Origin of the sequence: Streptomyces sp. NPDC046977 (genome assembly GCF_040644455.1) — a bacterium.
GTDB lineage: Bacteria > Actinomycetota > Actinomycetes > Streptomycetales > Streptomycetaceae > Actinacidiphila.
Map to the genome: position 1 here is coordinate 169,606 of NZ_JBEYWO010000013.1, position 57,671 is coordinate 227,276.

Consider the following 57,671-nt stretch of genomic DNA (forward strand, 5'->3'; position numbering starts at 1 on the left):
CGGCACGGTCAGCGCGAAGACCTCGACCGTCCGGCGCGCCCCGTCCAGGCCGACCACTTCGGGGCGCAGGATGCTGACGTCGAGGTCCGCCGCCCGTCGCCGGTGCCGCAGGGCCAGACGTTCGCGTACGACGACACTCGGTTGCGGCCGCTCGGCCGCGACGAGCCCGCAGCCGGTGAGCATGGTGCGCAACTCGCCCTCGCCCGAAGGGAAGACGAGCAGCGCGGCATGGGAGAAGTGGCAGTGCTCCACCAGGGCCCGCAGCTCCGGGCCGTCGAGCCCGGGCAGCAGCAGCGGGAGCAGGGTGACCGTGTCCTGCTCCTTGACGAAGTCGACCGTCGTGCGCAGGCGGGACGTGTCGCCCGACAACGTCGTGATCATTGAAGGAATCCTCATTCCGGTGTCCGGGTACGCGAAAAATGGCATGGAAGATGGCATGGAAGACGCGCGAAAGACGGCGCGCACGATGAAGGGGGGTGGTGACGGGTGGGAGAGGGGAGAGACGGGCCTCAGATGCCGACGTAGTGCTCGGCGAACCAGTCCTGCCGACTGCGCGACGTACGCAGGGAGTTGATGCGGGAGGCCCGCAGGGAGTTGTGGAACATCGACTCGCCGTCCGAGCCGGACGGGCCGTGCAGCAGCCCGATCATCCACTGCGAGAACTCCTGCGCCCGCCAGATGGAGGTCAGGCACCGCGCGGAGTAGGTGTCGAGCCCGGTGGGGTCGCCGTGGAGCAGGTCGTCGACCAGGGCTCGGGCAAGGATCTCCGCCTCCAGGACGGCCAGGTTGGCGCCCTTCGCCGCGGACGGGCTGATCAGGGCCGCGGCGTCGCCCGCGAGGAACAGCGAACCGTGCCGCAGCGGTTCGAGCACATCGGACTCCAGGTCGACGATGCCTCGCTGCACGACGGGGCCGCGGTGCAGCGGACCGTACTCCTTCGCCCGCATCCGCAGGTCCAGCTCGTCCCAGATGCGTTCCTCGGACCAGGCCTCGGCCGGTGTGCCGCGCTCGCACTGCAGGTAGTAGCGGGTGATCTCGCTCGTGCGCGCCATGTGCCCGGCGAAACCGCGCTCGTGCACCGCGTAACCGACGGCGTCCAGGCTCGGCGGTGCCTCGGCGAGCAGTCCGAGCCAGGTGACACCGTGGTCGCAGTGGTACCGGCGCACCGAACCGGCCGGCAGCGAACGCCGTGCCGCGCCGTGCCGCCCGTCGCACCCGGCGACGTACCGCGCCTGCCACCGGCCGGGCCGCCCGTCCCCCTCGCGCACGCTCACCGACGGCCGGTCGCTGTCGGCGTCCTGGACCTCCAGCGCCTCGGTGCCGAAGACGACCCGCCCACCGGAGTCCAGGAACCGCGTCAGCAGATCGGTGACGAGATCCTGCTGGGGGTAGACGGTGTGCCGCTCGCCGAGCCCGAGTTCGCTGTAGTCCAGCCGGAACCGGCCGTCCGCGGTGCGGAACTCGCAGGTGCTGTGGGCCTGTCCGCGCCGCCGCAGCCCCTCGGCCAGACCGTGCCGCTCCAGGATCCGCACGGTGTTGGCCGCCAGGAACCCGGCGCGGGCCCGGGTCTGGATGTGCGCGCGCTCGGCGCGCTCCAGGACGACGCAGTCGATCCCGCTGTCGTGGAGGAGGTTGCCGAGCACCAGCCCGGCCGGTCCGGCGCCGAGGACGACCACGTCGGCCGCCCTCCAGTTCTGCCCGTTGATCACGAAACGGGATCGTAGGTGATGCAAGATGACTTACCGGACAGGAATCACCCGAATGGCCGGACCCATCTCAAGGTGCATGGTGTGCGGGTGCGGGACCGGGACGGCAACAGCGGGGGCATGTGCGGCCGGACCGGCTCTCACCAGCCATGACGTCCGTTTCCGTAGGGGCCGGGGCCGAAAACACCATGAGGCCTGCGGCTCGACCGGGCGCGATGACCGGGCCGGCCACGACCCAGATGATCGCGAGAAGCCGAGTGAGCTGCGCTTCGCGACCGTGCACCCACGTCAACGAAGCCCCAGGCGCGCCCAGTTGATGCCCACTCCGCTTCTCGACCCGGCTCCGGGCCCAGGCCGGGTCCCGGCGGTCAGCCGTCGAGGTACGGCAACGCCACTCAGCCGCGCGGTCGCGGAGGTTTCGTGCTCGCCCGCAGGATCACGCGACCGGCGACCCGGGTGACCGACTGCTCCGGGGCGTCCGACGCCAGGGACATCTCGATCGCGCGCCGGCCCATCTCGCGCAGCGGCAGCCCGACCGTGGTCAGACCGGGGTCGTGGTCGCGCAGGGTCGGGATGTCGTCGAAGCCGGCGACCAGGACGTCGCGCGGGGTCCGCAGACCGGCCTCCCGGAAGGCGGCCATCGCGCCCAGCGCCATCACGTCGTTCACCGCGAAGACGCACGCCCCCCACCGGCGTTCCGGGCGGAGCGTGGCGAGGACCTCCTGCGCGGCGTCGTAGCCCCCGTCCCTGGTGAACTCGCCGTGCACCACCGCCACCGGTCTGTGGCCCGCACGCCGCAGTTCCCTGACGAAGCCACTGGTGCGCTCGACGGCCGTCGCCAGCTTCTGCGGCCCGGCCAGGACGACGAAGTCGGTGGTGCCCTGCTCGATCAGCGCCTTGGCCAATGCGGCCGCCCCGGCGCGGTTCTCCGGCGTGACGGTGTGCGCGCCCGGCAGCCGCTGGCCGATGACGGAGACCCGCCCGCCGAGTTCCCGGTAGCGGTCGAGCAGGAGCGTCAGCCGCTGCTGGTCCCGCACCCCGTCGTCGGTGTGCAGCCGCGAGCCGGCCAGGATGATGGCGTCCGTACGGTGGCTGAGGAACGCCTCGACCGCCCGGACCTCCTGCTCGGTGCTGCGCAGCGTGGTCGTGAGCAGCACTTGGAGGTCCCGCTGCGAGGCCTCGGCCTGCACGCCCGAGGCGATGGTCGAGAAGTACGGGTCGGCGATGTCGTGGACGACCAGCCCCACCAGGCCCGTACGGGCGCCCGCCAGCGCCCGCGCTTGGGCGTTGGAGACGTAGCCGAGCTCCGCCGCCGCCCGGCGGACCGCCTCGGCGACCGCCGGGGAGGGGCGGCGGCTGGAGCCGTTGAGCACGCGGGAGGCCGTCGACTGCGAGACGCCCGCGCGGTTGGCTACGTCGGTGAGGGTCACCCCGGCCACGCGTTCACCTTTTCGTGTTGGTCGTTCCACTGGTCGGTCGGGTCAGCGCCGCGACTGTCCGCATCCTGTCACCGTCCGCGGGTGACCGTCCCGGCGGCGCCGGGGTCACAGGACACCCTCCGGGACCTGCATCCGGCGGCCCTCGGCCGACGAACGCAGCGCAAGTTCCGCGAGCTGCACCCCGCGTGCCGCGGAGACCAGGTCGTGGCGGTGCGGCCGGCCGGCCGCGACGTCCCGCAGGAACTCCTCCCACTGCAGCTTGAACCCGTTGTCCAGCTCGGCGTTGGCCGGCACGTCGAGCCACTGGTCGCGGAACGGTTCGGTGACCGGGAGGTCCGGGTTCCACACCGGCCGCGGGGTGTGCGAGCGGTGCTGGGCCACGCATCCGCGCAGGCCCGCGACCGCCGAGCCGTGGGTGCCGTCGACCTGGAACTCGACGAGTTCGTCGCGGTGCACACGCACCGCCCAGGACGAGTTGATCTGTGCGATGACGCCGCCGTCGATCTCGAAGATGCCGTACACCGCGTCGTCCGCGGTCGCCCGGTACTCGCGCCCCTGCTCGTCCCAGCGGACCGGGATGTGCGTGGCGGTCCTGGCGGTGACCGCGCGGACCGGGCCCAGCAGGTTCTCCAGGACGTAGCTCCAGTGGCAGTACATGTCGACGGTGACTCCGCCGCCGTCCTCACTGCGGTAGTTCCACGACGGGCGCTGGGCCTCCTGCACGTCGCCCTCGAAGACCCAGTAGCCGAACTCGCCGCGCAGGGACAGGATCCGGCCGAAGAAGCCCTCGTCGATCAGCCGGCGCAGCTTGATCAGGCCGGGCAGGTAGAGCTTGTCGTGCACCACGCCGGCCACCAGGCCCGAGTCACGGGCCAGCGCGGCCAGCGCGGCCGCCTGCTCCAGCGTCGGGGCGACCGGCTTCTCCACGAAGACGTGCTTGCCCGCCTCGATCGCACTGCGCAGGGCCGCCGGGCGCTGAGCGGTCACCTGCGCGTCGAAGTAGACGTCGACGGACGGGTCCTTGAGCACCTGCGCCAGGTCGGTGCTCCACCGCTGCACCTGGTGGCGCCGGGCGATCTCGCGCAGGCGCCCCTCGTCGCGTCCGACCAGAACCGGTTCCACCTGCAGGCGCGTGCCGTCGGGCAGCAGCACGCCGCCCTGCTCCCGGATCTCCAGAATTGAGCGGGTGAGGTGCTGCCGGTACCCCATGCGGCCCGTCACGCCGTTCATGGCGATGCGCAGAGTGTCCGAGGCCGATGTCGATGCCACTGTGCCTCCGCAAGCGTGGGAATGCGTATTCCCACCGTAGGTTTCCGGTGTTTCGGCAGTCAAGGGAGCCACTCCGAACCGGCCGGGATCCCGCACATGTTCGGCTCCCGGTGACGGGCCGGGACCGGATCGGGCGGCAGTTGGGGCCGGTCGTCTCCCGTCCAGCCCCGCTTCGAAGCACCAACAAGGACGCTTTTGCCGCTTTCACGTCATTCGTTCCACGCCGGTTCCGCGGATCCCGATCCGGCCCTTGACACCACCCGAAGGGGCTCCTACTTTCGCCGGAAAGCGCATTCCCAACCCGCGAAAAGCAACACCGGACCCGCGAACGAAACACACGTACAGGGGTGCTCCGATGAGTCATGCGCGTACCGCGGCGGTGGACTACACCGCCGAGGTGTTCATCGACGGCCGGTTCGAACCTCCCGCATCCGACTGGCTGCCCGTCCTCGACAAGGGATCCGGGGCCGCGTTCGGCCGCTACGGCAACGCGTCCGCGGCACAGGTCGACCGCGCGGTCGCCGCGGCCCGACGGGCCCAGCCGGAGTGGGGGGACACCGACGCCAACACCCGGTGCGCCCTGCTCCGGGCCTTCGCCGCCGAGCTGGGCCGCCGCCACGACGAGCTGATCGAGCTCATCGTCCGGGAGACCGGCGGCACCACCGAGAAGGCCGAGGAAGAGCTCGACCAGGCCGTCAACCAGCTGCTCAACTCCGCCACCCAGCTCACCGAGAACGCCGGCTCGATCCTTCCCCCGTACAAGGGCGGCAAGATCTCCCTGTCCCGCGCCGTCCCGCTGGGCGTCATCGGCCTCATCGTCCCCTGGAACTACCCGATGAGCCTGGCGATGCGGGCTGTGGCACCAGGACTGGCCTACGGGAACGCCGTCGTCCTCAAGCCCGCCGAGCTCACCCCGATCGCCGGCGGCCAGGTGCTCGCCGAGGCGGCCCGCGCCGCCGGGATACCGGACGGCGTGTTCGCCGTACTGCCCGGCGACGGGCCGGGCACCGGCGGCGCGCTCTACCGGCACCCCGGACTGGACCTCATCCACTTCACCGGGTCCTTCGAGGTCGGCCGCGAGATCACGGACTTCGGCGTCCGCGCGGGCAAGGCCGTCGTGACCGAACTCGGCGGCGACAACGCCTTCGTCGTGCTCGACGACGCGGACATCGACCAGGCTGCCGCCTGCGCGATCTGGTCCTCGCTGTGGTACCAGGGCCAGACGTGCATCAGCGCGGGGAGGCACATCGTCCACCGGGAGGTTGCCGACGCCTTCACCGAGGCCGTCGTGGAGCGGGTCCGGGGGCTCCGCGTCGGCGACCCGCTGCGCGACGAGGTCGACCTCGGCCCCGTGATCAGCGCCGTCCAGCGCGCCCGCTTCCACGACGGACTCGTCGAACCGTCCGTCGCGGCCGGCGCGAAGATCGCGGTGGGCGGCACGTACGACGGGCAGTTCTACCAGCCGACCGTGCTCACGGACGTCACGCCGCAGATGCCCGTCTTCCGCGAGGAGACCTTCGGGCCCGTCATGCCCATCACCGTGGTGGACTCCGAGGCCGAGGCCCTCGAACTCGTCAACCGCCACCGCACCCTGATGAACTCGGTCTTCACCGGCGACCCGCTCCGCGGTCTCGCCTTCGCCGAACGCGTCGCCAGCAACGAGGTGCACGTCAACGACGGCTACGCCCGTCACGGCGGCGAGGGACAGCTCGCCGCGTTCACCCGCCGGCAGTGGGTCGGCCTGCAGACATCCCCGGTGTCCTACCCGGCCTGGGCGCAGGGGAGTTAGCCCCCGGCGGTACACCCGGCACAACCGGCACCAGGCCACCGCGACCAGGCAACCACACCGTCAAAGGAGACACCGAAGTGCTCGGGGGCTATCTCAGAAGAACGGCAATCCTCGCTCTGGCCGCCACCACGGCCCTGACCGCCCTGGCCGCCTGCGGCTCGTCGAAGGACTCCGCGGGCGGGAAGGACGCCGGACCCATCACGCTGACCTACGTCAACTGGGACGGCGGCATGCAGGACGTGGTGGACGAGTGGAACCGGCTCAACCCGAAGGTGCAGGTGAAGCTCAGCAAGCCGTCCGGCACGGGCTACACGCTGTACAACAAGCTGATCACCAACAACCGGGCCGGCACCAACCCGGACATCACCGAGGTCGAGTACCAGGCGCTGCCCGCCCTGATCGCGAACAAGGTGGTGGTGCCGATCGACGACTGGGTGGGTGACATCTCGGGCGACTTCGACAAGGCATCCCTCGCTCAGGTGCAGTTCGAGGGCAAGACCTACGGTGTACCCCAGAACATCTGCCCGATGGTCTTCTTCTACCGCAAGGACGTCTTCGACAAGCTCGGCCTCAAGGCGCCGACCACATGGGACGAGTACGCGGCCGCCGCCCGGACCATCCACCAGCGCAACCCCAAGCAGTTCATCGGCAACGTCACCGCCGCCGACGCGGGATGGTTCGCGGGACTGGCCCAGCAGGCGGGGGCCGACTGGTGGACGGCCTCGGGCAACAAGTGGACGGTCGCCATCGACGACGCCCCCACGAAGAAGGTCGCCGACTACTGGGGCGACCTGGTTCAGAAGGGGCTGGTCAGCCCGGAGCCGAACTGGTCCCCGCAGTGGAACACCGACATGAACAACGGCACTCTCGTCGGCTGGGTCAGCGCGCAGTGGGCGCCCAACCAGTTGCCCGGCATCGCCAAGGACACCGCCGGCAAGTGGGTCGCCGCGCCGCTGCCCGCCTGGACCGCGGGCGACAAGACCGTCGGCATCTGGGGCGGCGAGACCGAAGCGGTGACCGCCAACTCCAAGCACCCGGAGGAAGCGGCCAAGTTCGTCAAGTGGATGAACTCCTCCGCGGGCGGCGCGAAGATCCTCATCGAGAAGGTCAACGCGTTCCCCGCCTCGAAGACCAACCAACAGTCGGACGCCCTCAAGACGCCGCCGCCGTTCATGTCCAACCAGCCGGACTACTACACCCTGATGGCTCAGCAGGCGGCCAACGTGCGGACCTTCCAGATCTGGGGCCCGAACGCCAATGTCACCTTCGACAGCTACTCCAACGCCTTCGCCGCCGCGTTGCAGAACAAGACGCCGCTGTCCGCGGCACTGACCGAGATGCAGAAAGCGACGGTCGACGACATGAAGCAGCGCGGCTTCGACGTCACCGGCTGACCGACGCCGCCGCCCCCAGCCCCACACGACAGGAGGACGGGTTCATGAGCGCCATCGAGGAGCAGGCAGGTCCACGCCCCAGGCCCGGCACACGGCCCCCGGGCGCGGGTCCCCGCCGGCTCCGCGGTGGCCTCGCCCCCGCCTCTGGCCCCCGGCCCCGGGGGCGACGGCGCACGCTGCTGCCGCAGTTCCTGCTCCTGCCCGCAGTGCTGCTGTTCCTGCTGTTCACCGTCGCCCCCGGCCTCTACGCCCTCTACCTCAGCTTCCTCAAACCGCAGATCGGCGGCGGCCTGCTCGGCAACGAGGACCCGCACGACGTCTTCGCGGGCCTGGAGAACTACCGGGCCACCCTCGCCGACTCCGAGTTCTGGCACAGCATCCTGCGGATGCTGACGGTCGCGGGCATCGGCGTGCCCGCCACGATCTTCTTCGCCACCCTGTTCGCGCTCTGCCTCGACGCGAAGCGCGCACGGCTGGTCGGCATCGCACGACTGGCCATCTTCCTGCCGTACGCCGTACCGGGTGTCATCGCCTCACTGCTGTGGGGCTTCATGTACCTGCCGGCGACCAGCCCCATCGGCGGTGACCACGTCGACTACTTCGGCTCCGCCGAGGTGTTCTTCTCGGTCGCCAACGTGGCGGTGTGGGGCGTCCTCGGCTTCAACATGGTCGTGCTGTACACCACGCTGCGCAGTCTGCCGCGCGAACTGTTCGAGGCCGCCGAGATCGACGGCGCGAGTGAGCTGCAGATCGCGCTGCGCATCAAACTGCCGCTGCTGGCGCCGACCATGACCCTGGTGACGGTGTTCTCACTGATCGGCGCGCTCCAGCTGTTCAACGAACCGACCACGCTGAAGCCCATCGCCAACGCGATCAGCTCGACCTGGGTGCCACTGATGCGCGTCTACACCGACGCCTTCGTCAACAACGACATCCACAAGGGAGCGGCCACCTCGTTCCTGCTCATCGTCATGACCGTCACGGCCACCGCCGTCGCCAACCTGCTCCTGCGCAGGATGTCCCGAAGGAGTGAGCGATGACCGCCGTCACCACCGGCCCCGCCGCGGAGGCCGCGCGCCGGCGGCCCGCCTCCGGCCGGGTCAACCTGGTCCCCACGATCATCCTGGCCCTCGGCGCCCTCTACTGCGTGCTGCCCGTGCTCTGGATCGTGATCGCGTCCACCAAGACCAACGACGAGCTGTTCTCCACGCCGCCCTTCCAGCCCGCCTTCCACGGCGGTTTCGTCTCCAACATCCAGGCGCTGTTCACCTACAACGACGGCATCTTCGTCCGCTGGGCGTTCAACTCCGTCGTGTACGCCTTCGGTGGCGCCGCGCTGTCGACGGCCATCTGCGGCTGCGCCGGGTACGCGCTCGGCAAGTACCGCTTCCCCGGCAGCATCTGGACGTTCCGGATCATCGTCGGCGCGGTCCTGCTCCCGCAGATCGTGCTCGCCATTCCCCAGTTCCTGATGCTGGCGAAGGTCGGCATGACCAACAACTACGCGGCGGTCATCCTGCCGCAGCTGGTCAGCCCGTTCGCCATCTACCTGTGCAAGATCTACGCGGAGGCCTCGGTCAGCGACGAGATCCTGGAGGCGGCCCGCGTCGACGGGGGCTCGGAGGCGCGGATCTTCCTGTCCATCGGCACCCGCCTCATGGCGCCGGCCCTGGTGACCGTGTTCCTCCTGCAGTTCATCGCCATCTGGAACAACTTCCTGCTGCCGTTCGTCATGCTCAACACCGACCGCCTCTACCCGCTCACCGAGGGCCTGTACGGGCTGCTGATCATCACCGGCGGCCAGGCCGCGCAGTACTCCATCGTCATCATCGGAGTACTGTTGTCGATCATCCCGCTGGCACTGCTGTTCCTGTCGCTGCAGCGCTACTGGCGGGTCGACCTGCTCTCCGGGGGAGTGAAGGCCTGATGCGTCACGGTGCCGGCCCCCGGCCCGCGGTGGCGGCGCTGCCCCGCCTGGGCTTCGGGGCGGCGGCCATCGCGCAGCCGCCCGTACCGGACGACCAGGCCGCGGAGTGTCTTGACGCGGCATGGGACAGCGGGTTCCGCTACTTCGACACCGCGCCCATGTACGGCGACGGACGCTCGGAACTGCTCCTCGGGCGGATGCTGCGGGACCGGCCGCGCGACTCCTACCTGCTCAGCACCAAGGTCGGCCGGCTGGTGCGCCCCGGCCACCCCGACACGGCGCGCACCGGCGCCGGCTGGATCTACGACTTCAGCCACGACGCGGTGCGCACCTCCCTCGACGAGAGCCTGCGGCGGCTGGGCGTCGACCGGGTGGACCTGGTCTTCCTCCACGACCCCGACCACCACTGGGAACAGGCCCTGAACGGCGCGTGGCCCGCCCTCGCGCAGCTGCGGGACGAGGGCGTGATCGGCGCGGTGGGGGTCGGCATGACCCAGGCCCCCATGCTTGCCCGGTTCATCCGGGAGACCGACATCGACATCGTGCTGGCGGCCGGCGTCTACACCCTGCTCGACACACAGGCCCGCCTCGAACTGCTGCCCGCGGCCGAACGGCGGGGCGTCAAGGTCGTCGCCGCCCAGTCCCTGCACGGCGGGCTGATCGACGGAGTGGCGCATCCGCAGTTCCGCTACCGGCCGGTGACCGAGGAGATCCGCGCGAGGGTGGCGCGGATCGCGCGCGTCTGCCGCGAGTTCGGTGTGCCGACCGCCGCCGCCGCACTCCAGTTCCCGCTGGGGCACCCCGCCGTCTCCTGCGTCCTGACCGGACCCGCCTCGTACGACCAGGTCCGGCAGAACCTCGACTGGGCGACGACCGACGTCCCGCCCGCCCTGTGGCGCCGGCTCCGCGAGGAAGGCCTGCTGCCCCCGGTACCCGTTCCCGCCGCGCCCGCGGCCCGCCCCTGGAGCATCCCGTGAAGCACATCGTCGTCCTCTCCGGCGTGACGGGGGCCGACGACCCCTGGCACGACTTCACGGCGACCTCGCGGGCCCTCGCGTCCTGCCTGGACGACGCCGGCTGGACGTGCGCCGTCGCGACCACCGACCGGTCCGACCGCGCGGACCTGCCGGACGCCGACCTGCTGATCGTCAACAGCGGGCTCGACTCGCTCCCGGGGCCGCCGACCGGACCGCCGACGGCACTCCTCGACTACCTGGCCTCCGACCGTCCGCTCCTGGGCGTGCACACCGCGGCCAACACCTTCGGGGCGGTCCCCGCATGGACGGAACGCCTCGGGGTGCGCTGGGTGACGGGCCTGTCGATGCACCCCCCGATCGGCCCGCAGCGACTGACCCCGGCGGCAGGGCCCGTGCTGGCCGGACTCGGCGAGATCGCGGTCCACGACGAGCTCTACAGCCATCTGGAACTGCTGCGGGAGGCCGACGTGCTCCTGGCGCACACCCTCGACGGCCGCGACCACCCGCTGGTGCTCGCCCGGCAGGACGGCCGCCGGCGCACCGTCTACGACGCGCTCGGGCACGGCGTCGAGTCCTACGCGTCCGCCACCCGCCGCGAACTGCTCCGCCGCGAGGTCCGCTGGCTCCTCGCCGAGACCTGATCCACCCGGCATGGCGAGGGCTTGCGCGGTGGGGCGGTTGTAAGGCGCCGTGGAAGACTGCGCTGAACACGATGTCTCTGTATCCATCGCCTTGGGGAGGCGGGCGTGAGGACCCTGGTGCCGGATGCCGTGGCGGAGACCTTGCGACGTACCGGGCGTGAGACGGTCCGCCTGTACGTGGCGGCATGCGTGGAGCGGATGGCGCCGCTGCTCGTGGGGTTGCGTGCCGGCGGGGCCGGGCGGGAGACCGACATGGATCTGTACGTGGAGTCCGCTCACGCCCTCTGGTACGCCGACCGCCCGGTTGCCGACGCCCTTGATCGCGTCCGCGCGCTGCAGCGGTTCGCCGAACTCCAACCACGCGAAGGGGAGATGTCGGGTGTCGCCGACACGTATGCCTCCTTCGCCGTTCTGGTCATGCGTCACGCCCTCCTGGCGAACGCCGGCGGGAGTGTGGAGGACGCGATGTCCTGCGGCCATGCGGCGCTCACCGCGGTGGGGATGCTGGACCGGAACGTGGGCGGCGGTGCCTTCCGTGCCGAAGAGGAGCGGCTGCAGCTCCTTTCGGTGTCCGGTGACATCGCGGGGCTGTGGGAGGCGAGCGTTCTCGCGGGGCGTGAACGCCTGCGCGCTGTGCTGAGCCGCACCGCGCAGGGACCAAGGTGAGGCCACGGAAGCCTGATTGACTGGACATGGACGACGCTTTGGGCGGTGCGGACGTCACGGGCCCGTCGTCAGGGGCGCCGGGGAGGCGCTGTCGTCCGCCGGCGGGGGGACCGCGTCGGCGATGAACGCGCGGGCAGCCGCGAGCTCCTCGCGGGTGGCGGCCTCGATCATGTCGAGGAAGGCGTACGCGTCGGGGCCGATCGGCACCCGCAGCGGCGTCGCGTCCGACGCGACGAGCCGCACGACGTGGGTGGCGAAGGTCCCGGGGTCACTGAGGGTGGGGTTGTCGGCCATGCCGCGCATGCCCGTACGGGTCTCGCCCGTGCTCTGCGCGTAGGACGGGATGCAGGTGGCGGCGTCGGTCAGCGCCGTGCCGTAGCGGGTGGCGAACGCGCCCGGTTCGACCACGGTCACCCGGATCCCGAACGGCGCCACCTCCGCGGCGAGTGCCTGGCTCATGCCCTCCAGCGCGTACTTGCCCGTCACGTACGCGGACAGCCCGGGGAAGCCCATCCGGCCCGCGAGGGACGAGATGTTGACGATGTGGCCGGAGCCCTGACGGCGCATCAGCGGCAGGACCAGGCGCGTCAGACGCCACGGGGCGACCGTCAGCACCTCCAGCTGGTCGCGCAGTTCGTCGTCCGAGACCTCCTCCAGCGCGCCGAGCAGGCCCGTTCCGGCGTTGTTGACGAGCACGTCCACCCCGCCGAAGTGCTCGACCGCGTGGGCCACCGCGGCCTCGCAGTGCCCCGGGTCGCTCACGTCCAGCGACGCGGTCGTCACCCGGCTCGGGTACCGGGCCGCCAGACCCTCCAGCACAGCCGGCTGCCGGGCTGTGGCGACCAGCAGGTCACCGGATTCCGCGACAGCGCTCGCGAGCGCGGACCCCAGTCCCGAAGAACACCCCGTCACCAGCCATCGCCGCGTCATACGCCCCCCTGTCGCAGTCCTTCTCGCGGCCGCAACCGCGCCGCCCCCGCGTCGATCCTGTCAGGCGGGAACGGCTCTCAGCAGGAGCGCACGGAAGCGGGAGCGGCGCACGCGCGTCGCACGCGGACACCGCACGGCCGCGGCCCCGGCGGTCCGGCTCTCAGGCGGGATCGCGGGCGACCTCCGTGCCCATCCGCCGGGCCTCGTCCACCGCGTGGGCGATGTCCTCGACGGGGAAGAGCACGTGCCGAACCGTCCGCTGCCGGTCCAGGACGAGCACGCTGCGCTTGAGCCGCGGCCGTCCGGCGGCGTGGAAGGTGGGCAGGCGCAGGGCCGCGGCGAGACGAAGGCGGGCGTCCGACAGGAGCGGGTACGGCACCGACTCCGCGTGGGCGAAGGCGGCTTGTTCGTGGGGGAGTTGGGTGCTCACGCCGTGGACGGCGGCGCCCGCGTCCCGGAGGGCGGGCCAGGCGTTGCGGAACAGCCGGTTCTCCAGGGTGCAGCCGGCCGCGCCGGGCAGCGGCTCGTCCCACTGCACCCCGGTGGCGGGGTAGGTGAACAGGACGGTCGCGGCGGCGTCCGGGGAGACCGCGTCGAGCGGTGTCCCGTCACTGCCCGGCAGTTCCAGCCCCGCGGCGAGCCGGGTGCCGGTGAGGGAGTGCACGCGGGCGTGCTCCGCGCTGTCCTCGGCCGCCGTGGCGGTCAGGCTTCCGTCGCCCAGTACCCACCGGTCGCCCCAGTCCTGCATCGCCACCAGGAGGGGGAGCAGCCCGGCGCCCGCGTCGGTCAGCAGGTACTCGTACCGGACCGGGCGGCGCTGGTAGAGGCTGCGGCGCAGCACACCGTGCGCGACGAGCCGTCCGAGCCGTTCGGTGAGGACCTTGCGGGACAGGCCCAGTTCCGCGGCGAGGGCGTCGAACCGTACGTGGCCGCGGGCCACCTCGCGCAGGACCAGGACGTTCCACCAGTCGCCCAGGACCACGGCGGCCTGGGCGATCCCGCAGGTCGCGTCGGCGTTGTGCATCTTCATGGCCCCATAGTAAGTTCCCTCCGGGAACTCACTTTGTTTCAACGAGGAACTTATTCCGGATCCGAACGTGAGGAGCTGCACCATGACCGCCATCACCCGTGTCCTCGGGCGCGAGATCATCGACAGCCGGGGCAACCCCACCGTCGAGGTGGACGTCGAGCTGACGGACGGCTCGACCGGCCGCGCCGCCGTACCCTCCGGGGCGTCGACCGGCGCCCGGGAGGCCGTGGAACTGCGCGACGAGGACCCCGGCCGCTTCCACGGCAAGGGGGTGCGCCGGACCGTCGACGCCGTCAACGAGACCATCGCCGACACTGTGACGGGCCTTGACGCCGAGGACCAGGCCGCCGTCGACACGGCGCTGATCGAACTGGACGGCACCCCCAACAAATCCCGGCTCGGCGCGAACGCCACCCTGGGCGTCTCGCTCGCGGTGGCCAAGGCCGCCGCGGCCGCCCACCGCCTGCCGCTGTACCGGTACGTCGGCGGCGTGGACGCACGTCTGCTGCCCGTGCCGATGATGAACATCATCAACGGCGGCGCGCACGCCGACAACCCGCTGGACTTCCAGGAGTTCATGATCGCCCCGATCGGCGCGGCCACCTTCGCCGAGGCCGTCCGCATGGGCTCCGAGGTCTTCCACACCCTGCGCCGCGACCTCATCGCGGCCGGCCACAGCACCGGCGTCGGCGACGAAGGCGGATTCGCCCCGAACCTGCGCACCGCCGACGAGGCCTTGGACTTTGTCGTCCGCGCCGTCGAGCGCACCGGCTACAAGCCCGGCGAGGACATCACCGTCGTCATGGACCCCGCCACCTCGGAGTTCTTCCGGGACGGGGTCTACGACTACGCGGGCGAGGGCATCCGCCGCACACCCGAGCAGCACGTGGACTACCTCGCCGCACTGGTCGCCCGCCACCCGGTGGCCTCGATCGAGGACCCGATGGCCGAGGACGACCTCGACGGCTGGCGGCTGCTCATGGCCCGCCTCGGCGACCGCTGCCAGCTCACCGGCGACGACGTGTTCTGCACCAACGAGACCCTGCTGCGTGAGGGCATCGGCAACGGGATCGCCAACTCGATCCTGGTGAAGGTCAACCAGATCGGCACCCTCACCGAGACCCTGGCCACTGTCGGCACCGCCCACCGAGCGGGCTACACGGTGGCGATGTCGCACCGCTCCGGCGAGACCGAGGACACCACGATCGCCGACCTCGCCGTCGCCACCGGCTGCGGCCAGATCAAGACCGGGTCGATGTCCCGCTCGGACCGCACCGCCAAGTACAACCAGCTCATCCGCATCGAGGAGGAACTGGGCGCCCAGGCCCGCTACGCGGGCAGGGACGCGCTCGGCCTTCGCCGGTAGCGCGGGCCGAAAGGGGCGTCCGTGCGGCCGGGATACCATCCGCCTGTGTCGACGATCTGCCTCTTCGGTGTCGGGCGCATGGGTGAACCCATGTGCGGCAATCTGGTCCGTGCGGGACACGAGGTGCGGGCCTTCGACGTACGGCCCGAACGCCGGGAAGCGGCCCTGTCGTGCGGGGCCCAGTCGCCCGGCTCCGCCCTGGGCGCGGCGACGGGGGCGGATGTCCTGCTCACCGTCCTGCCCGGACCGGCCGAGGTCGCGGAGGCCGTCGGCGACGGCGTGCTGGAAGCGCTCGCGCCGGGAGCCGTCTGGATCGACATGAGCAGCAACACCCCGACGGCGGCGATTCCTTGCCGGGAGCGGGCGGCCGCGCACGGACACGGATTCCTCGAGGCACCCATCGGCGGATCCCCCGAGGACGCCGCCGCGGGACGGCTGCGGCTGTTCGTCGGCGGCGAGGCCGCACTTCTCGACCGCCATCGCGCGGTCCTGTCCGCGGTCGCCGACCGCCTCACCCACGTCGGTGGACCCGGCACCGGCTACACCGCCAAACTGCTGGTGAACCTCCTGTGGTTCGGCCAGGCGGCGGCCACCGCGGAGGCCCTGCTGCTCGGTGACCGCGCGGGCATAGACCTGGGTGTGCTCACGGAAGTCCTGGCCGAGAGCCCGGCCTCCAGCGCATTCATCCGGAAGGATCTGCCGGCCCTCCTCGCCGGTGACTACCTCCCCAGTTTCGGCCTGGACCACATCCGTGACCAACTCGCCACGGTGACGTCCCTGGCGGCGCAGCTCGGCACGCCGCACGCCATCGCGGACACCGTTCGCCTCCTCCACGAGGAGGCACTCGACCACTACGGCCCCGCCGACGGCGAACTGCTCGCGGTGGCACTCCTCGAAGCCAAGGCCGGAACCCTGCTGCGCCACCACCCGCCCCGGCCCGCCGTGTGAGGTCCCGCAACGGGGCTGCCGGCTCGATCCAAATCCGATTGCTCCTTGGACGGCCGACTGGGCATCCTGCGGGGATGCGCTTCTCGATCAACGTGCCCAACTTCGGGGACTTCGCGGACCCCCGCAATGTCCGCGACCGCGGCGGCCGCCGCCGAGCAGGCCGGCTGGGACGGGTTCTTCGTGTGGGACCACATACTCCACCGGCGGCATCAGGGACGTCCCTTCGGTGACCCGTGGATGCTGCTGACCGCCGCCGCGCTGGCGACCTCCCGGATCCGGCTGGGCACCCTGCTGACGCCGGTTCCCCGTTACCGTCCGCAGCAGCTCGCCCGCCAGGTGGTCACGCTGGACCACCTCAGCGGTGGCCGGGCGATCTTCGCCGCGGGCCTGGGCGGCCCGGTCGAGGACGAGTACGCGAGCTTTGGCGACACCGCCGAGCCGCGGGTTCTTGGAGAGCGCCTCGACGAAGGGTTGGAGGTGCTCAGGCGCTTCTGGTCGGGCGAGCGGGTGAACCACCATGGCCGGCACTACGAGGTGCGGGACGTGACGCTCCTGCCCGCCACCGTGCAGCAGCCCGCTCCGCCGGTCTGGATCGGGGGGTTCTGGCCTCGCCGGGCGCCCATGCGGCGGGCCGCACAATGGGACGGTGCGGTGCCGCTGTTCGAGACGGCCCGGCATGGTCAGGTGCCGGACGTGACGGAGGTGCAGGAGCTGGTCAGCTTTGTGCGCAAGCACCGTACGGCCGGGATCGACCGCCCCTTCGAGTTCGTGCTCGGCGGTGCGACGCCCCTGGACGCGGCGAAGGCCAGGGACGTGATCGGGCCGTTGCGCGACGCCGGCGCCACATGGTGGGACGAGCGGCAGGTTCAGAGCAACCCGGACCTGGACCGCCTGCTCCCGGTACTGCGCCGCATCGAGGCGGGCCCGCCGTCGGTATGACGGAGCCCGGGGTCGTGTCCGCCTTGACCGTTCGCACAGCCCCCGAGCACCGCGACGATCCGCCGGATGGTCTCGCAGACCTGCTGGGATGCGGCCCATCCGGCACCGCCCCCCGGCGGTGAGCGGCAGGAGCACCCGGGGCTCGTGCCACGACGACACCCCCGCCGCGCTGTTGGCCCCGTTCGACCTGACCGGGGTGATCGTGACGGCTGATGCCCTGCACGCACAGCATGGCCACGCCCGGTTCCTGGTCGAGGACAAGCGGGTGCACTACGCGCTGTGCTTGAGAGCCGCTGAGCAGCCTGTATGGCAGCCATGAACATCATTGACAAGGTCACGACAAGATCGCAGACTGTGGCTTTCACACAGGGCACCTCGGAGGGGAGCACTCGAAATGGCTCGCACAAAAGCAAGACTCGGCGCACTTGCCGGAACGCTCGCTCTCGCAGCCGGCGTGACGCTGACGAACGCCGGACCGGCTTCCGCCGCTCCCACGTTCACCTTCAGTTACCAGTCTTTCCCCGACGGCGACTACACGATCAACGTCTACAACAACGGAGTGCTCGCCGGGTCGGCGGATTGGTACGCGGACCCTCACGGTGTCATCGGTCCCGGAACCGGGGACACCGTGGGTGCCTGGGACGGTCTGGCCGACGGTTACGGGATCGCGGCCCATCTGAACGGCGACTTCAGGATCGCCACGACCGCCGGGCACAACTCTCCCTACACCGACTACGTATCGGGTGACCTCCCCGAAGACACCCCGCTGACGCTGCGCGCGTACGTCGTGAAGGGTGGAGAGGTCGCGTATTCGCTGGGAAAGACCGTGTACTCCTGACCGGAGGCCCGGGGGAGTTGCAGCCCCACGCGTGACGCGTGCCGCGCCGGTCATGTGGATCAGGGAAGGTCGCCAGTCTCGACGGCAGGTCACCGTCCGCGCGATGCCCATGGAAGCTCCGGTCGGTGCGGGTGACTTGGTAGGTCACCGGCATCAACCGGAGCTTCGTTGCGCGCGTGACGGCCTCTGCCGCAGTAGAAGGTTGAGCATCGTCTCGCAGGGCGAACGCGGCCCGGGACGCGTCGCCGGCAGTCACCTTTCGACCACGGCCCACTGCTCGTCCGTCAGGTTCCGGCGGTGCAGGCCGACGGTACGAACTTCCGTACACACCACCGCTGTTACTCGCGGACCGGGATGTGCGGCCCGGCCGTGTGGTGGGACGGAGAAGGCCTGAAGAATTCTTGGTGGGAGGTACATCCCTTTGCCCCTCCCGGATGTCCAATGCGTCGACGGCCGATTCCTGCCGTCAATCCGCAGGAACACATGGGGGCATACGTTTTGAAAAGCGCCATAAAAATGACATCTCGCGTGGTCACGGTGGCCGTCACCGCGGGAGGGCTGCTGTCCGCGGGGGTGCTGACAGCCCCCGCCCAGGCCGCGACTCTTCCGGTGCCCGCGATCACCGCCAAGGGCGGTTTCGTGATGAACTACGCGACCGGCAAGACCCTCTTCCAGAAGTCCGCCGACGTCCGTCGTTCCACCGGTTCGACGACCAAGATCATGACTGCGCGCGTCGTGCTTGCCCAGCCCCATCTCAACCTCGACGCCAAGGTCACGATCCAGAAGGCGTACAGCGACTACATCGTCGCCAAGGGCGCCTCCTCGGCGCACCTGGTCGTCGGCGACAAGCTGACCGTCCGTCAGTTGCTGTATGCGATGCTGCTCCCGTCCGGCTGCGACGCGGCCTACGCCCTCGCCGACAAGTTCGGCACGGGCAGCTCACGCGCGGCGCGGGTCAAGTCGTTCATCGGCAAGATGAACTCCACGGCGAAGACCCTGGGCCTGAAGAACACCCACTTCGACTCGTTCGACGGCATCGGGAACGGGGCGAACTACTCGACGCCGCGCGACCTCACCAAGCTCGCCACCAGCGCGATCAAGTACATCAACTTCCGCACCGTGGTGAAGACGAAGTCGACCAAGCAGAAGGTGACCACGAAGAGTGGCGGCTACCGCTACATGACGTGGACCAACACCAACACCCTGCTCGGCAGCTACGCCGGGACCATCGGCATCAAGACCGGCTCCGGCACGGCCGCCAAGTACTGCCTGGTCTTCGCCGCGACCCGGAACGGCAAGACGGTCATCGGCACCGTTCTCGCCTCCTCCTCAGCGACCAGCCGTGCGTCGGACGCGACGAAGATGATGAACTACTCCTTCAAGAAGTAGCCAGGCCTGCCTCACGAAGGGTCTGCCCACGGCCGCGCGGTCACGGGCAGACCCTTTGCCGTTCCGCCAGAGGTGCGGGCGGCCGTGGGTCACTCGTCCGGGACGATCCAGGTCCGGGCGAGGTCCGCGACCCAGCCGGCCGCCGCCTCGGGTGCCGGCGGGGGCGTGCCGACGACGACGATCTCCGAGACGCCCGCCGCCGCGAGGCCGGGCAGTTGCTCCGGGGTGCCGTCGGTCAACGCGACGGCGATGGTGAATCCGTCCAGGGAACGGCCCGTGCGGGCGCACTCGTCGGCGAGGACGGCCACATGCGAGGGGACATCGGCCGCCGCGACGTAGAAGCCGTACCAGCCGTCGGCGTGCCGTGCCGCGCGGCGCAGGGCGACGTCGCTGTTGCCGCCGACCACGACCGGGAGCCGGCCGCCGCGCACCGGTTTCGGGTTGACCCGGATCGCGTCGAAGGCGGTGAACTCCCCGGCGAAGGAGGCCGGATCCTCGGCCCACAGGACACGCATCGCGGCGAGGTACTCCTCGGCGCGCCGCCCGCGCCCGGCGAAGGGGACCTCGAGCGCCGCGAACTCCTCGGCCGACCAGCCGGCCCCGAGCCCGAGCGTGAACCGCCCGGCGGAGAGCACGTCGAGCGTCGCGGCCTGCTTGGCGACCACGACGGGGTTGTGCTCGGGCAGCAGGAGCACACCGGTGGCGAGTTCGATGCTGCTGGTGACGGCGGCCGCGTAGCTCAGGGCGAGGAGCGGGTCCAGCCAGTCCGCGTCCGCGGGCACGGCGATCCGGCCGTCCGCGGAGTAGGGGTAACGGGAGTCGGGCGCGTCCACGAGGACCACGTGCTCGCCGCACCAGAGCCGGGCGAAGCCGTGCGTCTCGGCGGCCGTGGCCACCGCCTTGATGATCTCCGGACGGGCACCGTCACCGATGCCGAGTGCCTGCAGCCCCACGCGCATCCGCCACCTCCTGGCGTCACCGTATGCACGGAGCGCGGACGCCGTCGGGTGACAGGGCAGGCCGGGCGCGGAGGCGCTGCGCAGCGTCACCCATGCGGCCCAGGCGGCCGCCCGGGTCCGGGCCACGGCACCGGCGGACCGGGGAGGCCTGCGGGACTCCGGACCTTGTCGAGCAGCGCCGTCCCTGCGGGCAGGAGGAGCAGGGCGAAGGCGGCCGTCCAGGCCGTGATCGTCGTCGAGATGAACACCATGCCGGACAGCGGATCCTCCTGGCACGCCGGGTGGCTGACGCCCCAGCGGACGCAGGCGAAATGGTCGCGTGCGAGGAACGAGGCGAAGGGGATCAGCAGCCCCGCTCCGATCACGGCGAGCACGCCGTGCAGGGCGCGCAGGTCGAGGTGCGCACCGCGCCGTGCGGCGAAGAATCCGGCGGCCAGTTGCAGCAGCATCGCGACGGGCACCGTGTAGAGGGTGAACACCGAACCGAGCAACTGGATCGGCCACGGGAAGACCAGGGCACTGACCACGTGTTCCGTCCACAGCGCGAACCCCGCGGCAGCGCCGAACACGACGCCGCACAGCAGCGCCCGCAGCGGACGCAGGCGCTGGGGTGCGAGGAGTGCTGCGGACGCCTCCGCGGACGGGGACCGGAGCAGAAACCGTCCGGCACCCGCGGTGTGCGCGTCGTCCCTGCCGCGGGCGAGGAGCCGTGTCCAGAAGGGCGCTGCCAGCGGCACCGCGGCGGTGGCGGCGACCACCGCGATCACGCCCGGCGGGGGAGGGTGGACGACGGCCATGGAGAACACGTAGCCGAGGTAGTCCAGCGGTGTGGGCAGCAGGTTCAGCGGACTCGGCATGGTCAGCAGGGAGAAGCCCGGTTGCCCCATGGGACGGACGTGGCCGAGCCAGATGCCCAGCAGTGCCACAGCGGCCGCGCAGCAGCACGCGATCGGCAGGTACGGACGGCGGGCGGCCAGCACGACCGGCGCCCAGGCGCGGGCGGTGACCGCGTTCCACCGTACGAATGCGTAGCCGGAGGCGGCGAAGAGCAGCCACAACGCCACCTGCACCGCGGGCGAGTCGGAGACCCCCAGGGCCAGGGCCGTACGGTGCTCCTCGTCCCCGAACGTGCCCAGGGCGAGGCCGCAGCCCACGGCCAGCCCGGTGGAGTGGGCGCCCGCCCACCTGGTGCGGTTCAGGTGCGCGCCCAGCGTGGCACGCCAGATGCCCGCGGCCACACTGCCGCCCAGCAGTACGGCGGGGACCAGGGTGCGCGGCACGCTGTCGCGGTCGGTCAGCCCGATCGCGTCGCCGGTCCACTGCGCCACCGGCAGGTAGACCAGCGAGCAGGACAGCGCCAGTCCGAAAGCGTCCCAGGGGGAGAAGCGGAACAGCAGGCTGGTGTCGCCGAGCGCGGCCAGCCGTTTGGCGGCGGAAGGATGCGTGCGGCGGAGCGGCAGCAGCCGCCGGCGGGGTGCGGTCCGCTCGTGGACGTGCTGCGTGGCGAGCAGGCGCCGCAGGGGTTGGGCGCCTTGAGTCCACAGTGCGACCCGGGCGTCCGCGTACAGCTCGCGGCTGCGCAGTACCGCGCCGACGGCGTGCGCGACCGTGACCGCGAGAGCGCACTGGGCGGCGATGAGCAGAGTCCCGAACACCACACTGCTCGGCAGCAGCAGCCAGCTCACCAGCAGGGCGAACGGCGCCGTCACCGCCATCGGGACGGCCACGGCGAAGAGGAACAGCCGGTGGCAGATGAGGGTGAGGAACGCGATGTCGACATCGCGATTGCGCAGGTGCGCGAGTTCGTGCAGGACGATCGCGCGGAACGCCTCGGGATCGAGGTCGTGCAGACGCAGCAGGCCGCCGCTGAGCATCACGTAGCGCCGGCCGACTCTGCCGAAGGCGAGCCCGGTGGGACGCTGGTCCCGCCGGTCGACGACGAAACGCACCGCGCACCGCAGTTCGGCCAGGGCCGTCAGTTCGGTGAGCGTGTGCTGGATGCCCGGGTGCGCGTCGGGCCGGAAGGGCCGCAGCCGGCGGCGGCGCAGCCGGTGGACGGGCAGGAGCCAGTAGGTGATGCCGACGCCCAGCCAGAGCGCGGCGAAGGCCGCCAGTTCGACGGTGCTTCCGCCGCCGCCGAGGTCCGACAGTCCGCAGCGGCGGGCGAACGCCTCGGGATCGGACGCGGCGCCGGCGAAGTTCTTCGACGCGCAGTCGAGCACCTTGGTCAGCGAGTCCACGCTGCCGCCGCCCAGCGTGAGGTACGCCGTGGTGGTGGCGAGCGAGCCGAGTTCCGCCGCCATCGCCACCGACGTGCTCATGATCAGCAACGCGAAGCGCAGTGAGGTGCCGGAGGGCAGCCGGAACGGGTGCTGCATCCCCGCCGAGCGGCCGGCCCCGGCTGGGCTCGACACCACCGTCACGAGGGCGTGTCCTCCGCCCCGCCGCCGCTCGCGGACCGACCGGCCGCCCCGGGAGCCGATGCGTCCCGGCCCGCGACGAACCCGCCCAGGACGGCGTCGGCGAGGAGTCCCGCCTGGTCCGGCGACAGGCCCAGCCTGACCCCGTTGTCGTAGGCGACACGCCGCAGCAGGTCGAGGTCCCACGGCCCCTGTCCCACCGGCGCCGCGGACCGGGCTGCGCCCGGTGCGGCGAACGGATTGTCCGCGACACCGTCCTGACCACCGGCGGCCTCACCGTCCGGGGCGCCGTCCGTACGATCCTCCTCCAGTGCTCCGCGCCTGCGCCACCAGCCCCGCCGGTGCGCCTCGCGCAAACGGTCGGTGGCGATGGTTCCGACGACGGACGTCGCGACCGGCAGGGCGAAGAGCGTCCACGAGCCCACGGCGAGGGCCTCGATCCCGATGCCCAGCGGCTCGGCACGTGCTTTCCACGGCGCTTGGGCCGGGTCCTCGAAATAGGCGTCGGCCGTCTCCTCGAAGAACGGCAGCTCCTGCGGGGCCAACCGTCGCACAGCCTCACGGGCCAGCTCCCGCGTCCGCTCCTTCTCGCCGTCTCGCGCCGCACCCACCAGCGGGCCCCGTCCCCTCGTCGCCACCGTGTCAACGGGAGTATTCCCCCAACTCCCCTTACCCACGGGCTCGTCGGGAAAGCCCCCCGGACCCCGTGGGGTGCTGAACACCGCAGCGTAGTAGGCGTGTTGACAGAAATGAAAGATCTGTACATGGCTTCGCCGGAGGTGATCGAATCTCGGTCGACCATCAACCATGGGAGGTGTCGTGCGGCCACCAGTTGCGCGAAGATCGGGAACAGCGGTCATGGGCATCACAACTGCCCTCGTCGCTGCTTTGATGACGCCCAGTCAGGCGCTCGGGGCGCCTTCGGGACCCCCGTCCGCGGCCGTACCCGGCGGGCGGACCCCGGGACCGGCGGCGACGGTCACGTTGATCACCGGCGACAAGGTGACCGTGACGCCCGGCCCGGCCGGGACACCCGCCTCGGTGAGCGTGCAACGCCCGCCCGGGGCCACGGGATCGGTCCGGGTGCTCGCCGACGGCGCCGACACCTATGTCTATCCCGACGACGTCATGCCCTACATCGCGTCGGACCGGCTCGACCGGCGGCTGTTCAATGTCACCCAACTGGTGGCCCAGGGGTACGACGACGCCCGCGCCCGCGAACTCCCCCTCATCGTCCGCCACCTGAAGCCGGCGACCGCCAGGAGATCCTTCACCGCGCTGCCCGGGGCCGAGGCCGGAGCCGACCTCCCGTCGATCAACGGCGAAGTGCTGCTCGCCGGCCGGTCACGGGCCGCGCAGTTCTGGTCGGCGCTCACCGGCACCGGCGCCGAGCGTCAGAAGAACCGTGCGTCCGCCGGTCAGCGCGTGCCGGACGGGCCGTCCTTCGCGTTCGGCGTGGACCGGATCTGGCTCGACGGCAAGGCGGAGGCCTTCCTCGCCGACACCACCGCGCACATCGGTGCCCCCACGGCCTGGGCCGCAGGCACCACCGGCACCGGGGTCAAGGTGGCCGTACTGGACACCGGCGCGGACACCGCGCACCCCGATCTCGTGGACCGTGTGGTCGCCACCGAGAGCTTTGTCCCCGACCAGGACGTCACCGACCGGGACGGCCACGGCACGCACACGGCGTCGACCGTGGCCGGCACCGGCGCCGCCTCGGGCGGCAGGGAACGGGGCGTCGCCCCTTCCGCCGACCTGCTGGTGGGCAAGGTGCTCGACAACGACGGCGTCGGCCAGGAGTCCTGGATCATCGCCGGCATGGAGTGGGCGGCGCGGACCGAGCACGCCAAGGTCGTCAACATGAGCCTCGGCAACCGGTTCCTCACCGACCAGTCCGACCCGATGAGCCAGAGCCTGAACGCCCTCAGCGCCGAGACCGGCGCGCTCTTCGTCGTCGCCGCCGGGAACGCGGGACCCTCCCCGTACAGCCTGTCGGCACCGGGGACGGCGGACGCCGCGCTGACCGTGGGCGTGGTCGACACCTCCGACCGGCTCGATCCGCGGTCCAGCTCCGGGCCCCGCGGGCTCGACGACGGCCTCAAGCCCGACATCACCGCCCCCGGCATCGACGTGCTGGCGGCCCGCTCCCAGTACGCGGCCTCGGGGGAGGGCTACTACCAGACCCTGAGCGGCACTTCCATGGCCGCTCCCCACGTGGCCGGCGCGGCCGTCCTGCTGGCGCAGAAGCATCCCGACTGGACGGGCCGGCAGATCAAGGACGCTCTGATGAGCTCCAGCGTCCGGACACCCGCCTGGACGCCCTACCGGGCGGGCACCGGGCGGGTCGACGTGGCGGCCGCCTACGACGCGCCCGTCGTCGCGACCGGCTCGGTGGACGCCGGACTCGTCCCGTGGTCGAGCTCCGGGACCCAGCCGGTCGCACGCGAGATCGTCTACACCAACACCGCGGACCACCCCGTCGCCCTGGACCTGTCCGTCGATCCGGGCGACTCGGCGGCCGGGGTGTTCGCCCTGGCCTCGAACCACGTCGATCTGCCGGCACACGGCTCCGCACGGGTCGGCCTCACCGCGGACCCGAGGGGCCGGGCCGCCGGCCAGTATTCCGCCCAGGTCCTCGCCCGTGACGGCGGCGGTGCCGTCCTCGCGCACACCGCCGCGGGCGTCAGCGTCGAACCCGAGCGTTACAACCTCACCGTGCGGATGAAGGACCGCTCCGGCAGGCCGATGGGCGGATTCATCGAGATCCGGAGCACCAGGGGCTCGTCCTTCGCCGAGGTGCCCGAGGACGGGACGCTGACGCAGCGTCTGGCGCCCGGCCCCTACACGGTCCTGACCTTCGCCGAGGTGGAGGGCACCCACGGCCCCCACTCCCTCGGGGTCGCGCTGCTCGCCGCGCCGGAGGTCGACCTCACCAGGGACCGCGAGGTGCCGCTCGACGCCTCACAGGCACGCCAGGTGCGGGCGATCACGCCCAAGCCCAGCGCCGTCGTCAGCAGCAGGCTCGAGATCTACCGTTCCTTCACCTCGGACAAGCCCACCGCGGGCGACGGCGGCCTCGTCGAGTCGGTCTTCCCGGACTCCCGCTACGACAGCCTGTGGGCACTTCCCACCGCCGACCACCCGGTGAAGAAGGGCAGCTTCGTCTTCACCACCAGGCTCCGCGCCCAGCAGACACCGCTGACCATCGCCTACGACGACCGCACGCTCGACGACGCCCTCGTGCAGCGCGGGTCACCGCCGCTCCCCGAGGGCAACACCCGCTTCGACACCGTCTTCGCCGGGACCGGATCCGCCGCCGAGTACGCGGGGGTGCCGGCCCGCGGCCGGGCCGTCGTCGTACGCGCCGGCACTGAGGTGCCGCCGAGCGAGCAGGCCGCGGCGGCGCACGAGGCCGGCGCGGCGATGCTGATGGTGGTCAACGACGGCACGGGCAGGAAGAACGACTGGTACGGCGACCCCGACAACGTCACGGCCGGGCCGCTGCCGGTCGCGTCGGTCACCCAGGACGAGGGGGAGGCCCTCATCCGCGACATCGCGGCCTCCCGCAAGCAGCGGGTGCGGCTGGCGATCGAGGCCCATCCCGCACCGGAGTACCTGTACGACCTGGTCGACTACCACTCCGGAAGCGTTCCCGAAGACCCCTCCCTCGTCGCGGATCCGGGCGCCCTCGCGCGTCTCGACCTCGACTTCGCCCAGCCGCCCGGGAAGCGCGCCACCGAGACGCGGGTCGACTACCCGCCGTACCTGTGGGGCGCCGCGAGCCAGACCACCGGGGACTCCGTCGCCCCCGGCGAGCGCACCGACTGGGTCTCCGCGGGCGGCAACGTCAGATGGCAGCAATTCGCCTACCTGCCCGGCTGGATGGGGTCCGGCAACCTGCCGACGGCCTACCGGCCCGGCAGCAAGCAGGACGAACGCTGGCTCGGCCCCGTCGTCCGTCCACGCCTCCTCGACAACGACCTCCCCGTCCGCGACGAGACGTCCCTCTCGTTCTATGTCGGCGGCTTCGGCGACTCCGGTACGGCGCACACCGGCAGCGCCGAGTACGGAACCGCCATGTCGCAGCACGTCGAGCTCTACCAGGGCGAACGGCAACTGCTCAGCACCGACAGCTCCTACGTGTACGCCTACGACCTGGAACCGGGGACGCTGCCGTACCGGCTCGTCGCCGACACCACCGGGGACACCGGGCTCAGTCCCTACTCCACCGCCACCCGCACCGAATGGAGGTTCACCTCCGGCGCCTCGGCCCCCGGGACCGTTCCGCTGGCCCAACTGGACTACGCGGCGGACCTGGACGCCGCCGGCCGTGCGCGGCGCACGGCCGACCTCGCCATCACCCCCGTCCTGCCGGGCATCGCTCCCGCCGAGGACGCCGTCTCCGCCGCAGTGCTGGAGGTCTCCTACGACGACGGCGCCACTTGGCACCGACAGGACCTCCAGGAGAAGAAGGGGACGTGGCGGACGTCCCTGCGGGCTCCCTCCGGGGCCGACTTCGTGTCGCTCCGGGTGACCGCCGCACAGCGATCGGGCACCTCGATGACGCAGACCGTCATCCGGGCCTTCGGACTGGCGTGACATGAGCGCGGGCCGGGGCCGGTGCACACCGGCCCCGGCCCCCGGGATGCGGCTGCTCCGAACCCGAGGCACCCTGTCGGGGGAGGAGCGGCACATGCGTGCCGCCTCCCGGCAACTCGCACGGAAACGCCTCGCGCGCTCGACATCCATGGAGGTGAGGAGGCCGGTGGGCGGTGTGATCGTGGCAGGAGTCGATGGTTCGGAGTTCAGCTCCGCGGCGGTGGCGGAAGCTGCCCGGGAAGCCCTGTCGCGCCGCGCGGAACTGCGCGTCGTGCATGCGCTGGTGCCGCCGCCCATGCCGGCGCACGTGCCCATGGATCCCTCCCCTCTGGGGCCGCCGGCAACCGTCTTCCAGGACGCGGCCGAGCGGGTGGTCCGCGAGTCGGTGGAGCACGCCAGGCGCACGGCGCCCCAGGTGAATGTCACGGGGGCCGTGCTGCAGGGGGATGCGGTGTCGGTCCTGGAACTGCAGTCGCGCACCGCGGATCTCGTGGTTGTCGGACCCCGGGGCACGGGCGGGTTCATCGGGATGCTGCTGGGCTCGACGGCGGTGTTCCTGGCCGCTCACGGACAGTGCCCGGTGATGGTGGTGCGGGAGCAGCCGGACCCGTCCGGGCCGGTCGTGCTCGGCGTCGACGGATCCGCCGCCGGAGCCAAGGCGGTCGACTTCGCCTTTGCCGAGGCGGAGCTGCGCGGAGCGGAACTCGTCGCCCTGTACGCGCACAAGGGCCGATCCGGCACGGCGGACGAGAGCATGGATCCGACCGCGGTACTCGCCGGTCACCGGCAGAGCCGTCCCGACGTCCCGGTGCGGCACGCATTGGTGCACGGCGACCCCCGTGAGGCACTGATCGACGCCGGCAGGACGGCGTCGCTCACGGTCGTCGGCTCGCGGGGCATGGGCGGATTCAGGGGGTTGCTCCTGGGTTCGGTGAGCCAGGCCCTGCTTCAGCACGCCCACTCTCCCGTGGCTGTCGTCCGCGGAACCGGGTAGGCGCCTGGCACGTCGCGCTCCGGACGGGCAGTCCGGGCCCAGCGGGCGGGGGCTTGCGGAGTCGCGGAGCGCGGGTGAGGACAGGACGCGAGCTTGCGACGGGGTGAGCGTGTGCAGCGACACGATGTGCGGCGGCCCACGCCGGGTCTGGGCCGGCTCACCGGGCTTTTCGGCGGTCTGGTGCGGGGCGTCGACGCGGCCGTCGGCATGCTGTACGTACTGCCGCCGGGGGAACGCGCGCTTCAGCTGGTGGCACTGTCCGGGATGTCCCGGCGGATAGCCGCCCTGTGGGCGCGGATCGGGATCGACGATCCGACTCCGGTGTCGGAGGCGGTGCGGGAGCGTTCCCCGGTCTGGGTGAGCAGCCCCCACGACATGGCCCGGCGTTACCCCCGGATCGGGCTGGTGGCCCCGTACGAAACGGTCGTGGCGGCCGCACCCTTCACCGGCGACGACGCGGTGTGGGGCGGCGTGTGTCTGGTGTGGCCGGCCTGGCACCCCCCGGAGCTCGACCAGGCCGAGCGTGAGGCGATCGAGGAATTCTGCCGCAGGGCGACGCGGGTGCTGGAGCAGGCCGCTCGGCACGGCTATCCGCTGCTGCCGGGCGCACAGCCGGTGGTCCTGGGGCCGAACCGTCCGCGGACGCCGAGCCGGGCCGAGGCGCTGGCCGCCTACGACTTCACGGACCGCCTGCCGGTGGGCTGCCTGGCGCTGGACCTGGACGGCCGGATCCGCTTCCTCAACGCCGCGGCCGGTGAACTCCTGGGTGCGGGGGTGGCGGACCTGCTGGGATCCCGGCCCTGGGAGCGGCTGCTGTGGTTGAGCGAGCCGACGTTCGAGGACCGCTACCGGACGGCGCAGATGAGCCGGAAATCGACCGGGTTCACCGCGCTCCGGCCACCTGACCAGCGGATCTCCTTCCAGCTCTATCCCGGGGCCACCGGTGTCAGCGTTCGATTGACAGCCGTGGCGGACGGTGCCGTCGCATCGGACGCCGAAACGGGCTCTCCCGATGAGCAGGGCGCCCTCGGGGCGTTGTCCTTGTACCACCTGATGTATCTCGCGGCGGCCCTGACCGAGGCCGCCGGGGTGAAGGACGTCGTCGACCGCGTCACCGCCCAGCTGGTACCCGCATTCGAGGCTCAAGGGCTCGGGCTGATGATGGTCGAGGACGGTCGTCTGCGCATCGCCGGCCACTGCGGATACACAGATGCGTTCATGGCCCGCTTCGACGGCGAGCCGCTGTCCGGTCCCACCCCCGCCGCCCGGGTGGTGACCGCACAGACCCCGACGTTCTTCCCCAGCTTCGCCGACTTCCAGCGCGCCTATCCGCAGGCTCGCCGCTACAGCGACCGCGACGCGTGGGCGTTCCTGCCCCTGATCGCTTCCGGGAGGCCCACCGGCCTGCTGGTGCTCTCCTACGACCGGCCCCGCTCCTTCTCCCTGGCCGAACGAACCATCCTCACCTCGTTGGCCGACCTGATCGCACAGGCCCTGGACCGCGCCCGCCTCTACGACGTCAAACACCAACTCGCCCGCACCCTGCAGACCGGCCTGCTCCCCCAGGAACTGCCCGTCATCCCCGGCCTGCGGATCGCCGCGCGCTACCTGCCCGCCGGCCACGGCACCGACATCGGCGGCGACTTCTACGACGTCATCAGCTGCGACGCCAACGGCGCGGCCGCCGTCATCGGCGACGTGCAGGGCCACAACATCCAGGCTGCGGCCCTCATGGGACAAGTGCGTACGGCCGTCCACGCGCACGCCACCGCCCGCACCTCCCCGGGCGACGTCCTCGCCCGCACCAACCGCCTCATGGCCGATCTCAACGCGGGCCTGTTCACCAGCTGCCTGTACGCCGACCTCGACCTGGCGGGCCACTGTGCCCGCCTGGCCACGGCAGGGCACCTCCCACCCCTGATCCGGCACCCCGACGGCCACACCGAGGTCCTGCACATCGCGCCCGGGCTGCTGCTCGGTGTCACCACGGAAGCCGAGTATCCCACCACCGACATCCCGCTGCCGCCGGGAACGGTGCTGGTCCTGTACACCGACGGCCTGGTCGAAGTGCCGGGCGCCGACATCGAGGAGACCACCGCCGAGCTCGCACGCCACCTCACCGCGGCAGGGGACCAGGACGTGGACCGCCTCGCCGACGTCCTTCTCCACCACGCCTTGGAGACGGTGCCGGGCACCGACGACATCGCACTCCTGCTCATCGCCGTCACGCGCTGAGCTGCTCGCCGGGATCAGGGGCGCAGGCCGCCGATGGCCAGTTCCATGAGGCGCTGCGCCTGGGCCGCGCCGTCGGGGCTGTCCGGCGTGCGCCACAGACAGCTCATCAGCATGATCACGTCGGTGGGGTCGATGCCGGGGCGCACCTCGCCGGCGCGTTCGCACGCGTCGAGGAGTTGTCCGACGGCGGCGGTGACGGGGGGCCACGAGGCGCTGACGACCTGCTGCGCGGCGGCGGAGTGCAGTGCCTCGCCGAGGTCGTGCTTGATGCGCACATACGCGGTGAGACTGGTGAACCACTGCCGCAGCGCGTCGAGCGGGGTGTGGGCGGCCAGCACATCGGCGACGGAGTCGACCAGGCGGCCGATGTCGTGCTGGTAGACCTCCAGGATCAGCGCCTCGCGTGTCGGGAAGTGCCGGTAGAGCGTGCCCGGTCCGATGCCCGCGCGCTTGGCGATCGAGTTGAGCGAGGCGTCCGGGGACTCGGCGAGTACGTCGTGGGCGACCTGGAGGATCACCTGCCGGTTCTTCCGGGCGTCGGAGCGTTGCGTCGCGGGGTCGGGCACGGGTCCTCCAGGCGTGCGGGCAGTGCTGTTTGCGATCCGGAGAGGTCTCCGGTAGCGTCGCGGACGTCAATCGGAGAGATCTCCGGTTCTCTTCCTCCCTCATTGTAGGAGCCTCCCCGTGCGCTACATCAAGCTCGGCCGGACCGGCCTCGACGTCTCCCCGGTCGCCATCGGCGCCATGACCTACGGCGAACCCGACCGCGGCCACCCCGTCTGGTCCCTCGACGAGGAGGCCGCCCGCCCCCTCGTCAAGCACGCCCTCGAGGCCGGCATCAACTTCTTCGACACCGCCAACCTGTACTCCTACGGCTCCAGCGAGGAGATACTCGGGCGCGCCCTGCGGGACTTCGCGAACCGCGACGACGTCGTCATCACCACCAAGGTCCGCCACGCCATGCGTCCGGGCAGCCCCAACAGCGGCGGCCTGTCCCGCAAGGCGATCATGACGGAGATCGACCACAGCCTGCGCCGCCTCGGCACCGACTATGTGGACGTGTACATGATCCACCGCTTCGACAACGACACTCCGCTGGAGGAGACCCTGGAGGCCCTCGACGACGTCGTGAGGGCCGGGAAGGCCCGCTACCTCGGCGCGTCCTCCATGTACGCCTGGCAGTTCGCCAAGGCCCTGCACCTCCAGGAGCGCAACGGCTGGGCCCGGTTCGTCACCATGCAGGACCACTACAACCTGCTCGCCCGCGAGGAGGAACGCGAAATGCTGCCGCTCTGCGCCGACGAGGGCGTCGCCACCATGATCTGGAGCCCCCTGGCCCGCGGCCGCCTCGCCCGCCCCCTCGACCAGGCGAACGCCGGTGAGCGCGCCGTGACCGACGGCGCCTACGCCGACCTGCTCTACAAGGCCACCGCCGACAGCGACCGCGCCGTCATCGACGAGGTCGGCGCCGTCGCCGAGGCCCACGGCGTGTCCCGCGCCCAGGTCGCCCTGGCCTGGCTGCGCCGCAACCCCGTCGTCGCGGCCCCGGTCGTCGGCGCCCGTACGATGCGGCAGATCGACGACGCCGTCGCCTCCCTCGACCTCGACCTCACCGACGAGCAGGCCCGCCGGCTGGAAGCCCCCTACACGCCCCGTCACGACTTCCAGGGCGTCTCGGACGCACGCGAACTCGAGCGCATCAAGGCCCGCATCCCCGGTTACGACAACATCTGACGCCGGGTCGCACTCCCGGGACGAACGGCCGCGCCGGATCAGAATCCGATGGCCTCCCGCAGGAGAAGCACGGTGCCGCGTCCCGGGCGCGGTTCCTTGTTGAGCACGAGCAGACGGCTGATGGCGCTGGGCATCCCGTACACCGCTTGGGCGCGGGCGTTCTCCAGCGGGAGCGCGTGCTCCTCGATGCGGCGCAGCGCCGCGTCCAGGTCCGGCACCACCTTCTGGGCGCCGACGATCCAGATCGCGTGTGCGGCGCCGCCCGCGTTGGCCGGGAGCTGACTCCCGCTGCCCGAGGCGAGCACGAGCGAGCCGGACTCGGTGACCGCGGCGACGCTGTTGACGACGACATCGGGGCCGGCGAGCAGCTTGCGGATCTCGTCGGCGCCGGTCGCGCGGTCCAGGGCCAGGACGCGCGGCCGGACGGCGTCGTACCGGCCGCCGGTGTTGAGATCCTCGTCGATGCCAGACAGCCGCAGGGTCTCGCTGGCGCCGGTGAGCACGCTGGAACCCTCGGGGACCAGGTCCTTGACGCGGAGGCGCGCTGCCGCGGCGTCGTCGAGGACCTCGGCGGCGAAACCGTTGGCACGCAGCGCGGCCGCGACCCGCTCCAGTAGGCCTGCCGGAGCCGGGTCGGTGAAGGAGGCGGCCGCAGCCGGGACGGTCCCGGAGTCCCGCGCCGCCCCGGGTGCCGTGCCGGCCAGCGGGGAGGTGTCGAGGTACCTGACTTCGTAGACCCGCTCGGCGAACCGCCAGCCCTCCGCGGTGCGCTCGTAACGGTCGTGGTAAATGGCGTAGTTGAGGCCCTGGCGGCCGTCCAGGGTGCGCGCGAGCTCCTGGATGTGGGCGCGGCCGGTCGCCGCGTCGCCGTCGAGCCGGATCGTGCCGGGATGCGTGGTCTGCACGAAGAAGTCCCACTGGCTCTGCAGCCGCTCGCCCCCGGCACGGATCTCCTCGCGGCCGCGGAACTCGGCGGGGATGTTGGGCATGCGCAGGACACCGTCCGGTGTGAACAGCGATGCCAGCCGCGGCCGGTCGCGCATCATCGCCGCGTCGGTGAACTCGCCGCGCAGCGCCTCGATCTCGACCCGGTCCGCGATGGCCTGGAAGTCGTTCATCGGCGTTTCCCTTCAGCCTCGTTGTCGTCCTGCCGTCCTGACCGGTACGACAGTGCAGCCCTCAGGAATGTGAGGTCGCGCCCGCCTCACATTCCGGCGGGCTGTCTCGTCGTACCGGGTAGTGGCGCAGAGACGAGCGAGGGAGACGGCCGGACCATGACCACCACAGCCGAACCGGGCGACGACCGGGCCGATCCTGGCCTCGGCGCGATCATGAGCGAGCGGCGGCGGCTGATCAACCTCGGCTATCGGCTGCTGGGTTCACTCGCCGACGCCGAGGACGTCGTACAGGAGACCTACGCCCGCTGGTACGCCATGTCCCCGCGCGAGCAGCAGGCCATAGAGACGCCCGGCGCCTGGCTGATGACGGTCGCCGGCCGCATCTGCCTGAACATGCTGCGTTCGGCGCGGGCCAGGCGGGAGACCTACGTCGGCGACTGGATCCCCGAGCCGCTGCCCGAGCCCGCGGAGTGGATCACCGGGCGTTCCGGCGCGGGCGGGACCGACCCGGCCGACCGGATCACCCTCGACGAGTCGGTGACGATGGCCTTCCTGGTCGTCCTGGACGCGATGACCCCGGCCGAGCGTGTCGCGTTCGTCCTGCACGACGTCTTCCGCTACCCCTTCGGCGAGGTCGCGCAGATCGTCGGCCGGAGCGCGGCGGCATGCCGCCAACTGGCCTCGTCCGCCCGCCGCCGCATCCGTACGGCCCGGCCGTCCGCGGGCCCGAGCGCCGGGCAGGCGGACATCGTCAGGCGGTTCAGGACGGCGTGGGAGGCCAAGGACATCGAGGCCCTGATCGGCCTGCTCGACCCGGACGCCACCGCGACCGCCGACGGCGGGGGGCTGGCCGTCACCCACCTGCGCGCGATCGCCGGCGGTGAGCGGATCGCCCGCGCCTACGCCGAGATCGCCCGCGTGTCGGGCGACCGCACGACGTTCGTGGAGTGCACGGTCAACGGCGTGCCCGGCCTGGTGGCGGAGCAGGACGGCGCCATCGCCACGGTGTTCGCGTTCGCGTTCGCGGGCGACCGGATCAGGCACATCTGGGCGGTGCGGAACCCCGAGAAGCTCCGCCCGTGGCGCACCGACTGAGCGGCGACCCTCGCGCTTTGCCCGTTACGCCATGACGGAGGCGGTGAGGCGTTCGGCGACCTCCGAGGCCGTCGGCATCGCCTCGATCTCGTCACGGAGGCGCTGCGCGGCAGCGGTGAAGCCGGGCTCGGCGAGCAGCCGGCCGACCGCGGCGGTGACGGCGTCCGGGTCCTGCTCGCCGATCGGCAGGGCCAGGCCCGCACCTGCCGCCTGGAGCCGGAATGCCTGGCGCTGCTGCCCCGCGGTGTCGGGCACGACGACGGCGGGGATGCCGCGTGCCGCCGCCCCGAAGGTCGTTCCGGAACCACCGTGGTGCACGACGGCGGACACCCCGTCGAGCAGTTCCGCCGCGGGCAGGAAGGTGACCAGCTCGACCCGGCCCGGCTCCAGTCCGAGGTCGTCGACCGGGACACCGCTGGACGTGGCGACCAGGTCGACGTCGAGGGCGCTCAGCGACCGGAGCAGCGGACCGAGCGTGGGAGCCGCGCCGCGGGCGGTGCTGAGGCTGACGAGCACGCGGGGCCGCCCGGTCCCCGGCGTCCTGGCCGCCCGCGGCGTGCCTTCGGGGCCCTGGTGGGGTTCGGGCCGCAGCGCGATGCGGTCGAGGGCCGGCAGCGCACCGTCGCGTTGCAGGCCGGGCGGGCACAGGTCGAGGAGCCAGCGGCCGGCGGGTGCCTGGGCCGGTGCCTCCAGGCCCCGCTCGACATAACGGGAGTGCGCGGTGGCGGCGAGGGCGTCCAGCACCTCGGGCTCCAGCGCCGGGTCGATGCCCATCACCGCGGACGGCACCTTCAACACGGTGGCGACGAGCGGACCCACGAAGTCGCAGTGTTCCGACACGACCAGGTCCGGTTCCCAGGCGCGCGCTCCCGCGAGCGCTTCGTCGGCGGAGAGGTCGATGCGTACCCCGGCGAAGAACTCGCCGACGAGCGCCGGCGACGGAGCGGTCATCATGTCGGCGCCGGTGCGGCGGCCCACCTCCGCTACGGTCACGTCGACGCTCGGACCGGCGGGGATCAGCTCAAAGCCCTCGGCCCCGACCGCGCCCGCCATGGCGGGCGCGGAGACGAAGGCAACGGCGTGCCCCTGCTTCCGCAGCGCCCGGGCGAGCGGCAACAGGGGCAGGAAGTGGCCGGTCAGCGGGTTGTTGAACATGAGGACGCGCATGGATATCCAGATCACCTGTGTGCTTGTGCCACGAGCCCGGCCGCACCGTGTGCTGCCGCTCGGACCGGATTGATTGCAGGTACAAGTATATCTGGATTACTTGCCGGGACAAGTACAGCCTGGGAAGGTCGCTGGTGCGAGCCCTGCGGGCCGTTCAGCGCTGTTGCTTGACGTCCTTGACCGAGGTCGGCCCCAGCTGCTTGGCGCTGGCGTACTCCGGCATCGTCATGGGCTTGTCGAACAGGAAGAACGACTGGTTCGTACCGACGGTGAACTCCATGTAGGCGTTCGTCGTGGCGTCGAAGCCGTAGTAGGCGTTGCAGGTGGAACCCGTGGTGTACGTGCCGTCCATGCCCGGTTGCGCCAGGACCGCGACGCCGTTGGAGGTGGACTCGACCCGCTCCGTCGGGGTGAGCATCTTGCAGCGCGGAACCGGCAGGCCCTTCATGATGAAGTACCCGTACTCGCCGTTGGCGTTCTGGATGTAGACGTAGGAGAGCTTCCCGCGCTGTCCCCATGTCTTGACCCACTGGTTGATCGCGTCACGGGTCGGCGAGTACTCCATACGGCCCGCCGGCTGCTCGGCGACGAGGTGGTCGTAGTTGTCCTGCTTGGCACGGTTCTCCTTGTCCTGGCTGGAGTCGGTGCAGGAGCTCAGGGCGAAGCCTGCGACGAGCACGACGACGGCGGCCAGGAGCATGCGGGCGAACTTCTTCATGCGGTGCTGCCCTCTTCCCGGGGTGAGTGGGGGGATCAGTCGGTGCACGTCGTGTGCCTGGCGGCGACATCCAGCCGGTAGGGGAGGTTCTTGTCGCGGAAAGGCGCGCGGTGCTCCTGGGCGGCCTTGGAGTTGTAGTCGTTGACCGACTCGATCCGCGTGGTCTTCAGCGCGGTGATCGACTGGTCGATCTGGGTCGCGCGCGTCGGCGAGGCGGACTTGCGCTCCTCCTGGAGCACTTGGATCGTCCCTTCGGCGTTCTGCACGGCCTCGCACAGGTCGAAGAACTCCTCGTACGTGGTCTGGATGAACACCCCTGAGCCGACGGTGTTGTTGCGCTCCTCCGCCTTGCCGCGGAACGGAGCGGTCATCCACCCCACACCGCCGAAGGCGAACGTGCCGATCCCCCACAGCAGCGCCAGGAAGACCACCACGGCGACGGCCCATACGCCGAACCGCGCCCCCTCACGTACCTGTCCCATGGCCACCCCCTTCGCAGGCGGATCCGCGGCGTGGAACCGCCTTCTTGCGAAGGAGGACACAGCGCCCGCCGAAACGGTTCCGCGTGCGCGGGGAGGGGCAGTTGCCTGCCGGTGCGCGCTGCCCTTGCCCGATTCCAGCGGCCCGGCGATCCGTCACCGCCGTCAAAGACCGCTTCGCCCGGTGGGTGTTCTCGGGCCTGCCGGAGGTGCGGACGAGCGCTCGTGACAAGCGCGGGGCGGGCCCTGCCGGAGACCTGGAGTGACGTCAGGGCGTGACCAGGCCGTCGCGCACACGCGTGTGCCTTTTGTAGCCCCCGTCATGCTGACCCATCATGGGGTTACGCGCTAAACGTGAGGAACCACGTCATAAGCGCACAAAGGGAACTTTCCTATGGTGATTTCCCTGTCGGCTCCGGCTGACCTGCACCACGTTGTCATCCCTTTTCAGGAGAACACCATGCTTATGCGTGCCGTCACCGTCCCCCGCTTCGGCGGCCCTGACGCAGTCGAGATCACCGAACACCCGGTGCCCGTGCCGGGCCCGGGGCAGGTGCGGATCAAGGTGAAGGCGGCCGCGCTCAACCCGGTGGACGCGGCCATGCGCTCGGGCGTCTTCGGCGGCGAGGCGAACATCGGCCTGGGCTTCGACGTTGCCGGAACCGTCGACGCTGCCGGCCCCGGCACCCCCTGGACCACTGGCGACCGTGTCATCGCCCTGGCCACGGGCCATCACAAGCCGCTCGGCACCCACGCCGACTTCGTCGTCCTGCACTCCGACACCCTCGCGCCGGCCCCCGCTTCGCTCGACGACGTCCACGCGGCGACGCTCCCGCTGAACACAACGACCGCCGCCCAGGCGCTGGAACTGCTTGCCCTGGCCCCCGGGCAGAGCCTGCTGGTCACCGGAGCGGCCGGAGGCGTCGGCGCCCACACGGTGGAACTCGCGCACCGGCAGGGCCTGAAGGTCACCGGGATCGACTCCGCGGCCTCCGAGGAATTCCTCCTCTCCCGCGGTGCCGACCATTTCCTGGCCCGCGGGCAGACCCCGGAGGCGGCCGCCTTCGACGGTGTGCTCGACGCCGCACGGCTGGGAGCGGACGTACTCGCCGCCGTCCGTGACGGCGGCGCCTATGCCGGCCTGTGGCCCGGCTCGGAGCCGCACCCCGAACGCGGGATACGCGTCGAAGCTCTGAGCGTCCGAGCCGACGGTGCCCTGCTCACGGAGTTGTCCCACCTCGCGGACGAAGGCGTGCTGCTGGCCCGTGTGGCACGGACGTACCCCCTGCACGACGCGGCCGAGGCACACGCTCGGCTGGCGGAGGGCAATCTGCCGGGACGGATCGTGCTCGTTCCCTGAGGCCGGGCCGACACCCCAGGTGCCCGGGTGGGGAGCCGTACGCCGCAAAACGGACGTAGAGCCGCGCATCGCATGGAGCGGTCAGCGAGTTTGCTCCTCACGAAGGACGTCACCCCCCGCTGATGAATGTCTCCAAGGCCTGCCCGGTCATCCTGACGACTACAGCATTCTCTCGTCCCTCGGGGGGCAGACTGGAGCGGTCTCCCTCCCTGCGTAGGATCGTCGGCCGGTCCATAGGGATCACGGTCGCCCCGAGACGATCCACCAACTCGGCCAGCACATCGAAGAACTGGCCTGGAGGGAAACGGCTGATGCCGATACAGACCTCGTTGATGTCAAGCTCCGCTTGATAGCCATCAGCGAGTTGGATCAGCGCATCCTGGAAATTCTCGTCGGCCTTGACGACGTACGGCTTCAGGACCTCCTTCAGGAGATCCATGTCCAGAGGCTTTGGCTCACCGTTCTCGTACGCGAGGATGAACATGGTGCGGCTCATTATCGCTCCTTCACCTTTGCCTTCGTTCGTGGACATCCGCGTGAGGCCTTCTCGATATCTCGGCGATCCACGAGAAGGCCTCACGAACGGCCACTCTATGGAGCGCCTATGACAGTGCTCTCCCCGGCCCGCTCCGGGTGCCCGTAACAGAACGCGGTCGCAGGCTTTTCGCTGCTGCACTCAATAGGTGACGGGAGCTCCGTTTGGAGCAGGCGAATGCCTCATGGCGGGCGTCAGGAACACGCCGCCGGGTGGCCACCGGTCGCGCCTCCTTGCTTGCCCGGCCCCAAATAAACCGGTTGGGCCCCTGGCCGGAACGGGCACTACTGTTCCATCGTGATCAACGTCAACGCGGCCCGACTCGGGGCCGAAGCCGCCCGCCGCCTGAAGAGGGCCGACTGCTGCGAGATCGAACCGGGGCTCACGGACGACGAGTTCGAGCGTGTGGAAGCGCAATACGGTTTCCAATTCTCCGATGATCACCGTGCCTTCCTCGCCGCCGGCCTGCCGGTCGCCTCACCGCCCCAGGAAGGCGCGACCTGGGACAAGCCCTGGCCCGACTGGCGCAACGGCGATCCTGCCGAGCTGCGAACCCATGTCGCATGGCCGACCGAGGGCATCTTGCTCGAGGTGGAGCACCGCTACTGGTACCGGGGATGGGGTCAGCGGCCCACAGAGCCGCAGGACGCACGGGCCGTTGCCGAACGGCACCTGGCAACAGTGCCTCGACTGGCCCCCGTGTACGCACACCGGTTCCTTCCGGCGGGCCGCGAAAGCCACGGGCACCCGGTGCTGTCCATCTGGGGCACCGACATCATCTTCTACGGCAGTGACCTGGCCGAATACATCGAGCACGAGTTCAACGAGGATCACGAGCGGGACTGGGAGAGCTGGAACCCGAAGGCGACCGTCCCCTTCTGGAAGGCCTTCTTGAGCTAGACGACCCTCCTATCGGCAGGTCTTATTGGTTTGCTCCGGAAGTCCTTCGGGGGTGGATCTGTCGGCGATTCTGTGTAAGTTCCTGGGGTCCACCAGGCGGAACCGGTTTGCGAAGAGCCGGGAGAAATCGTTCAGTGTTTCTCCCGGCGTGCCCGGGGGCGACTTGGTGCGTGTCGTCGGGGGGTCAGCGGTAGGCAGCGGTGAAGGCCCGGACGCCGGCGTCCGCATAGCGGTCGAGTTCGCTCTGCGTGTGCTGGGGGCTGCCGTGGAACATGGCCTTGTTCACGGGGATCCACAGAAGAAGCCCGGTGAAGTGGTGAGCGGCCAGATGCGCGTCGGTAACGCGGAGGAGACCGTGGTCGGCGAGGCGTTGGAAGGTGGCTGCCAGGGTGGCGAGGACGCGTTCGAAGCCCTGCTTGTACCAAGTGGCGCCGAGCTCGGGGAAGGTGTCGGCGTTGGCGATGATCAGGCGCCGCAGCTGGAGTACCTGGGGCTGGGTGAGTGCGGTCAGGAAGTGGCGGGCCAGGCGGGTCAGGTTCTCCTCCAGTGCCTCGGCGTCGGCCGGGATGTCGGCCACCAGATCGACCATGGCGTCGACCCGGTCCGTCGTGGCCAGGACGATCTCGGCGAACAGCTTCTCCTTGTCCGAGAAGTGCTTGTAGACGGTTTGCTTGGAGACTGCGGCCTGCTTCGCGATGTCGTCCATGCTGGTCCCGGAGTACCCCTTGGCCATGAACGCCTCGGTTGCGGCGTCCAGGATCGCCTTGTGCTTGCGCGCAGACCGGCCTTGCTCGCTCGCTTCCATCGCCCACCCTTCGGTACTGGACAGTCCAGTTTGTGTGTGACTAATCTAGCGCCCGGCTCCGACGAGTACCACACCGTCTAGTTCTATCCATGGGGGAATCGCATGACCCAGACCATCGGCGTCCCGGTCACGGCCCGCTCGGCGTCGGCACGGCCGACGACGCGGGTCCTGCTGGCAGGCGGCGTCACAGCGGGTCCACTGTTCCTGGGCCTCGGCGCGGTCCAGGGGCTCACCCGCGAAGGCTTCGACTTCACCCGCAACGCGATCAGTCAGCTCAGCCTGGGCGATCTCGGCTGGATCCAGGTGACCAGCTTCCTACTGACCGGCATGCTGGCCGCCGCAGGTGGGGCCGGGATCCGCCGCGCACTGGACGGCGCACCCGCCGGCACCTGGGCACCGCGCCTGATCCATGTGTTCGGCGTCTCGTTCGCCCTTGCCGCCGTGTTCACCGCGGACCCGGGGGCGGGGTTCCCCGCCGGTGCCCCCCAAGCTCCCGCCGCCTCCCTGAGCTGGCACGGCGCCGCCCACATGCTCAGCGCCATGGTGGGCTTCCTCGCGCTGTCCGCGGCATTCCTCGTCCTGGCCCGGCACTTCGCCACGCACCGGCAACGGGGATGGGCCGTGAGCTCACGCCTGGTACCGCTGGGGATCCTCGCCGGATTCGCCGGCTCCTCCGCCACCGTGCTGGCCTTCACCGCCGGAGCCGGACTCGGCCTCCTGTGGCTCACGGCCGTCACCGCCCGGCTGATGACGACCCTCCCCGCAGCACAGAAGTAACAGCACCCGTCCACAATTCGCCGCCGCAACCAAGATAACCATCAAGATCACTACAAGAGAGACAGGACACCGCAATGACCGGACCGGTGAAGGGCCCCGCCAGCTACTTCCCGTCGATCGAGAAGAAGTACGGCCGCCCGATCACGGACTGGAAGGACCTCATCCGCTCCTCGCCCCTGACCAAGCACACGGAACTCGTCACCTGGCTCAAGACCGAGCATGGACTCGGCCACGGCCACGCCAACGCGCTTGTCGCACACACCCTCGCCGAAGGCAGCGGTAAGTAACCCGGACGTCCGCACCGCCGGACCCGTTCAAGCCCGCAATACGGTCGCGACTGCGGTGCTGCGGCAAGGGGCGGCGAGATCCACCTCTGCTGATCGGCCTGCCTGCCTTGCCTGTTGCCTCCGTCTGCCCGATATCACTGACAGCCTCGCAGAGGCAGCGGTTGAAGAAGATGGCCTATGGCCGCAAGACTCCCCACCAGGCCCGGATGCGCGCGGACCTTGTGCTGCGTGCGGCACGCGGACGCTCCAACGCGCGGATCGCCAGTGAGTCGGGCCTGCACGTCGACACGGTGCGCACGTGGCGGGGCCGGTTGACCGCTGGCGGTCTTCCGGCCCTTGAGGACCGTGAGCGTTCCGGGAGACCGCCGCGTTTCACCCCGCTGCAGACCGCCGAAGTCAAGGCACGTGCCTGGCAGTTACCTGGCGAGACAGGCATACCGCTGTCCCACTGGTCCTGCCCGGAACTGGCACGTGAGGCTGTCGACCGGGGATCGTGGAGGCGGTCTCGGCCTCCACCGTGCGCCGCTGGCTCAAGCGGGACGCGCTCAAGCCCTGGCAGTACCACTCATGGATCTTCATTCGCGACCCCGACTTCCGTACCAATGTCGCCCGCATCATGGACCTCTACGCCGGCCTCTGGCAGTGTTCGGGCTTTCGGGCCTTGCAGCAGCCCTCATCGGAAATCGCCGCCTCGCACGCTGAGCTACGAGATCAGTCCGTCAGCGGGGTCAGAGGGTCCGGTCGGGACAGCGCCTCGGACAACGGCAGCCCGTCCCTCGAGGCAACGGTCCGACGGACGCGCAGTTCGGCGCGTGTCCGCGGGCGGTACTTGGGTTCCTTGCCACACCCGCAGACCGACAACCCTTCGTAGCGCAGCCCTTCCCCCAACACCGCGGCCACCACGGACCAACTGCGGACATCACGCCTGGGCGGCGGAGCGAAGTCGTGACCGGCGCAAGTGAGGGGCTGAGAACAGTTCGGGCACAGGTGCTCCCGCTGCGGACAGGCATGCTGCTTGAAGCTGACACGGCACGAGACACACGCGTAGTGCAGCTTGTAGTGGGCCATGGCGTAGAAGCACACCGCGTCACCGTACCGAGCAGTCCTTCAAGCAGGCCACCCGTGGAACGACGTCTTAATCGCGGTCCGACTGCATGACGACAGCAAGGCCGCCACTGCCGATCGCGTCCGGCCCATGGGGGCTTTGACGGCCCTGCGTCAGCGGGCTCGCGGTCCATCTACTGCACCGGCTGACGGGCGCAAGGGGGCCGTTCCGACGGCAGTGATGTCTCGCCGGGGCCGAGGGCCGGCCGTTCCGGCGGTGCGATGTGGGTTCGGGGCAGCCCACGAGCGTTCTCCCGCCCGGCATTGGCCACGACGACCTCGATGTAGGGCAGTACCAGCCCCAGGACCAGCGTGATCCAGGCCAGGGGAGTGGAGACCTGCCAGAGCACGACGGCGAGGACGAACGACACCGTCCGGATCGACATCGAGATGATGTATCGCCGCTGCCTGGCGCGTACGTCGTCCGAGAGCCCGGCCGCGGCCCCGGTGATCCGGAAGACCTGGTCGTCGCTGTGCTTCCGTGTCACGTTCCACCACTCGCTCGATACGTCGGAACCATCCGGTTCCGGCACCGTCCACGGCACGCCGTGGTTCTTCCACCATTGAGACAGGCGAGGCGCCCGCGATGTGACATCGCCCGCCGAACCTGCCCCTTCGTTGGGGAACAAGCCATGGACTGCGCGGCGGGTGATCGGCGATGCTGCCCACATGCTGCTTCCCGCCGTCAGCGCGCAGACGGAAATGATCGAGGTCGTGCGCATCACCGAGGCAATGCACAACCCGTTCTCCGACGACCTGACCGGTGAGGACACCGCGCTGTGGGAAGCGGACCAGGTTCGGGAGGCTCTGGCGCTGATCGCTGAGCTGCCCCCGGGGGAACGGCAGCGCTGCTTTGTCCCTGGCTGGGGCATCCGGGCCCACAGCGACAAGGAGCTCCTCTTCGAGATCGCCTTCTGCTTCCACTGCCAAGGTGCACGTCTGCGGGGGCCAGGCGTGCCACCCGAAGAGCAGGGCATCCAGAGTTTCGACCCCGAAAGCATCCCGGGTCGCGCGCTTCTCGCTCTCTTTCGAACCACTGTGCCGAGCTGATAGTTCGGTCGGACTCAGCTTGGCCAGGACGTGTTGAGAGGGGCCCGTGGAGCGGGATATGGAGGAGCAGGACGGTCCGGGGCGAGAGCTGAACGCGTACGAGCGGGTTCTCGCAGAGGACCGTCGCGTCGTGCGCGAGATGTTCCGCGTGAGCATCGGCGGTGCGCATGCGGGGCTCGTCATAACGGTCTTCATCGTGGCCTTCTCCGCAGCCGTCGGCGGCGCCGCTTGGGCTCTGGGCGTCGGCGGAGCGGTCGCGTGCTGGTTCACCGTGGCCCTTGTCGCGGTTGTCGGTGGCGGGCGCCGCGGCCGGGCCGCAGTCACGCGCGCCTACCTCCTGACGTTCGGCTGGGCCGGTTGGCTGTGATCGGACGTGGCGGGCTCGACCGCCGTCCGACCCGGGCCGCGGCCGTGGGGTGTCCGTTGGCACCTCGACCTGTCTCACACGGCGGGCCCTTGCCTTGCCGCTGTCGTCCCGCGGTCATGATGGGGCCATGGCAGCCAGTTCGCAGCCCTCGGTTCCGGGGACCGGAGACCAGTCACACGTGTACGCCGAGGACCTGGCGCTGTACCGGGAGAAGTTCCGGCGGCGTTGCCGGCCTCGCTGGACGAGCTGAGCGGGCGTGTCCACGGGGTCGTGGACCTGCCGCTGCACGTCGCTTGGTCGGGGATGACCTCGTACGACGTGGAAAATCCCCGTCAGCGCATGGGTCTGTACCGCGCTGTCCTGCACGAGGGACTGCGCGATGACCTGCCGCAATACCTCCACAGGGACCTGCTCGTGCAGATGTGGCCTGTCCTGCGCGGCTTGGTCGGACGCACGGTGCGCGCCGTGTCGGAGGAGGCTTTCCCGCAGCTCGCCGCTCGCGCCAGGGCTGCCGTGTGATGACTCAGGGCCGACGTCCTCGCTCTGGGCTCCGCCCTCTGTTGACGCCGACCGCATGGTCCACCGCACGCGACATGGCCCGTACGTCCGTGCCGCCGACACACGGTGGCGGCGCCCTGATACCGACCCGGTCGGTCAGCGCTGCTGTGACCTGCGAGGATCAGGTCCTCGGCGGTCGGGATGCCGGGCGGCATCCGAGGTTTCCGCGCCGACGGGAGTTTTCCGGCCGAGGGTGAAAGGGAGCGGGCGGTGCCGGACAGGTGAAGGTGTGGAATTGAGGCTGGTGCAGGAGCCGTCCCGGGTGCGGGAGGCTCGATTCGAGGCGTTGTTGGGTGTGGTGGCGGAGCCGCTGCACCGGTACTTGCGGCGGCGGGCGGACGCCGCCGTTGTCGATGACGTGCTCGCGGAGACGATGCTCGTCCTGTGGCGCCGGCTGGAGGACGTGCCGGGGCTCGGCGGGGACGGTCCCGTCGATCCCGACGAGGTGCTGCCCTGGTGCTACGGCGTCGCGCGGGGCTGTCTGGCCAACGCGCGCCGGGCCGAGGGGCGCCGGCTGCGGCTGTTGGAGCGGCTGACGCAGGCGGAGGAGCCACCGCGCGAGATGGATGCGGAGCACCTGGAACTGCATCACGCACTGGGCACGCTGGGGGAGCTCGACCGCGAGGTCGTCCGGCTCTGGGCCTGGGAGGGACTGGCGCCGAGCGCGATCGCGCAGGTCACCGGGTTGACCGCCAACGCCGCGAGCATCCGGTTGCACCGGGCGAAGAAGAAGCTCGCCGCTCGCCTCGAGCGAAAGAATCCCGCTCGGGCCGGACACAGGACGGATGAAGAAGGGAGCCGTCGGTGAACGACGAGGAACTGCTGGCCCGGATGCGGGCCATCGACCCGGCACGGACATCCGCGGCGCCTTCCCCCGATCCCAAGCGTCTCCTGGAGGCCACTGTGACCGCCGACACCCGTGTTTCCCCGACCACGTCCCCTGCTGCGGGCACGTCCCGCCGACGTTTCCTGCCCGTCGCGGTGGGCGCGGCAGCCCTGCTCGTGGTGGTCGGAGGACTCGCCTGGGGTGTGACCTCCCAGGAGACCAAGCCGTCGGCCGCGGCGACTCCGTCGGCCCCCGCCCTGACCCTGGCCGTCCCGGACGCACCTGCCGGGAAGTGCGCCCCGGTGAGCGTCGACCTCCTGCGTGGTTTCAAGACCGCGTTCGAAGGCACGGCGACCTCGGTCGAGGGCGACCGCGTCGAACTCCGGGTGGACCACTGGTACCGGGGCACCGGCCCCACCACCGTCGCGCTCACCAGTGACGCGAACCTGGCCCAGCTCCTGAACGGAGCGGAGTTCGCCGTCGGCCACCACTACCTGGTCACCGCGGACGACGGCCGCGTCAGCCTGTGCGGCGCGACGGCGGAGGCCACCCCGCAGCTGCGGGGCCTGTACGAGCAGGCGTACGCGGGCTGAGCAGTGCGCGTGCCGTCGCACCCCCATGAAGCGGGGTGCGACGGCACGCGGCGGAGCGGAGGACGGTCAGAAGTCCAGGCTCCAGTCGTCCAGGTAGCCCGGCACCGCGGCGTTGCCCGGGAAGGACGGGGTGTTGTCCTGGATCCGCAGCTTCCAGGTGCCGTTGGCCGCCACGGTCGAGGCGTCGACGGTGTACGTGGCGTGCAGCTCGTTGCCGGTGTCCCAGACGAAGTCCTTCACCAGGAACGCGGTGCCGTCCGGCGCCACCAGCCAGATGATCTGCCCGCCGATCCACCCCTTGTACACGTCGACACCGACCTTGACCGAGGCGGAGGCGTTGCCCTGCCGGCCCGTGACGGTGATCGGTGACTCCGTGGTCGCCCACGGCCCGATGTCGTACCGGTCGGGGTTGACGAAGTGGCTGCCGCCCGAGGCCAGGACGGTCCATGTCCACGGCACCGGCAGGGTCTCCGCCGCCGAGGTGCGGATCGTGACCACCGTCGCGAAGGTGCCGGCGGCCGTCGGGGTGCCCGTGATCAGGCCCGTCGTACGGTTGATGGAAAGGCCCTTGGGCAGGTTCGCCGCCGAGTACGTCAAGGCGCCCGGACGGCTGGAGGCCGCCACGATCTGCCGGCTGACGGGGACGCCCACCGCCGAGTTGCGGGTGGACGGCGGCACCACGGCGATGTGGCTGACGAAGCGCGGACCGACGTTCACCGCGGCCCAGGCGTTGCCCACTGTCTCGTACGCCTCGCTGGACTTGCCGAACAGGTCGGCCGCGGCCTGAAGGGTGGCCACCCGTGCGGCGGCGTAGTCCGTGGTGCTGGTCATGTAGCGGGTCAGGGCCCGGTACCAGACGTTGGTGGCGTTGTGCAGGCCGAGGCCCGCGACCGGCTTGCCGTCGTAGGTGGGGCTGTCGTAGGCGACGCCGTTGATCGTCTTCTTGCCGCTGCCCTCGGACAGGAGGTAGAAGAAGTGGTTGCCGACGCCCGAACTGTGGTGGACGTCAAGGCTCTTGGTTTGCGGCGTCCAGTAGTCCTGGGACGTGCCCTTGACCGGGTCGGCGTCCTTGGAGGGCTGGTCCATGTAGCGCAGCGGCTTGCCGGTGCCGCGCACGTCGGCGAGCTCGCCCAGGGTGTAGTCGGGCGTGTCCGACGGGTTGTTGGCGTAGAACTCCACGGCCGTGGCCATGATGTCGCTGGTGGCCTCGTTGAGACCGCCCGATTCGCCCTCGTAGATCAGGCCGGCCGTCTGGGCGGTCACGCCGTGCGTCATCTCGTGTGCGGCGATGTCGAGTTCGGTCAGCGGGTGCGCGTTGTTCAGCCCGTCGCCGTAGGTCATGCAGAAGCAGCCGTCGTCCCAGAAGGCGTTGGCGTAGTTGGTGCCGTAGTGGACGCGGGAGTACGACCCGGCACCGTTGTCCGCGATGCCGTTGCGGCCGTACATGTCGTGGTAGAAGTCCCAGGTCTCGCGCTGGCCGTAGGCGGCGTCGACGGCGGCCGTCTGGCGGTCGGCGACGGTGCCGTCGCCCCACTGGTCGTCGGTGTCCGTGACGAGGGTGCCGTTGCCGCCGACGCCCGTCAGGTCGTAGGTGCTGTGGCCGCCGCGCTGCGGGTCGGTCAGCTCGTAGTGGTCGCCGTTGCGTACGGTGCCGATCTGCACCCGGCCGCTGTACTGGCTCTGCCCGGTACCCGCGTTGATCTGCTCCGCGTGCTGCAGCTCCTCGCCGGTCGTGGCGTCGGTGAGCACCTGGACGCTGCTCGGGGTGCCGTCGTCCTGGACGCCCGTGACGACCGACTGCCAGGCGAGCCGGGGCTCGCCCTTGCCGCCGGCCCAGACCACCAGGCGGGGTGCGGCGGTGGCCTTCGCCTTGTCGTTCCGCTCCTCCTTGACCGAGGCCAGCGCGGACTTCCTCGCCGTGGCGGCCGGCACGGAGGCGACCGTCGTGGGGAGGGATATGCGGCCGGTGGGCTCGGTGGTGGTACGGGTGGTGCCCTGCTGGTGCACCACCAAGTCGCCGCCGACGACGGGGAGTCCGCGGTACGTGCGCTCGTAGCGGGTGTGCACGGTGCCGTCGGCGTCCTTGACGACGTCCTTCGGCACCAGTTTCTCGCCGCTGCCGAGCCGCAGCGCGCGTGCGGTGCCGGCGCTCGCGCCGGCGGCGGCGTCGAGGAGTTCGGCGTGCTGCGCGGTGGAGAGCCGCAGCGGCGCGGCACCGGCCCGGGCGGTCGCGGATATCCGGGGCGGTGCGGGCCGGTGCGCGGCGTCGTCCGCGGCCCGGGGGGCGGCGACGGCGTCGGCCGCCGGGAGGGCGGTGGCGAGGGCGGCGGCCAGGGCGAGCGCCGCGAGGACGGCGGTCGTGCGGCGCGGAGGGGGCGAGGTCCGTGGCGAAGTGGCGCCCGTGACAGGGGGGTTGTGCGTCACTGGTGCAGCTCCTTGCGCCCGGCCGGAGGGCCGGGGGAGGGGGAGGGGGTGACCGGAGGCGACGGTGCCTCCGCGGCGACGTCGCACGATGCGCAGGTGTGTACGACCCAGGGATCGTTTCAGCCACCCCATCCACCGTCCACAGTTCGGAGATCATTGTCCGAAAAGCGGTGAGCGGTTCACAGCGGGGCCATCACTGCGAGGTGGAGCCACTTGCGGCTTCATGCCGGTGTAACAGTCCGCGGTGTGGCCGTGGTGACAGGTTTCGGCCAACTGCGAACGCGTTCTCGGTGTCGGCATCCCGACAGCTGTCCTCAAAACGACAGCAGTTGGAGGCGGGCCTCACCGGCGGCATCGGCGAGATACCGCCGTCCGGGATCCTCGCGGCCGGCCAGGTATCGAGTGCCCCCGTCCGTGCCGGAGTTCGTGCAGCTCAGGCCCCCGGCAGGCGCACATCGCGACGTCCCGGAAGCCGGCCTGCCACTCACTCCCCCGTCCGGCGACCGGGCTCCGCTGCCGGGACAAAACCCCCACGTCAGACGGCTGTTGCGCTGCCGGGCGCGACGATTCGTCACGCGAACGTAACCCTGCCGTGACCAGGTGAAGATTGGGTGTGACGGACATGCACACCGTTCACTTCATGGGAGGAGACTCGTGGTCCCGAGCGCGAGCCTTCGACGACGCCGACGACTTGTCGTGGCGTCCGCAATAACAGTTTTCGCCACCATAATCAGCGGCTTGGGGAGCGTCGGGCCGGCCGAGGCACAGTCCGCCGCTCCACTGCCGAACCTGAAGCTGGGCCAGTACGACGGCCCCCGCCCCTCCCTGACGGGCGGAGGTGCCCTGCACTCCGCCGCGCAGCCCGGAACCATCAAGGGGCAGTACGTCGTGCGGCTGCGCGAAGCGCCGGTCACGTCGTACGCCGGTGGCGTCAAGGGGCTCGCGGCGACCAGGCCGGTGGCCGGTCAGGAACTCCAGCCGCACTCGGCCGCGGCCGAGAAGTACCGTCAGCACCTCGGCGACGCGCAGCGTGACGTGCTCGGCGACTTCGGTGTGCGGGCGCAGCGCACCTACACGACCGCCTTCAACGGCTTCTCCGCCAAGCTGACCGGTGATCAGGCCGGCCGACTCGCCAAGGACCCGCGCGTCGCGGCGGTCACCGCGGCCCGTCTCGTGAAGGCCGACGCCGCGACGACCTCGACCCCGCAAACGGCGCAGGACACCGCACAGGCGCCGACGCGGACAACGGCGCAACCGGCGGCGCAGACCGAACCGGGCCATGGCTCCGATGTGGTCATCGGTGTGATCGACACCGGAATCTGGCCGGAGAGCGCGTCCTTCGCCGCCACCATGCCGCGGCCCGCGGGCTGGCACGGCACCTGCCAGAGCGGTCCGGACTTCCCCGCCTCCGCCTGCAACGGCAAGATCGTCGGGGCGCGGTACTTCGCCGACGGGTGGCTCAGCGCCTACGGCTCGCTCCCCGACGGGGAGAGCCTCTCGCCCCGCGACATGGAAGGGCACGGCACCCACACCGCCTCGACCGCGGCGGGTCTCCCGGTCAAGCACGCGATGATCCTCGGGCACGACTACGGCGCGATCTCCGGAGTGGCCCCCGACGCACGGATCGCCGTGTACAAGGCCCTGTGGGGCGGCTCGGGCACGGACGCCGACATCATCGCGGCGATCGACGCGGCGGTGGCCGACGGTGTCCAGGTGATCAACTACTCGGCCGGCACGTCGATGGGCGACTACCAGCCCAACAGCCCGATCGGGGACGCCTTCCTCAACGCCTACCTCGCCGGGGTCTTCGTCGCGGCCTCGGCCGGCAACGACGGCATGTCCGGGATGGTCAGCAACGCCGAACCGTGGGTGACCACGGTGGGCGCGACCGTCGAGCGTTCCCACGAGGCGACCGTCCGGCTCGGCGACGGCTCCCGCATCGTCGGCACGTCCATGGACCGGCTGCCGTCCCGCCGCGACACCCCCATCGTCTTCGCCGACCAGGCCGGATCGCTCGAGGACGGCGCGCAGTACTGCTGGTCCGGAAGCCTCGACCCCGCCAAGGTCAAGGGCAAGATCGTGGCCTGCGACTTCATCGACGCCGTCGATGCGGTGGCGACGGTCAAGGCCGCCGGCGGTGTCGGCGTGGTGCTGTTCCAGTCGACCGGCAACACGCGGCTGAACGTGATCTACGACTTCCCGACCGTCTACCTGTGGAGCGCAGAACAGGCGGGCAAGCTCTTCAACTACCTGTGGGCGCACCGTACCGACGGGACCGCGTCGCTGGCCGAGGGCGGGGACGGCAGCAGCCTCGTCGGGCTGCCGAGCGTGGCAGGCCTCTCGTCCTACGGCCCCGACCAGGTGCACACCGGACTGCAGAAGCCCGACCTCGTCGCGGACGGCATCGACGTGGTGGCGGCGGTGTCGCCGATGGCCGGCGGACGGCTCTTCGACGCGTATTCGGGCACCTCGATGGCCGCACCGCATGTGGCCGGCATGGCCGCACTGCTGCGCGCCCGGCACCCCAAGTGGTCGCCCGGCGCGACCGCTTCGGCACTGCGCACCACCGCCACCGACACCAAGGGCACGGCCAGCCCGCTGCGCCAGGGCTCCGGGCTGCCCCGTCCCTCGTCCGCCGACGACCCGGGCCTGGTGATCGAGCCCTCGCCGGCCGAGTTGACCGCCTTCGCGACCGCGGCGACTCCGGACGGCAAGGAGATCAACCTGCCCTCGATCGCGCTGCGCGAGTACGACGGAACGAAGCCGGTCCGCCTCACCCGACGGCTGACCAACGTCGGCACGCGAACCGAGGCGTACACGGCGCACGTCGACGGACTCGCCGGGATGAAGGTGACCGTCAGCCCCCGCACGATCTCGGTGAAGCCCGGTGCCACCGCCACGGTGACCATCACGCTGGAGCGCGGCACCGCGACCTGGGACCGCTACACCACCGGGTCGCTGACCTTCACCAGCGACCGGCACCGGGTACGGCTGACGGTCGCCGGCCGGCCGTGGGGCTTCACTCCGCGCCCGTACGACGACACGGGGATCGAGTTCGGCCGCACCGGCGGGCAGGGCCAGGGATACCTGGAGCCCGGATTCACCGGCCCGCTGGCCGGCCGCACCACCGGGTACACCCCCGTGACCTGGACGGACAAGAAGCTCACGACCTCCGTCAGCGGCGGCGTGTTCTCCCCGGGCGGGGTGGGCACCCAGGGCACGAAGATCGTCGTGCCGCGCGGCACGGCCGGACTGATCGTGCAGACGGCCTCCGACGACCCGAACACGAACCTCGACCTCTACCTCTACAAGGACGGCAAACTGGTCGACCGGAGCTGGGCCTCCTGGCACAGCAACGAGCGCAGCGCCCGGTTCTTCCCCGAACCCGGCGTCTACACCGCCTACGTGCACGCCCAGACGGCGACCTCGTCCGAGGTTCCCTACCGGCTCGGGGTGACCGTCGTCCCTGAGAACGCCGAGCGGCACAACGCCACTTTGACCACACCGACCGAGGTGCAGCGGGGCGGTTACTCCCAGGTGACACTGAACCCCGTGGGCCCGCAGCCCGACGTCGAGCAGTGGGCGTACACCGAGTTCCGCACCGGCCGGACCGTCGTGCCCGGCCTGCTGATCAGCTCCCGCTGACCGGCGCACACCCAGCCGGGGCCGGCCTTCCGCAAGGGAGGCCGGCCCCGCGGCATCCGTGGCCGGCGCCCAGCGCCGGCACACCTGCGGGTGCTACGGCGTGAGCACGATCCTGCCGAAGACCTCACCGGCGTCCATCTTCCGGTGCGCAAGCTCGGCTTGGTCGAGCGGCAGCAGCTCGTGCACCACCGCTTCGATCTCACCGCGGCCGGCCGCGGTGAACAGCCCGCCGCGCCGGGCACGCAGGTCGGCCTCCGGGACGGTGGCCGCGCTGAAGGCGGCGAACGACATCGACTTCTGGAACGCCGCCATGATCCTCGTGCCGAAGTCCGCGGGCGGCCGGCCCGCGACCGCGCCGACGGCCACCATGCGGCCGTTCGGGTTGAGCCTGTCGAAGAACGACGCCATGTCCTTTCCGGCCGCCACATCGAGAATGACGTCGTAGCCGCCGGGAGCATCCGTTCCTCCGTCGCCGGAGCGGTCCAGCACGTGGGTCGCGCCGAGGCGGCGCAGCCGCTCACCGCGCTCGGCCGACGACGTCGTGACCGCCACCGCCGAGGCGCCACCGGCTGCCGCGAGCTGCACTGCCATGATCCCGATACTGCCGGCCGCGCCCCGCACCAGGACGGCCTCCCCGGGGGCGAAGTGAGCGTGCCGCAGACCGAAGTGGGCGACCGCACCGGCGCTGCCGAGCGTCACCGCCGCCGCGGTGGACAGACCGGCGGGCAGAGGAACGAGCTGCCCGACCGGCGCGAGCACCTGCTCGGCGTAACCCCCGCCGGTGCCGGGGGAGCCCCACACCCGCCGGCCGACCCACGACGGGTCGACGCCGTCACCGACCGCGGTCACGGTGCCCGCCACTTCGCCACCCGGCACGTGGCCCTCAGTGAAGCCGTAGGAGGCCAGAGCCCCGCTCCGGATCAAGGTGTCGACACCGCCCACCCCCACGGCCTCGGCGGCGATCAGGACCTGCCCGGCAGCAGGTACGGGCTCCGGCACATCGACGACAGCCAGGCCCTCAGGACCTCCGAACGTCTGGATCACCACTGCCTTCAAGGTCATCTCCGAATCTCCGAGCCGCCTGCGAACGGTGGCGGCCCTCACGTCCCCGGACCGTAACGGACGCCCCCGTCCGCTTGGGTAAAGTGAGAGCGGTGACCGACGATGTGCCTCATTCGCTGCGCTCCGACGCGCTGGACAATCGCGAGCGCATCCTCGATGCCGCCCGGGCGCTGTTCTCCGCCGACGGCCTGGACGTACCGATGCGAGAGATCGCGCGGCGCGCCGGTGTGGGGCCCGCCACCTTGTACCGCCGCTTCCCGACCAAGCAGGCACTCGTCGCCGAAGCCTTCGCCGACCAGCTGACGGCCTGTCGCGCCATCGTCGACGAGGGCAGCGCGGATCCCGACCCCTGGCGCGGCCTGTGCCTGGTGATCGAGAGGATCTGCGAGCTGCACGCACGCGATCGCGGCTTCACACAAGCATTCCTGTCGAGCTTCCCGGGAGCGGTGGATGCCGCCGCGAGCCGCGAGTACACGGTGACCGCGGTCGCCTCCTTGGCTCAACGGGCCAAAGAAGCGGGACGCCTTCGGCCCGACTTCGTCCTGGACGACCTGATCGTCATCCTGATGGCGAACCAAGGGATCCACGCCGCGTCGGCCGGCACCCAGGTGGCGGCCTCCCGGCGCTTCGCGGCATTGGCGATCCAGGCGCTCGAGGCGCGCCCCGGCCAAGCGCCACTGCCGCCGGCGGTACGACTGGCCTCCGCGGTGCAGGCATCACCGCGCTGATCGCCAGTGCACGCCGCCGGTTCCCAGGTGCGGACGACCGGTCGTCGGCAACGGCAACCCCTAGGAGCCCGCGGCCGGGTCGGTCCTGGCAAGGCCCAGCGCCGCGCGGGCCTTGACGGCTTCGTCGTGGCCCGACAGCCGTTCCCCCGCCTTGTAGTGGTCGTAGTACGTATGCGCGTTCTTGGCGCCGGCGGCCTTCGCCCAGTGCGCGCGGGCCGCGTCCGTCTCCTTGGCGAGTGCCGCGACGTGCGGCTGCGCGGCGGCCGGCCAGTCGTGGTGGCGCAGGAGACGCGCCTCTTGGCCGAGGGCGATGGTGACGTCCTGGGCCCACTGCTTGTAGCCCTTGAGGTCGTCCTCGATGTACTCCGCCTCCGGGGCGTCGTCCTTCGCGTCGTCGAGCGTGTTGACGGCCTTCAGATAGGCGAGTTGATGCGCGTCGAGCGTGGTCTCGTCACGCCGCAGCGATCCTGTGAGGGGGCCGCTGTCCTTGCGGTAGAAGCAGATCACCTGGCGCTCGTCGATCTTCCACGACCTGCTGGTGGGGACGAAGTAGGAGACGCCGGCGTCCTTCGGGAGCGCCCAGGTGTCCAGGGTGTAGGTGTTCTGCAACTGCCCGCACCGCTTCTCGGCCATGGTGGTGACCGAGTGGTCCCCCGGGAAGCCGCTGTTCTCCCCGGACATCTGGAAGACCCCGAACACCTCGCCGGTGTGCACGCGCGCGCACGGCACGGTGGCCGCGTTCCTGACCGCGCCCTCCACCTCGTTCTTCGGGGTGTCGAAGCAGTCGCCCCTGCGCAGGGAGGAGAGCGTGTCGCCGTTCCGGGCCCCCTGCGCGAGGCCGTCGCTGAAGCCCTTGGTGAACGCGGCGAGGCCGCCGATCGCGATGAGCGCGGCCACCAGCGTACTCAGCGTCGACAGCACCAGACCGGCGACGGCCAGGCCCTTGCCGCGCTCGCCCCGCCTGTCGATCTGTGTCAGCGCCACGGCCCCCAGCACGATGCCGACGACCGGCACGACGCACACCAGCCCCAACACCAGCGCCGCGACGGCGAGTTTGTTGAGCGGCCGCCGCGCCGGCGGTACGAGGGCCGACGGTTGGGGCGAGTACGGCGAGTCCACGGAACAGCGCTCCTCGTGCACGATCGAACGAACGTGCGCGAATATATCCGGTGCCGGCAGACGGCCGGGGCGCGGCCCGGAGTGGGCCGAGCCCCGGCCTGGATCAGGTGCCGGCGGCTGCTACGCGCGCTTCAGCGTCACGTTGTGGACGACGGTTGCTCCCTTCTGGAGCCGCACGGTGGCCGCGGTCGGCCGGTAGCCGTCCTTGGCGACGATGACGGTCAACGGGTTGTTGCGGGCGTCGAGCCACAGTCCGAAGGTGCCGTCCGGGCGCGTCGTGAGCGTCCAGGAGCCGGCCCAGCTGTCGATCTGCACGGTCGCGCCGGCCAGCGGGGCGGTTCCCCCTGCGGTGGTCGCCCCGAGAACGGTTCCGCTGATGTCGCCCCAGGTGCGCGGCGGGTCGACGTGCAGGGTGACGGGGATGTCGGGCAGTGCGTAGGGGGTGTCGGTGAACAGCGCGAGCCGGGCGCCCAGGTCGCCGGGCTGGGCGACCTCCAGGTTCGCGGTGTCGAAGGTGAGGGTGAGCACCGTCTTCTGACCGGGGGCGAGGGTGATCGTCCTGGCGGACTCGCCGAGCCAGGTGACGTCCGACAGTCCCGCCTGGTCGTAGCCGGGCAGCACCTCGACGGCGGTGGTGGGCGCGAGCTCGTAGGCGTCGACGGTGCCGCCGACCTTGTAGAAGCCCGGCGCGCCGCCGCTTCTGAACGTGCTGGTGTTGGCGTTGGGCAGGGCGGTCCAAGTCGCCGTCGCGGGGTCGAGGGCGAAGCCCTGGTTCGTCAGCAGGCTGTCGTCGGTCACACCGCTGGAGATCAGCAGCAGTCCGTTGGCAGCGGTGTACGCCGCGCCCCACAGCGGGATCGGCATGTCGGGCAGGGCCGACCACTTGTCGGTGGCGGGGTTGTAGACGTACGAGGAGGCCACGGCGACGGCTCCGCCGCTCTCCCCGCCGGCGCAGTAGATCTTGGTGCCGATGGCGGCGCAGGACTGCCAGGCGATGGGCTCCGGATAGGGGGCGATCTCCGACCAGCGGTCGGCCCGGGGATCGTAGACGAAGGCGTCGGTCGTGCCGCAGCTCGTCGCGGCGCAACCGCCCATCATGTACAGCTTTCCGTCCAGGACGGTGCTTCCCGATCCGGCGTAGGCCTTGGGCGCCTTCGCGCCGCTGGTCCAGCGGTTGCTGACCGGGTCGTAGATGTCCAGGGCCGGGTCGATGCCGCCGGTGCTGCTGCCCCAGCCGCCGGCGGCGTAGAACAAGCCGTCGATGAAGCCGTGCGCGGGCGCGCGGCGCGGGTGCGGGGACGAGGTGAGCCGGCTCCAGGCGCCCGTGTCGGGGGAGAGGCGGTACAGGTCGCCGGTGTCGTCCTCCCCGTCGTACCCGTAGGCCGAGTAGATCTTGCCGTCGAAGCTGTCGACGGCGTTGTCCATGATGGCCGCGGGCAGATCGGCGACGGGCTTCCAGGCGTCACCCGAGGGCCCGGCCTCGCGGGAGGGCGCGCCTTGCCCGGGCGGACGCGTGGTGCGGCCGTCGATCGGTGCGGTGCGCCCGTCCGCGCCAGATGACGGGAGCGCGCGCCGGGCGGCGCGGTGAAGGGGTGCGCCGGCGCCGGTGCTGCCGGTGCCCGCCCGCTCCGCGAGCGTCAAGGTGGCCTGCGCGCCCCCGGTGTTGGTGATGGCCAGTTTGTGCGTCGCGGTCTTTCCCAGGACCGCCGTCGCCTCGATCGGGTCGGTCGTCAAGGACAGTTGACCCGCCGTGAGTTTCCACGCCGAGGTCACGACGGTGTCGGCGCGCGCTGCCACCGTCTTGGACCGCTCCGTGTAGCGAGGCGCCGCTGCCGTGAGGTTGTGCTTGCCCAGGGGCGCGGTCAGGGTGAAGAAGCCGTCGTCGAGGTTCGAGTCCTCGGGTGTGGCCGCCGTGGTCGTGCTCAGCGAGGGCTGGCCCTGGTCGGTGACGGTGGCCGGTGCCAGCCCCGCGCCGGTGTTGGCGTCGGTGACGGTTCCGGTGATGAGACCGGCGGGGGTGGGAGTCAGTCCACGGCCGCCGACGAAGACGTTGTCGACGGCCCACCACAGCGCGAAGGAGGCGGTGTAGTGGAACCGCACCCGGACCGAGGGTTCGCCGGCGTACCCGGCCAGGGGCACGTCGAGATGGGTCGGGCCGGCCGCGTCGGTGGTCAGCGAGCGGACGTTCTTCCAGGTCACGCCGTCGTCGGTGCTGACGTCGAGGTCGGCGGTCTGACCGAAGAAAGGCTTGAGGTCGGTGTCGAAGGCCAGCTCGGGGACCGTGACGCCGGTGAAGTCGAAGCGCGGGCTGACCAGGCTGGAGTCCTGCGCGGCCGGATAGCCGTAGTGGTCGCTGTCGACCACCGCGAAACCGCCGTCGCCGCCGGTGGTGTTGGACCGCGCTCCCGGGTCGTCGAACGCCCAGCCGCCCTGGGTCCCCTCGGCGTCGACCACCGACCAGCCCTCGGGCGCGGAGTCCGTCGAGGTGAACTCCTGTGTCGGGCCCGTCAACTTCGGTGCGTAGGCCGGGGCGCCGGCCGACCAGACGTCCGCGGGCACCGGAATGTCGAGCTGCTGCGCCGCCGCGCCCGCCGCCAGGTGCCGGGTGACTTCCTCGTAGCCGGGAAGGGACGCCGTGACCCGCAGGGTGTGCGCACGATTCTGGGGCAGCTTGAGGCTGTACGCGCCGGTCGCGGGGTCGCTCCACACCGGTCCGGCGGGCGAGCCGTCCACGACGATCCTGGCGTAGAGCGGCCAGCCGT

General features: G+C 71.0%; 49 protein-coding genes and 1 pseudogene (2 of these 50 only partly in view). 29 read left to right on the forward strand and 21 right to left on the reverse strand.

The window, feature by feature from the left end; translation table 11 throughout:
- The 4 genes from ABZ883_RS21200 to ABZ883_RS21215 form a co-directional block, all read right to left on the reverse strand.
- On the reverse strand, positions 1-381 hold the 5' end (the start) of the coding sequence (locus ABZ883_RS21200) for a methyltransferase (RefSeq protein ID WP_360908154.1). 1,323 nt of this gene lie to the left of the window's left edge; the window shows 381 of its 1,704 coding nt (coding positions 1-381); its start codon is at positions 379-381; the stop codon falls past the left edge of the window.
- Positions 382-509: 128 nt separating this feature from the next.
- The gene (locus tag ABZ883_RS21205; RefSeq protein ID WP_360908255.1) at positions 510-1,676 is read right to left on the reverse strand and encodes a 4-hydroxybenzoate 3-monooxygenase; all 1,167 of its coding nucleotides are present in this window, start codon (positions 1,674-1,676) and stop codon (positions 510-512) included.
- Between the two features lie 425 nt (positions 1,677-2,101).
- Entirely contained in the window at positions 2,102-3,145 is a 1,044-nt protein-coding gene (locus tag ABZ883_RS21210) for a LacI family DNA-binding transcriptional regulator (RefSeq protein ID WP_360908156.1), read from the reverse strand.
- A gap of 105 nt (positions 3,146-3,250) precedes the next feature.
- A complete protein-coding gene (locus ABZ883_RS21215; RefSeq protein ID WP_360908258.1) occupies positions 3,251-4,375 on the reverse strand; it encodes a Gfo/Idh/MocA family oxidoreductase in 1,125 nt (374 codons plus the stop codon).
- Positions 4,376-4,769: 394 nt separating this feature from the next.
- Between ABZ883_RS21215 and ABZ883_RS21220 the strand changes: the two genes are divergently transcribed.
- The 7 genes from ABZ883_RS21220 to ABZ883_RS21250 all read left to right on the forward strand — a co-directional run bounded on the left by ABZ883_RS21220 (position 4,770) and on the right by ABZ883_RS21250 (position 11,808).
- Complete coding sequence (locus tag ABZ883_RS21220) at positions 4,770-6,203, forward strand: aldehyde dehydrogenase family protein (RefSeq protein WP_360908158.1); 1,434 nt, start codon at positions 4,770-4,772, stop codon at positions 6,201-6,203.
- A gap of 77 nt (positions 6,204-6,280) precedes the next feature.
- Complete coding sequence (locus tag ABZ883_RS21225; protein ID WP_360908160.1) at positions 6,281-7,597, forward strand: sugar ABC transporter substrate-binding protein; 1,317 nt, start codon at positions 6,281-6,283, stop codon at positions 7,595-7,597.
- A 44-nt stretch (positions 7,598-7,641) separates the two neighbouring features.
- Positions 7,642-8,637, forward strand: coding sequence for a sugar ABC transporter permease (locus ABZ883_RS21230; RefSeq protein WP_360908162.1), 996 nt, complete (start codon positions 7,642-7,644; stop codon positions 8,635-8,637).
- Complete coding sequence (locus tag ABZ883_RS21235; RefSeq protein WP_360908164.1) at positions 8,634-9,524, forward strand: carbohydrate ABC transporter permease; 891 nt, start codon at positions 8,634-8,636, stop codon at positions 9,522-9,524. Before ABZ883_RS21230 ends, ABZ883_RS21235 begins: the two co-directional genes overlap by 4 nt.
- Complete coding sequence (locus tag ABZ883_RS21240) at positions 9,524-10,501, forward strand: aldo/keto reductase (protein WP_360908166.1); 978 nt, start codon at positions 9,524-9,526, stop codon at positions 10,499-10,501. The genes ABZ883_RS21235 and ABZ883_RS21240 overlap by 1 nt, the downstream gene beginning before the upstream one ends.
- Positions 10,498-11,142, forward strand: a complete 645-nt coding sequence (locus ABZ883_RS21245; protein WP_360908168.1) for a ThuA domain-containing protein — start codon at positions 10,498-10,500, stop codon at positions 11,140-11,142. The genes ABZ883_RS21240 and ABZ883_RS21245 overlap by 4 nt, the downstream gene beginning before the upstream one ends.
- A gap of 105 nt (positions 11,143-11,247) precedes the next feature.
- A complete protein-coding gene (locus tag ABZ883_RS21250; RefSeq protein ID WP_360908170.1) occupies positions 11,248-11,808 on the forward strand; it encodes a hypothetical protein in 561 nt (186 codons plus the stop codon).
- Between the two features lie 54 nt (positions 11,809-11,862).
- Here ABZ883_RS21250 and ABZ883_RS21255 read toward each other — a convergent pair whose 3' ends face one another.
- Both ABZ883_RS21255 and ABZ883_RS21260 read right to left on the reverse strand, forming a co-directional pair.
- Entirely contained in the window at positions 11,863-12,738 is an 876-nt protein-coding gene (locus ABZ883_RS21255) for an SDR family oxidoreductase (RefSeq protein WP_360908172.1), read from the reverse strand.
- A gap of 160 nt (positions 12,739-12,898) precedes the next feature.
- On the reverse strand, positions 12,899-13,768 hold the full coding sequence (locus ABZ883_RS21260) for a winged helix-turn-helix transcriptional regulator (RefSeq protein ID WP_360908174.1): 870 nt from the start codon (positions 13,766-13,768) through the stop codon (positions 12,899-12,901).
- Positions 13,769-13,850: 82 nt separating this feature from the next.
- Here ABZ883_RS21260 and eno point away from each other — a divergent pair, with 82 nt between their 5' ends.
- The 5 genes and pseudogenes from eno to ABZ883_RS21285 all read left to right on the forward strand — a co-directional run bounded on the left by eno (position 13,851) and on the right by ABZ883_RS21285 (position 19,248).
- Positions 13,851-15,134 carry a phosphopyruvate hydratase gene (gene eno / locus ABZ883_RS21265; protein ID WP_360908176.1) on the forward strand — a complete coding sequence of 428 codons (1,284 nt, stop codon included), beginning with the start codon at positions 13,851-13,853 and terminating at the stop codon, positions 15,132-15,134.
- A gap of 45 nt (positions 15,135-15,179) precedes the next feature.
- On the forward strand, positions 15,180-16,082 hold the full coding sequence (locus ABZ883_RS21270; RefSeq protein WP_360908178.1) for an NAD(P)-dependent oxidoreductase: 903 nt from the start codon (positions 15,180-15,182) through the stop codon (positions 16,080-16,082).
- 74 nt (positions 16,083-16,156) lie between these two features.
- A pseudogene (locus ABZ883_RS21275) lies at positions 16,157-17,021 on the forward strand (LLM class flavin-dependent oxidoreductase).
- A 454-nt stretch (positions 17,022-17,475) separates the two neighbouring features.
- Positions 17,476-17,859 (forward strand): hypothetical protein, encoded by a 384-nt coding sequence (locus tag ABZ883_RS21280; RefSeq protein ID WP_360908180.1) that lies wholly within the window; start codon positions 17,476-17,478, stop codon positions 17,857-17,859.
- Positions 17,860-18,375: 516 nt separating this feature from the next.
- Positions 18,376-19,248 carry a serine hydrolase gene (locus tag ABZ883_RS21285; protein ID WP_360908182.1) on the forward strand — a complete coding sequence of 291 codons (873 nt, stop codon included), beginning with the start codon at positions 18,376-18,378 and terminating at the stop codon, positions 19,246-19,248.
- 89 nt (positions 19,249-19,337) lie between these two features.
- Here ABZ883_RS21285 and ABZ883_RS21290 read toward each other — a convergent pair whose 3' ends face one another.
- The 3 genes from ABZ883_RS21290 to ABZ883_RS21300 all read right to left on the reverse strand — a co-directional run bounded on the left by ABZ883_RS21290 (position 19,338) and on the right by ABZ883_RS21300 (position 23,238).
- Positions 19,338-20,207: an LLM class F420-dependent oxidoreductase gene (locus tag ABZ883_RS21290; protein WP_360908184.1), complete on the reverse strand. Its 870-nt coding sequence runs from the start codon at positions 20,205-20,207 to the stop codon at positions 19,338-19,340.
- Positions 20,208-20,293: 86 nt separating this feature from the next.
- The gene (locus ABZ883_RS21295) at positions 20,294-22,630 is read right to left on the reverse strand and encodes a M48 family metalloprotease (protein ID WP_360908186.1); all 2,337 of its coding nucleotides are present in this window, start codon (positions 22,628-22,630) and stop codon (positions 20,294-20,296) included.
- Complete coding sequence (locus ABZ883_RS21300; RefSeq protein WP_360908188.1) at positions 22,627-23,238, reverse strand: hypothetical protein; 612 nt, start codon at positions 23,236-23,238, stop codon at positions 22,627-22,629. The genes ABZ883_RS21295 and ABZ883_RS21300 overlap by 4 nt, the downstream gene beginning before the upstream one ends.
- Before the next feature lie 247 nt (positions 23,239-23,485).
- Here ABZ883_RS21300 and ABZ883_RS21305 point away from each other — a divergent pair, with 247 nt between their 5' ends.
- The 3 genes from ABZ883_RS21305 to ABZ883_RS21315 all read left to right on the forward strand — a co-directional run bounded on the left by ABZ883_RS21305 (position 23,486) and on the right by ABZ883_RS21315 (position 30,458).
- Positions 23,486-27,229: a S8 family serine peptidase gene (locus tag ABZ883_RS21305; RefSeq protein WP_360908190.1), complete on the forward strand. Its 3,744-nt coding sequence runs from the start codon at positions 23,486-23,488 to the stop codon at positions 27,227-27,229.
- Positions 27,230-27,395: 166 nt separating this feature from the next.
- Positions 27,396-28,223 carry a universal stress protein gene (locus ABZ883_RS21310; protein ID WP_360908261.1) on the forward strand — a complete coding sequence of 276 codons (828 nt, stop codon included), beginning with the start codon at positions 27,396-27,398 and terminating at the stop codon, positions 28,221-28,223.
- 111 nt (positions 28,224-28,334) lie between these two features.
- On the forward strand, positions 28,335-30,458 hold the full coding sequence (locus tag ABZ883_RS21315) for a SpoIIE family protein phosphatase (RefSeq protein ID WP_360908192.1): 2,124 nt from the start codon (positions 28,335-28,337) through the stop codon (positions 30,456-30,458).
- Between the two features lie 14 nt (positions 30,459-30,472).
- On the opposite strand, the gene ABZ883_RS21320 is transcribed toward ABZ883_RS21315, so the two are convergent.
- Entirely contained in the window at positions 30,473-31,024 is a 552-nt protein-coding gene (locus tag ABZ883_RS21320; protein ID WP_360908194.1) for a TetR/AcrR family transcriptional regulator, read from the reverse strand.
- Positions 31,025-31,142: 118 nt separating this feature from the next.
- On the opposite strand from ABZ883_RS21320, the gene ABZ883_RS21325 reads away from it, so the two are divergent.
- On the forward strand, positions 31,143-32,192 hold the full coding sequence (locus tag ABZ883_RS21325) for an aldo/keto reductase (RefSeq protein WP_360908196.1): 1,050 nt from the start codon (positions 31,143-31,145) through the stop codon (positions 32,190-32,192).
- Positions 32,193-32,230: 38 nt separating this feature from the next.
- Here ABZ883_RS21325 and ABZ883_RS21330 read toward each other — a convergent pair whose 3' ends face one another.
- The gene (locus ABZ883_RS21330) at positions 32,231-33,310 is read right to left on the reverse strand and encodes an LUD domain-containing protein (RefSeq protein WP_360908198.1); all 1,080 of its coding nucleotides are present in this window, start codon (positions 33,308-33,310) and stop codon (positions 32,231-32,233) included.
- 156 nt (positions 33,311-33,466) lie between these two features.
- On the opposite strand from ABZ883_RS21330, the gene sigJ reads away from it, so the two are divergent.
- Positions 33,467-34,405, forward strand: a complete 939-nt coding sequence (sigJ, locus tag ABZ883_RS21335) for an RNA polymerase sigma factor SigJ (RefSeq protein ID WP_360908200.1) — start codon at positions 33,467-33,469, stop codon at positions 34,403-34,405.
- A 24-nt stretch (positions 34,406-34,429) separates the two neighbouring features.
- Here sigJ and ABZ883_RS21340 read toward each other — a convergent pair whose 3' ends face one another.
- From ABZ883_RS21340 to ABZ883_RS21350, 3 genes are all read right to left on the reverse strand, one after another.
- On the reverse strand, positions 34,430-35,587 hold the full coding sequence (locus tag ABZ883_RS21340) for a glycosyltransferase (RefSeq protein WP_360908202.1): 1,158 nt from the start codon (positions 35,585-35,587) through the stop codon (positions 34,430-34,432).
- Between the two features lie 139 nt (positions 35,588-35,726).
- Positions 35,727-36,290 carry a hypothetical protein gene (locus ABZ883_RS21345; protein ID WP_360908204.1) on the reverse strand — a complete coding sequence of 188 codons (564 nt, stop codon included), beginning with the start codon at positions 36,288-36,290 and terminating at the stop codon, positions 35,727-35,729.
- Positions 36,291-36,325: 35 nt separating this feature from the next.
- On the reverse strand, positions 36,326-36,772 hold the full coding sequence (locus ABZ883_RS21350) for a hypothetical protein (protein WP_360908206.1): 447 nt from the start codon (positions 36,770-36,772) through the stop codon (positions 36,326-36,328).
- Between the two features lie 463 nt (positions 36,773-37,235).
- Between ABZ883_RS21350 and ABZ883_RS21355 the strand changes: the two genes are divergently transcribed.
- Positions 37,236-38,129, forward strand: coding sequence for an NADP-dependent oxidoreductase (locus ABZ883_RS21355; protein ID WP_360908263.1), 894 nt, complete (start codon positions 37,236-37,238; stop codon positions 38,127-38,129).
- Between the two features lie 109 nt (positions 38,130-38,238).
- Here ABZ883_RS21355 and ABZ883_RS21360 read toward each other — a convergent pair whose 3' ends face one another.
- Positions 38,239-38,625, reverse strand: a complete 387-nt coding sequence (locus tag ABZ883_RS21360) for a hypothetical protein (RefSeq protein ID WP_360908208.1) — start codon at positions 38,623-38,625, stop codon at positions 38,239-38,241.
- Between the two features lie 336 nt (positions 38,626-38,961).
- Here ABZ883_RS21360 and ABZ883_RS21365 point away from each other — a divergent pair, with 336 nt between their 5' ends.
- Positions 38,962-39,564 carry a hypothetical protein gene (locus ABZ883_RS21365; protein WP_360908210.1) on the forward strand — a complete coding sequence of 201 codons (603 nt, stop codon included), beginning with the start codon at positions 38,962-38,964 and terminating at the stop codon, positions 39,562-39,564.
- 184 nt (positions 39,565-39,748) lie between these two features.
- Here the strand turns inward: ABZ883_RS21365 and ABZ883_RS21370 are convergent, their stop codons facing one another.
- Positions 39,749-40,369, reverse strand: a complete 621-nt coding sequence (locus ABZ883_RS21370) for a TetR/AcrR family transcriptional regulator (RefSeq protein WP_360908212.1) — start codon at positions 40,367-40,369, stop codon at positions 39,749-39,751.
- 102 nt (positions 40,370-40,471) lie between these two features.
- Here ABZ883_RS21370 and ABZ883_RS21375 point away from each other — a divergent pair, with 102 nt between their 5' ends.
- From ABZ883_RS21375 to ABZ883_RS21385, 3 genes are all read left to right on the forward strand, one after another.
- The gene (locus ABZ883_RS21375; protein WP_360908214.1) at positions 40,472-41,146 is read left to right on the forward strand and encodes a DUF998 domain-containing protein; all 675 of its coding nucleotides are present in this window, start codon (positions 40,472-40,474) and stop codon (positions 41,144-41,146) included.
- Positions 41,147-41,220: 74 nt separating this feature from the next.
- Positions 41,221-41,433 (forward strand): DUF4287 domain-containing protein, encoded by a 213-nt coding sequence (locus ABZ883_RS21380; RefSeq protein WP_360908216.1) that lies wholly within the window; start codon positions 41,221-41,223, stop codon positions 41,431-41,433.
- 206 nt (positions 41,434-41,639) lie between these two features.
- Entirely contained in the window at positions 41,640-42,395 is a 756-nt protein-coding gene (locus tag ABZ883_RS21385; protein ID WP_360908267.1) for a helix-turn-helix domain-containing protein, read from the forward strand.
- 276 nt (positions 42,396-42,671) lie between these two features.
- Here the strand turns inward: ABZ883_RS21385 and ABZ883_RS21390 are convergent, their stop codons facing one another.
- Positions 42,672-43,025, reverse strand: a complete 354-nt coding sequence (locus ABZ883_RS21390; RefSeq protein WP_360908218.1) for a DUF3099 domain-containing protein — start codon at positions 43,023-43,025, stop codon at positions 42,672-42,674.
- Positions 43,026-43,206: 181 nt separating this feature from the next.
- Here ABZ883_RS21390 and ABZ883_RS21395 point away from each other — a divergent pair, with 181 nt between their 5' ends.
- The 5 genes from ABZ883_RS21395 (at position 43,207) to ABZ883_RS21415 (ending at position 45,931) form a co-directional block, all read left to right on the forward strand.
- Positions 43,207-43,587 (forward strand): hypothetical protein, encoded by a 381-nt coding sequence (locus ABZ883_RS21395; protein ID WP_360908220.1) that lies wholly within the window; start codon positions 43,207-43,209, stop codon positions 43,585-43,587.
- Between the two features lie 58 nt (positions 43,588-43,645).
- A complete protein-coding gene (locus tag ABZ883_RS21400; protein ID WP_360908222.1) occupies positions 43,646-43,954 on the forward strand; it encodes a hypothetical protein in 309 nt (102 codons plus the stop codon).
- A gap of 270 nt (positions 43,955-44,224) precedes the next feature.
- Positions 44,225-44,473, forward strand: a complete 249-nt coding sequence (locus tag ABZ883_RS21405; RefSeq protein ID WP_360908224.1) for a transcriptional regulator — start codon at positions 44,225-44,227, stop codon at positions 44,471-44,473.
- A 268-nt stretch (positions 44,474-44,741) separates the two neighbouring features.
- Entirely contained in the window at positions 44,742-45,320 is a 579-nt protein-coding gene (locus tag ABZ883_RS21410; protein ID WP_360908226.1) for a sigma-70 family RNA polymerase sigma factor, read from the forward strand.
- Positions 45,317-45,931 carry a hypothetical protein gene (locus ABZ883_RS21415; protein ID WP_360908228.1) on the forward strand — a complete coding sequence of 205 codons (615 nt, stop codon included), beginning with the start codon at positions 45,317-45,319 and terminating at the stop codon, positions 45,929-45,931. Before ABZ883_RS21410 ends, ABZ883_RS21415 begins: the two co-directional genes overlap by 4 nt.
- 66 nt (positions 45,932-45,997) lie before the next feature.
- Here the strand turns inward: ABZ883_RS21415 and ABZ883_RS21420 are convergent, their stop codons facing one another.
- Complete coding sequence (locus ABZ883_RS21420; RefSeq protein WP_360908230.1) at positions 45,998-48,355, reverse strand: M4 family metallopeptidase; 2,358 nt, start codon at positions 48,353-48,355, stop codon at positions 45,998-46,000.
- 738 nt (positions 48,356-49,093) lie between these two features.
- Between ABZ883_RS21420 and ABZ883_RS21425 the strand changes: the two genes are divergently transcribed.
- Positions 49,094-52,000 (forward strand): S8 family serine peptidase, encoded by a 2,907-nt coding sequence (locus tag ABZ883_RS21425; protein ID WP_360908232.1) that lies wholly within the window; start codon positions 49,094-49,096, stop codon positions 51,998-52,000.
- A gap of 93 nt (positions 52,001-52,093) precedes the next feature.
- Here the strand turns inward: ABZ883_RS21425 and ABZ883_RS21430 are convergent, their stop codons facing one another.
- Positions 52,094-53,056, reverse strand: coding sequence for a zinc-binding dehydrogenase (locus ABZ883_RS21430; protein ID WP_360908269.1), 963 nt, complete (start codon positions 53,054-53,056; stop codon positions 52,094-52,096).
- 98 nt (positions 53,057-53,154) lie between these two features.
- On the opposite strand from ABZ883_RS21430, the gene ABZ883_RS21435 reads away from it, so the two are divergent.
- Positions 53,155-53,790 carry a helix-turn-helix domain-containing protein gene (locus ABZ883_RS21435; protein ID WP_360908234.1) on the forward strand — a complete coding sequence of 212 codons (636 nt, stop codon included), beginning with the start codon at positions 53,155-53,157 and terminating at the stop codon, positions 53,788-53,790.
- A 60-nt stretch (positions 53,791-53,850) separates the two neighbouring features.
- Here ABZ883_RS21435 and ABZ883_RS21440 read toward each other — a convergent pair whose 3' ends face one another.
- Together ABZ883_RS21440 and ABZ883_RS21445 are read right to left on the reverse strand one after the other, a co-directional pair.
- A complete protein-coding gene (locus ABZ883_RS21440) occupies positions 53,851-54,909 on the reverse strand; it encodes a DUF4190 domain-containing protein (protein WP_360908236.1) in 1,059 nt (352 codons plus the stop codon).
- 120 nt (positions 54,910-55,029) lie between these two features.
- Positions 55,030-57,671, reverse strand: partial view of a carboxypeptidase regulatory-like domain-containing protein gene (locus ABZ883_RS21445; RefSeq protein WP_360908238.1) — the 3' portion only. The gene runs 1,501 nt beyond the window's last position; only the last 2,642 of its 4,143 coding nucleotides appear in the window; its start codon lies off the right edge, out of view; its stop codon occupies positions 55,030-55,032.

What these genes read in the sequence shown, in the direction of transcription:
- ABZ883_RS21350 (WP_360908206.1), bottom strand. Translation starts at nt 36,772, where the DNA reads ATGGGACAGGTACGTGAGGGGGCGCGGTTCGGCGTATGGGCCGTCGCC.
- sigJ (WP_360908200.1), top strand. Translation starts at nt 33,467, where the DNA reads ATGACCACCACAGCCGAACCGGGCGACGACCGGGCCGATCCTGGCCTC.
- ABZ883_RS21290 (WP_360908184.1), bottom strand. Translation starts at nt 20,207, where the DNA reads ATGCGCGTGGGGCTGCAGGCACTCGGCATCGGTGACGGTGCCCGTCCG.
- ABZ883_RS21355 (WP_360908263.1), top strand. Translation starts at nt 37,236, where the DNA reads ATGCGTGCCGTCACCGTCCCCCGCTTCGGCGGCCCTGACGCAGTCGAG.
- ABZ883_RS21360 (WP_360908208.1), bottom strand. Translation starts at nt 38,625, where the DNA reads ATGAGCCGCACCATGTTCATCCTCGCGTACGAGAACGGTGAGCCAAAG.
- ABZ883_RS21330 (WP_360908198.1), bottom strand. Translation starts at nt 33,310, where the DNA reads ATGAACGACTTCCAGGCCATCGCGGACCGGGTCGAGATCGAGGCGCTG.
- ABZ883_RS21375 (WP_360908214.1), top strand. Translation starts at nt 40,472, where the DNA reads ATGACCCAGACCATCGGCGTCCCGGTCACGGCCCGCTCGGCGTCGGCA.
- ABZ883_RS21285 (WP_360908182.1), top strand. Translation starts at nt 18,376, where the DNA reads ATGACATCTCGCGTGGTCACGGTGGCCGTCACCGCGGGAGGGCTGCTG.
- ABZ883_RS21380 (WP_360908216.1), top strand. Translation starts at nt 41,221, where the DNA reads ATGACCGGACCGGTGAAGGGCCCCGCCAGCTACTTCCCGTCGATCGAG.
- ABZ883_RS21395 (WP_360908220.1), top strand. Translation starts at nt 43,207, where the DNA reads ATGCTGCTTCCCGCCGTCAGCGCGCAGACGGAAATGATCGAGGTCGTG.
- ABZ883_RS21230 (WP_360908162.1), top strand. Translation starts at nt 7,642, where the DNA reads ATGAGCGCCATCGAGGAGCAGGCAGGTCCACGCCCCAGGCCCGGCACA.
- ABZ883_RS21235 (WP_360908164.1), top strand. Translation starts at nt 8,634, where the DNA reads ATGACCGCCGTCACCACCGGCCCCGCCGCGGAGGCCGCGCGCCGGCGG.
- ABZ883_RS21345 (WP_360908204.1), bottom strand. Translation starts at nt 36,290, where the DNA reads ATGAAGAAGTTCGCCCGCATGCTCCTGGCCGCCGTCGTCGTGCTCGTC.
- ABZ883_RS21400 (WP_360908222.1), top strand. Translation starts at nt 43,646, where the DNA reads ATGGAGGAGCAGGACGGTCCGGGGCGAGAGCTGAACGCGTACGAGCGG.
- ABZ883_RS21240 (WP_360908166.1), top strand. Translation starts at nt 9,524, where the DNA reads ATGCGTCACGGTGCCGGCCCCCGGCCCGCGGTGGCGGCGCTGCCCCGC.
- ABZ883_RS21385 (WP_360908267.1), top strand. Translation starts at nt 41,640, where the DNA reads ATGCGCGCGGACCTTGTGCTGCGTGCGGCACGCGGACGCTCCAACGCG.
- ABZ883_RS21215 (WP_360908258.1), bottom strand. Translation starts at nt 4,375, where the DNA reads ATGAACGGCGTGACGGGCCGCATGGGGTACCGGCAGCACCTCACCCGC.
- ABZ883_RS21220 (WP_360908158.1), top strand. Translation starts at nt 4,770, where the DNA reads ATGAGTCATGCGCGTACCGCGGCGGTGGACTACACCGCCGAGGTGTTC.
- eno (WP_360908176.1), top strand. Translation starts at nt 13,851, where the DNA reads ATGACCGCCATCACCCGTGTCCTCGGGCGCGAGATCATCGACAGCCGG.
- ABZ883_RS21255 (WP_360908172.1), bottom strand. Translation starts at nt 12,738, where the DNA reads ATGACGCGGCGATGGCTGGTGACGGGGTGTTCTTCGGGACTGGGGTCC.
- ABZ883_RS21370 (WP_360908212.1), bottom strand. Translation starts at nt 40,369, where the DNA reads ATGGAAGCGAGCGAGCAAGGCCGGTCTGCGCGCAAGCACAAGGCGATC.
- ABZ883_RS21260 (WP_360908174.1), bottom strand. Translation starts at nt 13,768, where the DNA reads ATGAAGATGCACAACGCCGACGCGACCTGCGGGATCGCCCAGGCCGCC.
- ABZ883_RS21305 (WP_360908190.1), top strand. Translation starts at nt 23,486, where the DNA reads ATGGGCATCACAACTGCCCTCGTCGCTGCTTTGATGACGCCCAGTCAG.